Here is a 57671-nt window from a genome sequence, read left to right on the forward strand (position 1 = left end):
TTCCGGGTTCTCACGCTGGGCACGGGGGCCGGTTTTGCGTCGAATGAGTGTGCTTTGACACTCTGGACAGCGGTACCGCCAGGGGTCCTGGAAGGTCTCGCCCTGGGGGATTGAGCAGCCGCCGTCGGTGACGATTGGACACCCGTGTTCGTCCGGCGCTGTGAAGGCGGGTTTGTCGTGGGTGTCTTGGTCGTCGTCGAATTTGTCACTGCAACAGCGGAGTGCGTTTGCTTTGGTGGGGTGTTCTCGGTGACAGAGATCGCAGGTGTAGGACTCGCGGGTCATGCTGTCGCCTCCTGGGTGAGAATGGTGTCGAGTGACTGTGCGTGAGTAGTGAGGAGCGAGCGGCCCGCGTCGGTGAGGGTGTAGGTATTGGTGCGGGCGTCGAGTTCCTGTTTGGTGATGAGTTGTTGGGCGGCGAGTTCGTCCAGGTTCGGGTAGAGTTTGGTGTGGGTGACCTCCTCGTCGCGGATGGATTGGCACTCGCGTTTAATCGCGAGGCCGTAAGGGGAGTTGTCGCGGGTTTCGAGGCGGGCGATCGCGAGGAGGCAATCGCGCTGGAACCCACGGAGTTGGTGGTACTCAGTTGGTGGGCGCGTCATTGGTGCTCGCCTCCGGTTGCGGGGGTGTGGATGGGCATGGGCGGTGTCTGCTGAGGGGTGGTTGAGACTTGACCGGTGCAGGGGAGTTTCCGGATTTCCGGATTTCCGGAACCGATGGTATTCGTGATGTGCTGGGTGGTTTGCGAGCGAATCCGGGTTTCCGGGTTTCGGTGGTGGGTGTTGGTTCGCCTCTCTGTGTGGTTGGCGAGTGATGCGTCTGGTCGGTGGGAGGTTTCAAGCCCCCCGGTAGCATATGCGGGCATGGCTTCCGCTACTGGAGGCCTCACGCGGCGGTCCGGTGGAGCGGACCGTCGCACTAACTTCTACAAGCTGCCACGTGATGGCCTATCTCCGAGTATAATTTGCACGGCACTTAACTTTTGGCTATAGCAAAAAGAAATCGGTGGGCAATTTCATTGCCAATGGACTCAACGCACAGATGTGGCGCGTGGTCCTGATCCAGAGATTGACCCAATTAGCATACTCCGGGAGTTCATCATATCTTCAGATCCGGCATTCGTCCCATCAGAAATCGCCGAGTCATTGGACGTAACGACTGAAGGCGCTCGCTATCAGATGAACAAGCTCGTAGAATCCGGCTATTTGGATAAAAAGAAGCCAGGGAAGCGGACTGTGATGTACTGGATAACGGACGAAGGACTCCGGTATTATGCGACTGAGACAGCCGATGGGTGATCGGTTTCTGTCCACCATATCACCGTTCGAGTGCTAGGCTTTTTCTTGGATACCTGACCAGACTCTTTGAGCGATTCTAACCGCCCACGCATCCCTGCAGGCGTCATACCAACCATTTCGGCGATCTCACTCGTTGTGAAAGCTGGATCTGACGATTGCTTCATCTGTTGGATAATCTCTTCATCGGAAACTGTTCTCTTCCCCTGGGCCATACGGTTATTATCTTTGGCTATAGCAAAAGGTTTTATGGTGCTGGCGATATGTAGATATGAGTAGGAAGCGGGGCTCTACGGGCCAGAATCACGGAATGAATGATTGGCCCACCTGTTGGAGCAGGCGAGCCAAGCTTCCAAGGAAGCTAACGCATGACTCACTACGGAACTTCGAGAGAAAAGTCTGTTGCACAGCGAGCCGGCGTCATCGGCTACGACAACCGCGGTCGGTGCCACCGCTGGGACCCCGTTCGGGCTACCTTGTACGTCACCATCGACGGCGAGGTCGTTCACACTGAACAATTGTCCCGCCCAGCTGTCCGTCACTGGATTGAGTACGTGCGCGACGAGAAGTGCGGCTGGATCGACGAGTGGTGGCAGTGCGAAGATCTTGGTGAATCGAAACAACGCCACCGTGCCGCGAAAGCGCAAGCTGCGGATATTCGGTACAATCTGGCTGTCGAGAGCGCACCGCAGGAGGCCTCGGCATGAGCTGCCGTGTTGAGTCGCGTCATCGGGCGCACAATGTGGTCAACGAGCTGGAGTCGGTGCCCGCCGTGATCGGCGTCGACGTAGTCTCACCAAGCGTAGATCCGACCGATCGGTGGACGGTGGAGCTGACGTTACGGACTGACGGCCTTCCCGCCGTGGTGAACGGTATTCTCGGTGAATACGGGTTGACGCTTCGGCACGCCGGGCCGCGGGACGACTCGTGGCACGGGGTAGCTGTGGTCAATATGTAAAGTCTCGGCAATTTTTAAAGGGGGATCACCCAGATGCATTGTCTATACGACAACCCACGATCAGCGTGGAGACTGGGTATTTGGGGCATCACTATTATATCTGTGTATGAGGATGATATTAGAGGGGATTGAGACCATGAAATATATCCACGGGTCACTAGACAAGACAATCAAAAATGATTTGTTTCATTAAATAGCCATGTCTAGACATGGCATGGATTGGTTCAATAGAAAGGGCCTTTTGGTGGCTAAGTAATAATCAAATATAAGTATATGTTTGAGTCTGAAGAGGAATTGCGGAAAGTGGCATTACCAATCTTGACCGATAAACTCACCCACAAAGATGTCCATAGAAGAGAAGAATTTTCTTACAGTGGTGGGAGAACTGATATCGTTCTTAGCTATGTGTCAGACGCATATAAACGTAGGCGAGTACGCGAATTGGGTGTCGACATACCCATTGAAAATAAAAAACGTCTTAAAATATTTCTCCGGCTTCATAAAAAAGACGGGTACATACAACGTGATAACTTTATTGAACAGATAAGTCGAGAACCGCGGAAGATATCTAATGATCTGGATTGGTTAATTGATCATAATTTCGTAATAGAAGATAATGGACGAATTAGAACAAAACCGTATTTGAGACGGCATATTACAACCTCAATAGCAATTGAACTAAAACTCGGAAAATGGCAGCGTGCTTTTCGTCAGGCGTTACAGGGTAGAGCATATTCCGAATATCAATATGTCGTTCTTGATGAATCAAATATACATCGTGCACTTAAAGACCTGAGTCTTTTCAAGAAACACGAAGTAGGATTGATATCAATATCAAAGGAAGGTGATTTTGAGCACCATTATGAGCCTGAAAAACAATCTCCGTATTCTGAACTCAACGTGTGGCGTCTAAATGAAACAACGCTATTACCTTCAAATACCCTAGGGGTATAAGTTATAGCCGTGTGACGATTCTTGCATATGCGAGATCGTATTTCGCTAACGGATGCTCAACAGGAGTTACCCCGATTTAATATTGAAGAAAAAATCGCCTTTGGTGGTCAGAAAGATGTCTTTGTTGGAGAGTTTGAAGGAGACGAAGTAATTGTGAAAACAGTGGTGCTTGAAGAATTGCAGCACGTAAAACGTGCAGAATTAGAAGTTGAAGTGATGAACGACATCGACTCAGATATACTCGTAGATCTAAAAATGCATTTTCCTGATAAGATATCGAATCAGGAAGTGCTTGTTTTAGTAGAAGAGTTCGTCCCTGGAAAAACTCTACGTGATCATTTAGAGGAAAATGGACCCAGTATTGAATTAGGCATTCAGGTATTAAGTACGATATTACAAGTCTTAGGGGAATTCGAAGACAAAGAGTATGTTCACCGGGATATAAAGCCGGAAAATATCATGGTAGAGCCAGACGGGCAAATTAGACTTTTAGATGTCGGAGTTGTGAGGGCATTAGAGGGTTCTGATTTAACTCCAACTGACTGGGCACGATCTCCTGGAACGGTAGAATATTCCTCTCCAGAAATGCTGGCGAATAATAAGGAAATACAAAATGTTCGTACGGATTTCTTCTCACTCGGGATTGTGTTTTTTGAATGTGTAACTGGCATACATCCATTTGACATTGAGGAGTTCACTATTCAGGATGCAATAGAAAAAGGTGCTCATAGAAATTTGACAGACTATGTGGACCTTTCCGAAGAACTCGAAGAATTAGATAACTTTTATGAGCAAATGATTAGCACCAATCTGCATCGTCGTCATAGAACAGTTAATATCGCGCAAACTGACCTAAACCACATCATAGGAGGTACCTCTTATGCTATTTGATGAGCCAACCTACTTGATTCAGTTCGGATATTCGGGGCAGACGCTAGTGAAGCGGGCAATGGAGGGCGACTATGCAGATGGGGTAATAATGAGCCCTTCAGACTACGAATATGGGGATACAAAATCTCTGGGAAGAGACGTAAACCGACAAGATGGGATCGTTCTTTTCGATCCACAGTATTATATTCCGCGGACTGAACGTCCAGCTTCAGATACCTATCCATATTTCCAAGACAGCGGTGGTAATGACTTTGAAACAGTTGTGGTCACAAACCCACAAAATCGGCGTGAGCTCTGTGAGAAGATTTGGGAAGTTCAAAATGAAATTGATGTTGACGCGTATATTGCTCCTGCACGTTTCTTGGACACATTTTCAGATTCAAAATTATATCGATGGCAATTGTTAACCAAGACCTTCCTGAAGGTTGTCGAAGATAATGACCCGGACTCTCAGGTATTTGCTTCACTCCCAGTGGATGGAGCTAGTATAAAGGATGACGAACAGCGGACAAAACTATTAGACTACATTACCAAAATAGATCTTGCTGGATTCTATGTATCAGTACAGTATCCGCGTTACCGGCGAAATCCCTTATTTGGCATGGAACAGGTGAAGTCATATCTTGATCTTCTTAAAAACCTCCGGTACAATTGGTATGACATTATTCTTGGCCATTCTGATCAGATAGCTCATTTAGCATTTGGTCTTGGAATTAATGCGTTTGCCTCAGGCCATTATAAGAACACTCGGGCATTTGACACAGACCGTTGGATACCACAAGACAACGGTGGAGGGTCTGCAGGTGTGTACTGGTATTATTCAGATCCATTAATGGAGGAGATGCAGGTTGAACAGGATCTTCAAGCATTATACAGCAACGGATTCTCTCTTGATAAGCTAAGAATTAAGAACCCAACATCTCCCTTTGAGCAAGAATTATTCAATGGGGAACCAGAGGATGCAGAATGGACGTATAAAAATGATTCTTGGGATCATTATATCTGGTCATGTCACCAGATCGCCAAAGAATATACTGGCCTGACCTTAGACGAGCGAGTAGATTTAGTAAAGCAGAATCTTAGGAATGCTGCCGAGGTTTATTCAGATGTCGAAGAAGCGGTGGGTCCGAGAGAGAACATACAGTCGGATATCTACCAAGATTGGATGACTGCCTTTGATCTTACTTTGTCAAAACGAGACATGAACGTTATCAAGCGCGTAATGCCATAATGAAAATTGGAGCAATATCAGACATTCACTCAAATTGGGTTGCTCTTAATCAGGTTTTAAACCAACCAAATATAAATAAAGTTTCAGATACGTATTGTGCAGGTGATCTTGTCGGCTACTACGCCCAACCAAATGAGGTTATTGCTCGAATACGTAAAGAAAAAATCTGTTCTGTAAAGGGGAATCATGATGCGGCAGTAGTAAATTCTACGCCATCCAGTTTCTCTATTCACGCAAAAAGGGCGATTGATTGGAATCGTCGTAATTTATTTAATGATAATATGGATTATTTATCATCACTTCCGACCCAGATTAGAAAATTCGTAAACGATCGCGACCTTCTAATTGTCCATGGGTCTCCCAAGAATCCATTGTCAGAATATATCTATGAAAGAGATATCGATGAACTATTTCTTGAGTTCTACTTTGATCTACCTCCAGACGTAATTGTACTTGGCCACACTCATAGGCCGTTCGTCAAAAAGGTAAATAATACTCTCATTGTCAACCCAGGCAGTGTAGGCCAACCAAGAGACAAAGATCCCAGAGCGTCCTATGCTACAATCAATTTAAACGAATTGAGTGCCAAGATTCATAGGGTCGAATACGACATAAATAAAATAGCTGAGAAAACTGCTAAAGAACTCCCCCGTGCTTTGAGCGACAGGTTATATGAAGGACGATAAACCTGTTACTGTGAATCCTCGATATTATATGCTCTCATTCCCCAGTCTGTTTTATCCACTTCAAAAGTGACATCCTGTCCAATTTCAGGGATTTCTTCCTCATAATCCTCAAAATGGAAGTATACTGGGCCTTCATTATCTTCATATGATATATAACCGTAACATTTTCTATTGTGTGTATTTGCAATTTGTCCAGATTGCATAAAGCATTCCTCAATGTATTGTTATAACTCGGGCATTTATAAATTATATGCCTGAACCAATTCACGCTGCTGCTCACAGGGTGACGGCATGAGCCTAAGTTGTATCAAAAGAACAAACTGAAACAGATCTACCTTGTCCAACGACGGGCCACCCGCTACGACAATCTCGACGTCCACTCCTGGCCCGACGACCAACTGATTAACGCCACAAGTGGCCAGTTCCAGCAACAACTGCGTGCCATGCAACAGGCCGTCTCACCAGAGCGGTTCGGCAGTTACTCGGCGACACCTGATAGCTCCCAAGCAGCGCTCACAACAGAGCCAGAATCCGTAGAGAACCTGCTCTAACAACTATATTCCACGAAACAACTCCTGTTAGCTATGAGGTCCCGCAACCAGACAGAAACGCTCTCCATCCCTTCGGTGGACAACAGGAGCAGTGCCACTGGGAGGGGTGTGTTGTTACCACACTTTCAGTCACCATTGGCAGTGAGGGCGTCCATCCTGTGCAGTTGTCTTGGTCTGCGGTGAGAGATCGGATCCAGAATGTACGCGTAAATTGACTCCACAGTTGATGATGAAGCCACAAGCCTTACCCGTTGGCCATATAATCTTATCGTGAACCACGGACCTTACAGCCATGGCCGATGTCTTACTTCCGCTCGCACTCCTCTACGCGGATAGAAGCCGTCAGATTGAGGGTGCAACGCGGTTCCAAAAGCTCGCGTTTCTCACGCAGAAAGAGGGCGACATTGGAGAACGGCATGAATTCAAGGCTGACAAATATGGTCCCTTTTCGCCAACACTGGCGGGCGCACTAAAGACACTGGAAACAAAGGGCTATCTACAGCGCGATATCAGAACGACGCAAAAAGGGAACGAAGAATACATCTACAGCCTAACTAACAAAGGTCGACGAGCTATTCAAAACCTGAGACAAGACGAGGAGCGAGACATCGATTCAATACTTGATGCTGCACAGCAGATCAAGCAAAGCAATAACAATGTACCACTTGACCGGCTCCTACGATATGTATATAAAAAATTCCCAGAGTACACAAGTGAGAGCGAACTAGACCTAGCTGACGAGATCTAGGTCAAGCTACTCACCGTCTATCCCTTCATCCTTTGACTGATCTGTGGTGTCCTCATTCTCGAATTCGTCGATGTTTTCATTTAGAATATCTCGGAGCTGGTTTTCCATCTGTTCCATTGTTTCATCGGACACATCAACGGCTTCTGTTCGCTCTGAGTCAGGGTCTTCCTTTGTGAACACTACATGAGAAATGGCTGAATCTTGAATCAAGAGACTGCGGCCGAGGTCTGATTCATCCTCACCGTCGGCTTCCTCGACGACTTCGTATGGCTCTTCTAGATAGAGATCGCGCTGATCAGCGTCCCATGCTTTTTTGATGAACTCACCACGGAGAATAGTCCCATCTTCCAGATATACGTCGAGGCTCTCACCGTCAAATGTGCCTTCGTCAAAGGCGTAGTGCCACGGTTCTCTCCGGTCAAGGGGGTCATCATTCCAGCTATCGTATAATTTCCCCATTGCTACACCGCCCCCCAGTGTCAGCATCAAATGTGTCATATATAATATTACGATATCAGCAAGTCCCAGACCCGTGAGCGTATTGATGTCCACCAGCCCTAATCTGTCCACCAGAGTTGTAGCAAGCTCGTTTGTGTGAGTGAGGTACAGACCAGACGTAAAATAGAGTATGCTAAGAGAAAGCAGACTGACAAACGTACTCCAGGTAATCCACTGAGTCCGACTTGGTGATGGGTTGCGCTGGCCAAATCGAAAGAGAAGTTGTAATCCTACAAGACCCGGCGCTAATAGAAGCAAAATAACAAGAAGGCTAACAGGAACCGAAGTAGGCGATGCCATTCGTTCTAACTGATGTCAGTCAGGAGTTAATGAAAATAGTTGCCATTGGATAGATACGAGAGTGTTCCATTGGGGGTTAAGCAATCCATCCCCCACTCGTCCATACTCGCTTTCAGGTTGCTATTTTTGCTTGCCAACTATCTGTCACGCTGACATAACTTTGGCGGTTAGTAGCTTCCGTCGCCGCTACTCTGTCCCTACCCAACTACAGGAACCAATCCATTGCTACAGGTCTATCAACGAAATCTCAGCTGGCACTGCCGACTCCGAAATACGGCCCGTCTCTATATTCCACAGCCAGTCGTATAGCTCATCACAGTTCTGACACCGTCGATCCGCGTTCGCTGCAGGCATATAATGACCACACTCGTGGCATTGCACGTCGTCAAATGGAGTCTGTGGCCGCTCAACAGAAACATCTCTTTCACGCTGCAAGCCTCGACCTGCACGCCACCACAATCGCCACTGATCTTCCCCAATCAAAGGCGCGAAATCGATCTCAACCTGGGCTGCGCCATCACCTCTAACCCTGTCAATATATGATTGCGCTCGAATTCTCTCTTTCCCGTCATGGCGCCCCTCACCAGTTCCGTGGACTATCTTAAGCCAGTCAGTCTCACGCCACAGTCGGCCGGCCTGCTCGTCATACCACTCTGGTGGTAATGTCGCTGGCACCTTCGCATATGGCCAGATATCCGTGTAATCTTCAGACTCATCGAACAATGATTTCCACGTTCGTGACCGCCAGAGCCACAAGGCAACATCGTCATTCCAATCAGGGGGTAGCGTCGCTGGAACTTGACCCACTGGCTCGTCGTCAACTTCCACGAAGTCACGTAGGCCGATCTTCGCCAGGGGATCGTCGATACAAAACTCGTACTCAGGCCACGCAACACGCTCTGGAACAGCCCATGGCCAAACCGCGTCACGGGCGCGTTTTCTAATATCAGCTTCTGTGAGCCGACAGCGATCCGCAGCAAAATCTGCTTCAGTTGCCCAGACTGTGGCAAATCCTTGAGCGTAGTAGTCCTGAGCCGTCCCACGCTTGTCTTTTGACTCGTTTTTGTGTTGGACCTCTATTATAACACCCTTCCCAAGTTGCTGATCCGGCGATTCAAACACAATCGCAGCGTCGGCGTCCCGGCGTTGTTTCTCGGTTCGCGGTGCATCGAGTCGATACTCCATTTCGCAGTGGTCGATTTGACCAGCAAAGACATGTTCAAGCTGATCCGCCGCAAGTGATTTCCACTTCGCATGCTTGTCAGATTCAGCAACCGAGGAACACGCTCCACCACCGCCAGCAGTACCGCCACCACCGCCACTGTTCCCGATGTGCATGAAGTGTCTGGCCCGACCATCCGATGATCGCTTACGTACGACCATTTCGCTTTCACATGTCGGACACGTCACTTTGGTCTGTTCTGGAACCTGGCGTGGCGGTTTCTTGTCGCCATCGTGGATAGCCATCCACGGCATCTATAAGAACCAAATTTGGTAGCGAACTTAAACCATAGCCTGCCGTGTTGAAAGTGGTTAGCACCCAATAGAGTACGATCACATCCATCAGCGGCCAATACCTCTACAGCAAATTTGCTAACCAATAAAACGGTGTGAATGAGGGCGTCTGTTGGTTAGTGGTCCGTACCCCTTACCACTCCGACAACAGTCGTGCAGTCCCAAACACAGCCCCTGACTCCTTCTCAAGACAATCACCACCACTGTAGTTAGAAAAATAAGCACCAATATTCGGAGGAAAGGGCACCGAGAGCCTACGGTGACAGCGATTTATCGCTGTAACAATTGAACCCGCCGGTAGTCGTCTGGACTGTTCCACCGCTTCCGTTGTAAACCACGACTCGATACCAGCTGTGCTGTGGGGCCTCACCGATGTTGACGACGAATGGAATCTCCCCGTCACTAACCTGGGAAACTTCCATTTTGTTCATCGAGAAGCTGTCTTCTCGAACGGGGATATCGTACTCAAGATCACCGCTTCGATCATAGACGGCGATGCGGCTCACATTGAATCGGTCGAGTTGCTCAGGGATGGCCGGGACAACGAGATACACTGATTCATCATGGCCGGTCGCTGTAAACCCACTAATCACAGCCTCACCGTCAGACCTGGTTTCCGATGAACAGCGGATCGTGGCAGGCTCCCCGAAGAGCGCTGTACATCCCGTTAACGAAAGGACCACACAGAGGAGAACTGCGGTTGTTACCGCGTTCTTGTTGGAGGCCACACAATTTCCGCTTGTGGCCCTCCGTCTGAAGAAGATATCGAAACTGTATCTGTTGCGGATCCGTCGCCACCATCATCACTATTCGAGAACTGAGTCGGGCCTGCTCGTCGATTTTCCACCAGCGTGTCATAGAAGCATCCACAGAAATTTACTACGTCATAACCCGGCTTGCGAAGTGTTGAATTAGATATGATTGTAGAATACCGTGCAAGGTCATGTACTGGTCAGACCTTTGTTTTTAAATTCCAATGAGCAAGATGATCGATCATGAACCGGGCTGCATTGTACACGATGATTGTTGGATTATCTCTTTGTCTTGCAGTTTCAGGAACCAGTGCCTCTGGCGTTTCTGTGTCGACCGTGCTCCAATTTCTCGGTGGATTACTTGCTGTCGGCGCTGGCGGAGTTCTCCTGAGAGATGCATTCGCGCAGTCGACAACTGGTGAGTGAGCGCGTTATACTGAGCGTTGAACCTCTTCTCTCCCTTCCCTGTAACGCGCCGCTGGATCGTTTGCATCGGCTCACTCCCGTCGACAGCCACACCGAGATTGGCTTCGACCACCCACACGGCCAGCCCAAATCGTGAAGCCAACCCACAAGCCGTCAGACGGACATCTGACGGGGTATTAAGCCTTCTGACCGAGATCATCCACGTGGAGTGCCCCCCGATCTGCTGTGAAGGCTCCAACCCCACCCATCCTACGGCACTCCCCTCCTACAGTGACGTGACTGCATGTGAGTCGCGACTCATGATCGTGGCCGTCGACGCGATCGCGTCCCGCGCCGAGCTGGCGCTTCCTCATATTGGGTCACGCCGGTGGCACGGTGCTTGCATCAGTGATGTGAGTTTTTCATCGACCCCCAGGGGGTGCAGGGGGTATTGGCGGTCGACGAAAATGATGAAGTGAGATCGGTGTATAGACCCAGGTAAGGCCGGTGAATCGGCCATGGTTTCAGACGGACCCTTGATGGGTTGAAGCTCGCGGTCCTCCGGGTCGAGTTCGTCGGCTGCAGTGGTTTCAGCAGAACCCATGAGGGATTGAAGCGATCGTGGCGTCGCCGTGCTCGACGAAGACGGTCAGAGTTTCAGCAATACCCACCATGGGATTGAAACAAACCCCTCTCTGTTGTCCAGATCGAGTAGAACACACAACAGTCCCGAGACCACAGCCGTCCACACAACAAGCCACAACCCCCCGAATCAGACCGAGCGACTAGCACGCCCGATCACGTCGGCAAACGCGACTGTCTCCCGGACGTCCGTAATTTCAACAATAACCCGTTCGCCCCGTTTGGTCTCGGGGACGATGACGACAAAGCCCTGGTCAACACGAGCGAGCCCGTCGCCCTGGTCGCCAAGCTCTTCGATTTCGACAGTGCGTTGTTCACCTTCGGTAACTGGTGGCCCCGACGGCTCACGTTCACGCTTTGGTTCAGCGTCAGTATCCTCACTCTCACCGTCCGACGGCGAGGAAAACACAGCCACACGGCACGTCTCGCCGTGCTGAAGGTCACCGAGGCGAACTTCTTGCTCTGGTACCTCAACGACGTACGATCCATCTCGTTGCTCGACAGTGGCAGAAAACAGACAGTGAAGTTGGTCGGGAAGTTCCATCAGTTGCTTGCGCGAGATACACAAGCGAAAACACTTGACTCTACTGTTCAAGAACGTTTGGAAATCACCCAGACGAAGATTTCGTACTGTCCACGGAGGCGATTGACACAGAACAACAGCAACTGGCTGCACACTGTGTGTGCGAACAGATTGTCCTGCTCACGACACACCTGACGTTCTGGGAGGGATTGTGACCTACCAGAGGGGAGTGTATTCGTCGGCTCTTGGCTCGCAACCACGGCACTAGCGATTACAAGTACCCCCACCACGGGGAGGATGTACATCCAGAGGACGGCCTGCCAGAAGCCCACCAAGAGGAGCCCACACGCACTGGCAGCGACCATCCATTCACGTTGGTAGACGACCCCAGCCACCCCCAACACTGGCAGCCCGCCAAGACCCGCGAAAAACGCCACTCGCATCCACGTGAATCCAGGCTGAACGAGATAGCCAGACCCCACTCAACGCGAACCCAATCCACATAGAGAACCCCAGACACCCCCTAACCCCAACAGACAGTTACAAACGGACCCTTGATGGGTTGAAGCATCCACGGGCAGCAAGCCCCGAAGCTTGACAGTAGTTTCAGATGGGCCCTTGAGGAATAGAAACGTATGCTCCTGCTCGACGAGGACACCGAGCACATGGGGTTTCAAACAGGACTGTGGCACGGCGTCGCCATCGTCGATCGGTAGTCTCGGCAGTTGTGGCCAAGTACATATCGCGGAATTATCCTTGTCGCTGCATCTGCTATTCGCACAGAAGTCCATTAGTGAGGGCTGTTTACGGGACGTCCTCTCGGGCAATCTCACCGGAAACACCATCTATGGTTGCAGTGACCACAACTTCGTCACCGCCAGAAGCGGCATACACTGTAAGGTACGAAACGCTCCTTGGAGTCGTCGTCGACGTTTCGCTGCCACTCTCTAATGCTCGTATAGTCACTTTGTCAGCGTCAAACTCTTTGACGAAGTTGACGCGGACAAGATCCTGCTCTGCTCTATGCGAAAATTCGATTGCGTTGTCTGGGATCGCCTCGGATATCTTCTCGGGTTGGTTGTTACTGCTCTGCACCGTTGGCTCCGCTGTCGTTTCCGCTGACTGAACGACATCAACGTCAAGGTCGTCTTCCGAGAGCGTGGTTGTCACTGACAAACGGTTTCCGTTGATAGAGAGTGAACCCTGCTTTTTCGACATTCCGAATTGGGCTTTGAGTTGGGCCCGTGACATTCGCTCAACGTCATCGCTTTGGAGTGCGAGATCTGTTCTGATCTTTCGGCTTTCCGGAGCGAACGTCAACGATGAGAATACGTCGACTTGCTGTGTCACGATGTCGGTCACGAGACTGGGGTCTTCACTTTCCCAGTAGTAATCAGCGAGTTGAACAGGGCCGTCCCAGCCAACCAGGAGATCACCTGACCCAACAGTGTTCGATAACCACTCGTAGGTATCGTTGTCGTCGACGGCGCGATTGCGGTTGCCACGCCACGTTTCGATGGCTGTCCGGACTTTCGATCGAGTATCGGCTACGATCACCCCCGAGTCACTGAGTGCAACGGCGGCGTCAACGTCTGTCGACGGTTCGTATATCGTGAACTCGCCTGTTTCACTGACGGTCTCGTGGTTAATTTCGCCAAAGGCCCCTTCCCTGCCGTTTCGTAGCGATTTGTCGGCTCTGGCCACATCTATCTCGCCGGTCCCAATAGTCGTCTGGTTAGCGATAAGCAACTCCGTGACCCCTTCTGATGGCGTTTGTAAATCAATGAGATAGCCCAGCCCTGAAACCACCAGTGAGAGGGCGGAGGTGGCGATCACCTGTCCGCCGGTTTTCAGCGGTAGCTTCAACAACGGGTCATCTATTTCATCAAGGCCAGACAGATTGGGTGTGAATTGTGCGGAAGTCGTGTCATCGCTAGATGGTAAAATCAGTGGGAGAACAGGATCAATCTTTGAGGTCTTTGCCGAGACGGTAAGATCGATATAGCCAGTGAGCGTCGACCCAGCGGTCGCCGGAATCCACTCCGTGTACGATGGGGTCTGGTTTGTTCTCCAGCAACCCGCGAGTGCAGCTGCTGTGGCTGTCGTACCGAGCTCGATGAATCGACGCCGGTTGAGGAAGGGCATAGTGGAGGGTGAATAGCAGGGGTGCGATCTGGCCGCGCTTCTCAACTGGGAGGCCACAGTCCACAGTCATAAAATGTGTCGACTCAGCCAGTATGAATCAGTTCGAATAGTGTTTCTCGCCAAGAAACACGTCGTCTGAGCTTTATCTATTGCCCGTCAACGATCGACTATGACGGACATAGGAGGTCCACAGCGATGTGGAGTCGGTATCCGTGGTGTATCGATCGTGATCGACTCGTTCGTCTGGTTTGGGCTGTTCATTGTCGCGACGCTTTCTGTCGCGGTTGCGACTGGCCAGCTCGAAACGACAGTAAACGGTGCGGACGCAACTCTCAGTGGGTCAGCCGGAACGGCGGCTTTCGGGCTGTGGCTCGCATTCGGGATTGGATATCACACGCTGCTCGAGTGGCGGTTCGGGAAGACCCTCGGAAAGTACCTCGTGGGAATCAGAGCTGTCGAAGATGATGGTTCGCCCCTTTCGCTGCGCTCGTCGATAGTCCGGAACGTGTTTCGACTTGTTGACTTCCTACCCATTTGGTATCTTGTTGGCATCGTCGGGATCTACCTCTCTGACGGGAACAAACGCATAGGCGATCAGTTCGGGGGCACTGCTGTCGTCCGTTGACGGAACGTCGATCGAGCCTGTATTCTACGCTGTTCCCAAAGTAGGTCTCGAATCAGACACTGACCCAGGCCAACAGCACACAGCTATCGCGTGTTCAGGTTATTCGAAACATCCGCAGTAGCCAGTGGGCAAACAAGTCATGGTAACGTCCGACGGGAAGTCAACCGTCGTGGCCGGCATTCTCAGTAAACACAGGTTGTTGCAAAGGGACCCAGCCCCGCAAGGAATGAGCTGTTATAGCGTGGCGGTCGTCGACTGGTTGCGCAACTCGACTATCGCTTTTGGCGGGACGACTCAGGAGTTAGGTACTCAGGACACCCAATGTGACGAGTTGTCAGTGATTACAGAACATTGAGATACTGCAGACCGGCAATCAGTAGGATGGCAGCGATCAGTACGAGTTTCATCACCCATGGTGGGACGTCTTTCCGGATTCGAAAGGCCCAGTCCATACGGGTCAATGAGTCGTTCAGTTATTATATCCCCAAGCCGGGTTTCTGGTTATGAAACAGGCCCGAACCGTCGGCTACGTAGCTGAAGTTGAGACTACAGTGGATTTAGCGGGCCTGTGATGCGCGAATTTGACCGATTCGGTCAGCGGAAACTGCTCCAGATTACTCTCCAAGCGGCCATTCTTGTCAAACCTTCAACCGTATGGGCAAATTTTTCAGACGTCCAATAGTGTAGCCACTCAGACGGCGCGCTAACCCAGACAGAGTGTCTCTCTACCCGATTCCAGTTTCCTTCTTCAGCAGCGTCAGCGTGTTGTCCGCTGTAATCACCGGTGAGTGCTCATACTCGCCAGTCAATTCGGCTTGGACGAGGAGATCGACAGCTCGCCAGATCGAGTACAGCAGACACGCAAACGCGAAGTAGAAGGATCGCAGCTCAAAATTCTTCGACGTTGTCGCCGCCATGAACCGTTTGATCGACCTGTACCCACTCTCGATCTCCCACCTGTAGCCGTACTCCGTAAGGTGTCCGCTCCCCCCATTCGTCATGAACACCGAATACTGCCGGTGATCGTCGTGCTCGGAGTCCTCTTTCCGTCGGTAGATAGCGTCGTCTCGTGCCACTCGTTCTTGCCGAGGTGGAGCTTCCGGTCAGTTTCATATCGGCCTTGATCGCGCTGGAGCAATCGCTTGGCCTGGGCTTTCTCGCTGGTCTGCATCCGCTTCGGAACGACGTAGGAGTGCCCGCGCTGACTAATCATTTCCAGGACGTGCTGGCTATCGAACTCCCGGTCCATCAGTACGTTATCGACGTGAACGAGCTCTTCAGCCGAATCCAGCAAGTCCTCGACGATTTCTAGTCGTGACTCGCCTTTCCGTACCGGGCGGGCATCGAAGACGAGTGGGACAGCGTTCCCGACCAGCTGGACGGTCGCCCACTGATAGGCGTACTCGTCGGTCTGTTCTTTCGTCCCAATGATCTCGTCCTCGTGGCCGGTCCGGTCGCCGGTGAAGGGAGCAGCCTCGGTGATGTCGATAGCGACGATCCCTGCCCGGAAGAACTTCTCCGTCTCTGCGACCTCATCAATGAGTCGTCGAATCGCCTGCCGGTACATCGCTCGAATCTGCTCGATAGAGAGATCACGAATGTGGTCGCGGTGGGCGTGTCCGAGTGGTGTCCGCTCCCGCGTTGACTCGTGGACGAAACTGCGAGCACCCTCGTTTGCAGCCAGCCGCTCGCGCAGTCCGAGATACGTCTGTAGGTCCCAGAAAGCGTGCTCGTGGACCTTAGAGCCTTCGCCACGATTGAGCGAGAACGCAGGGAACACGACACGGCTGACGTGCTCGGTGACTCTATCGGCATTGTCCAGAATGGCTCGGTCGTCTGGAACCGATTCGTCCACGTCATCGCAACGAGCCGGGAGGATCTGCTCTGGTTCGCGGGGGACGGTGACATCGGCGTTCTGCGCTTTGATGAGGATCGTTCGAGCTGCTTTCTGGACCGTCTCGCGGAGATCTCGCGTGAAGCGCTCGTTCCAACTGCGCCACAGTGTCGATTGATCGGGCACCATCCCAAACTCTAGGCGTCCGCAGAATCCGGGTTGGCCATCGAGGTACTCGACGAGAGATGTTTCGTGCTTCCATCCGTGGAGTTCTTTCAGCACGAACACGCGAAAGAGGGTATCCATCTCGTAGCGTGTCGAACTTCCATAGCAGTCGTGGGCCTCGAAGCGGAAGTAGGCCAGAGGAATCGAGCAGACCAACTGTTCGAGTGAGTTATGATCAGGGTGCGTAAACCAGGCACTCGAGACGACTCGAACGTCCGATTCTAACCCGGCGAGCGAGGTTCGATCGTACAGCGGCGTCGAGTCATATGTGGGCCACTCGACGTGCTGGTGGTGTGCGATTCGTCGAAAGACACTGCATCGAGACTCGCGAGTCGCGACCACTACGAATAGATAGCCCGGACATGCCCAAGAGTCCGTCTAACTGACCTTTATAGTGGTTTCAGTAGCTCTATTGGATTCCTCAGTCGCGAAACAGGACTGGTGCAGCTAATCGTTAGATGTAGAGTGAGGATGTAACAGAGTGGGTTCTAGATATAGCTTACAGAATGTCTATATGATTCGGGTGGGTGGATTTCTGTATGCCCTCCCGCCGTTCGTTCCTCGCCACTAGTGGTACGCTCTTGGCAGGTGTCCTCGCTGGCTGCTCGGGGACAATTCTTTCACAATCGCCAGATGGGACGCAATGGACCGCATCAGTTCCTGAACCAACATCACTGTCCCCACCCTGTGTAACGAACGGATGGCTTGCAGTTGGTGGGTATCATAGCAGTCAATCTGGGAATAGCCAGCTCGCGGTTTTTGATGCAACAGACGGGACACGACAGTGGGATATTGATCTAGAACGAATAACTGGCCTCACTGCTTCAGATGGACGCATCTACGCCGGCGAGAGAGGCGGCCCCCGTGGTGCACAAGCACAGATCTACGCGTTCGATGCATCGAGTGGTGAGCAATTGTGGACACAGGCCGTGAATAACCTCGCTTCAGCGCTCACTGTTTCGGATGAGACCCTCTACGCGGCGAACGGCTCCCTTGCAGCCCTTGAGACGAGTGATGGAACACTTCGCTGGGAGCAGTCGTCGATCGATGGAATCGACTTCACCGTGATTGCCGCACCAGACGACCAACTTGCATCTGATGATACGGCGGTCTACTTCGGTAACCAAGGAGGCGTCGTCGCACTCTCACCCAGTAACGGAACACTTCTGTGGGCGTGGCAGCCGGAGGACTGGCCGTCAACAACTGTCGGCCCTCTTCCTGTCGATACCCATGTATATGTTGGAGCAGACGGTAACGTCGCCGCACTTGATCGGACAACTGGCCAGCTCCAGTGGCGATCGTCATTTGGAATGGATGCCCGAGTTCAAGGGGTCCACAAAACTGAATCATCCCTTTTAGTTGCAGAGTCGACAGCGCAAGCACCTTCTGGTACTTTTGGGACATTATATGAGCTCTCACTTCAGAACGGTACGGAACGCTATGAGAGACGCTTTGAGACGCCCGTAACACAAACAACTTCGACCTTGGACAGGTTCATTGTCGGAACAGATGCCGGACAGGTCACGTGGGTCGATAGACTCTCTTCATTTGAGCAAGCTCAGACGACGATTTCCAGTGAGACATTTCTCCTAGGTGCCGGTGACGAGCAAGTGTTTGCACAAACAACCAACGGAACTCTATACGCTCTCACTCAGCCATCATAACGCGAGATCAACGGTAACAGCCAACAGCGCTAGCAAGTAGAACATCTCGACTGAGCTCAAATAGATTTAGCAACGCTTGATGATCCTTAGATAGCTCACACCATATGCATTAAGAGATCCAGTCTCAACTATTCGGTTAAATGACTTGCCTATAGCGAAATAGAGTTTACCAGGAGTGCTTCAATCTTACACAGGTTCGGCTGAAACTGTCAACATATTCGTCGCAGTCAGTCGTATAGGCTTCTGAGGTACTCATGAACAAGCTGTTGTTCTGCAGTACGTCAACGCGATCTCACTGATTTCGGCGGGTTGTTTCGTGGCAGATACTGGGATTGATATCCAGTTCTTCCCGTTCCGGCCGGTTTCTCATAGTGCAATAGTATCTCGGAGCTCGTGATCACACCCAGAATAGCTGTCGACCTTTGGGGCGGTGTCGATCTGTGGGTCCGATTTCGCAGTGGTTGGCCCAAGGATTTTCGTCGAAAACACTGTCCTGACGGAATCGACCGTCGTCTCACAAGAGAAGAAGGCTCGCTGTTTGAGATGGCTGTTCTGAGAATGCCGATTTCGGGTAGTAGCCAATTCCAGACAACTCACAAACAATTTGTGTTGCGTCAGTGTCGAGGACAGACAACCACACAACAAACGATACCGGCCAGAATATGACTGGTGGGAATAAATCGCATGTCGCTATACAGAATCTCGGAGCTTATTCGAAAATGGTACTATCAATATTCTAGAGGTAGCGGGGCTGTAACATCAATTTAGGAAAACCGGATCGGCCACCGTACATTCATTTTTCAACATCAGATTGGGTAAGACAGCAATCGTGTGTACAGGATATGAAGAATGAGAGCAATCACTGTAACAGCAAGCAACCCGCTCCCAAGGAACCCTTGTGATTGGAAGTAGGTTGGCAAAATCAACAAGACGGTCGCGAGCAACAGTGAGACGAAACCAACCGAGACAGCTATCCTACGCTTCTTTTTTAGCTGTATGGCTTTTTGTTTCGTCATCAATCCAATAGCAGGTTAGCTTCTTCGTCAGTGAGAACGCACCGAGCCCAGGTAGTCTCTCCACTGTGATCGAGGGTGAGAACACCTGCAGGCGCTAAATGGTCGCCTGTCGTGACATTAAGGACATATGTGATTTCCGCTTCCGACAGCGGTAGATGGCAGATTTCTTCTCTATCTTCGATACGGTGAATGTGGATCTGCGCGGGCTCTACCTCCAACTCCTCTCGCAATATACTGTAGTCAGAGGAAATGAGACGAAGCGTCTTGTCGCCTATTGAACCGAGCTCGGCATTCAGGTCTAACGCATCCAAGACTAGATAGGCATCGTCGATAAACAGTTCTGCCTCCTCTCCCTGCTCAGACCATTCAGAGAGGGCTTCTTTCGCCGCCACACCGATTGATTCGATATATTCATCGTCGGCTGCGATTGGATCTATCAGACGCTCATCCGGTGCATATCGGGAGCAATTTTCGGGAAGGTCGTCCACAAACTCCCAAATTCCAAGGGGGTCTACAACGAGCAGTGGCCTATCTGGATTCCGTTCGGCAAGACGTTTATAGTGGGTTTGAGCCGTTATGGTCTTTCCAGCAGAGAGACACCCGATGTAGAATTGAATGTCGTGTGATGGTTCTTCACTCTCTGCGTAAAACGGCGGTAAGGATGCTCTATCTACAGAAGGGTCCGTATCTATTGGTTCTGTAACCATATTTTTACAGTCAGTTCAACGGCACTTCTTTCTTTCTGTGCATAGAAGAAATTTCGCCATAGAGACCGATTGTTTCTTTGCACCGAATAAAACAAGCCCTGAGGACAGAAACAGCCGAGTTAGATGGGCCGCGGACGCAATCCGAAACTCTCCGAAGATGACCTACTCGACGCTATCGAGAGCATCACATCGTCCGCATACCCGGTCGCTGACACCCAGGAGATCTGCGCCGACGTCGATAAAGAGGTGACTGCTCGAACTGTCCGGGACACACTCAGAAGCTACAGTCAGGACCCGGAAAGCACCATTCAAGGACGGAAACCAGGCAAGCAGAAGGGATGGGTGTGGTGGGTACACTCACGAGACGACTAACCAACAAAATTATACGAAATTGGTGTATGTTGGTTAGTAAGTCATGGCGCAGGAAGCAGACATCCACTACGACCCAGACGGTTGTCTCGCGATTGTCGGATCGACCGGTACACAGTGTGGGAATGGAGACGCGCCGCTGTGTGGCACTCACGAGAAGGCCCGGTCAGTCCGACGCGTCGACGAGTTTGAGTCCGGCCCCAACGAGGACCTGCGGGACGACCTCGTCGAGAAATGCGACATCCAAGGTGAGATCGCGTACGCGCTCGCGACGATCGCACCGAGGGTGAGACCACTGTGGCGCCGGCTGACCGCGCTCGAACCCATCGAGGTTGGAGGAGAGACGTGGGACCCACGACGGCTCTTGCTATACGCCGAGGACGTCGCCGACCATCCAGAACACGACAGGGACCACCACCTGTTCGCGAACGCCGATTGCATAGCAGTTGTCGAGGACGGGCAGTACGGCGACGAGTACAGATGTGTCACGAGCGGGCACGGGAATCTCTTGTGTGGCGTCCACAACGATGCAGACGACCTGCGAACCGTTCTTGACGAGGACTACCCCGAGGGTCCAAACGTCGATCCAGTGTGGATAGACGGGGAAAAACACTGGTTGATCGAACGGCGCGGCGACGACACCCTGGTCGTGACTCCCGACTTCGAACTCACACGGCTTTCGGACCCCGATATGCTGACGGCAGAGGGGCTGCCGATCGATGCGAACGGCTGGCGATACAGGAGTGACGACGGTGAGCAGTTCCACGAGGGGTTCGGTCGGATTGAGCGGGTCCGAACGCACGAGGTCGACGCCGGCGTCGAGATCATCGCGACGAACAGTGACTACCGGGCGGTGATCGACACGACGGCAGAGGAGGACGTCGTCGATACGCTGGCCGAGTTCCTCCTGGACAATGATCCGGAGGACGTCGAGGAGATTCTAGAGGGAAACCGGCCAGAGGCGATTGTTGACCGGCTCGAGTATTCGGAGCGGCCAGACCTGCTATCCGACGTCGACGGAACCGACGTGATCGCTGTCTCGGCCGGGGGGAACGTCTACCAGGGAATAGTCACCGACATCGGGACTGGGGCGTGGGACACGCCGGCTGACAACGTAAACCTGCGTATCTTCGCGCACGACGTCGAGCACGACAGTCAAGAGGGAATGCTTACGATCCAATCCCATCGCGATGCACATGACCAATGGTCGGCAATCCAGGCTGAGTTCTCCGCTGGCCCGGATGCAGAAACCGTTGAGGTTGGGACTGTCGATGCCGTGGAGTCGGGGGACACAGTCGACCCGACAGACTTGACCGCTGTCGAGGAGAACAACCAAGACATGAGCGACGAGCCTGTCGAGCCGGATGCGCCGTCATCCCTGCCGAAGTACCTCCGGGAAGGAGCGCAGAAACAGGACGCCCAGACGCTCCGAGATCTCGCCGAGTACGCCGCAGCGCTGGCCGATCATCGCGAGGCCCAAGCCGAACATGAGCTCGAGGAGCAAGCCGTCGACGAGGACGTGCCCGAGGAGTGGGACGAGGACGAGTGGGCTGAACAGATCGACGAGGCCCGAGAGAACGCCGACATCGAAGGCTCGAAGGGGACTCTCACGACCAAGCAGATCGATGGACGAGGTTATTATTACCTTCAGTGGCGGGAGGGTGGGAAGATCAAAAGTCAGTATGTAGCACCTGAAACCCCGAGTGATGGATAAAACTCGTCTGTGGGTTAGTAGCTACAAAATACTCGTACAACCACTCGTCATAAATAAATAGTACAATCAGTGGTTGCAAACATCCGTTACAAACACCAATTAAACACGCTTGATATAAACAATAGCTGCAAGTCATCGATAGAATTATTTGTTACATATATTAACTGCAATTAGTTGTTTCAGCCTTCTGTTTCAAATGAGTGTTACAAACGCTCGTTACAAATAGATACTACAAACACCTGCTTCAACCACTTGATTCAGATGGTTGTTTTCAATAGTTGTGTGTTGTGGATGTTACGTCTGACACAATTTTATATTGGTAACAAACAAAGGGGTTAGTAGAATGCTATCATACGCTGTTTACAGTGAAGCTGGTGGAGTTGGGAAGACAACTCTCTCAGCAAACTTGGCCGTGGCTCATGCACGAGCTGGTCTTGACGTATTGGTGGTCCCGCTTGATCCCCAAGATGGTGACCTCAGTCACCTGTTAGATGTCGATCAGAACAGAGCAGACAGTGAGATAGACACACTTGTTCACCACCTTGTCGGTCGAGGAATAGGTGATTTCACAGACCTCATACAGACTGCCGAACAGGGAGTTGACATTATTCCAGAACACAATCGGCTAGAGGACCTTGGAGAGACCCTTCGGAAGGAGAGGGAAGCTCGTAGCGATTTTGGTGAGTCTTTCCCGATGTGGACACAGTTGCAGCGAGTTCTACGTGAAGCAGAGATCCACAAGCAATACGATGTTCTAATTGTCGATCCACCTGCGAGCTCAGGTCCGCACTTATACAATGCGCTCGATGCAACCCGGAATTTAGTGCTCCCAGTTGAGCCGTCTGGCAAAGGCCAAGCATCAGTTGATGGTCTCAATGATCTGGTCAGCAACCTCGAAGAGCAACTGGAGATCAATATTGGCGTCTTGGCAGCAGTCCCCAATCGATTCAAGGGAACAACAGACCAGGAAGAAATTGTCAGCGAGATTGAAGCACAGGGATTCGACGTCCCAGTGACGATGCGTGATCGCACTTCGCTGCTTGAAGGATGCTGGAAAAAGAAGTGCAGTGCGTTCAGGTATGTACAAGAACATCGCGACAGACAGCGAGACTACGAACTGGAAACGATAGCGAAATTCGACAAGTTAGCACGTCATCTAGAAAGCGAAGGCGGACTCACGGCACCAAACCCTCCAGAGCCAGGCGAACTTTCCCAAGAAGAAACGGGGGTTAGAGCATGACAGGCCTAAAATCAGGTTCCGGTGATGATCTGTGGGCAGATGATGACGACAACCAAGAGTCTACAGAAGAGGGCCAGGAAGATGCTGTGGTAGAGGACAAACAGCCATCCGAGTCAGAGCCAGAAGAGCCTACGATCGGAACAGACAACGATGTCTCCACAGAGTCAGACGGTCGGCCGTACATCGTGCGGCGCGCAATAAAAGACAAATCAGTCCAATTCGAGCGTGATGAACGGCTCACGTTTTTCGTTCATGATGATGTTGCCTCTGGAGAACGGGAACTGAAATCAGATTTAGAAACAGAACTCGACCGGGATATCCCGAAATTCGATATCCGAGAAGCGGCATATCGTGCAGCTCTCAAAAATCCAGATGATGTGCTTGCAGAACTAATTGCGATGGGTTACTCCAACGATAGCTAAACGACCCGGCAACCCAGCAACATTCATTTTGAGAGAATACTCACAGTAATTGGAACTAGCTGAGTTTCCATTCATTTTTTGAAGGGGCGATATCCAGTTGCGGATATGCGTAAGGTCCTCGCAGGCACGCTCTCCAACACAGCGGTCCTCGGATCGGACGGTGAAGAACTTGGCACGATCTACAACGTCACGATGGATCATCAAACAGGAGCACTGGAATACGTGCTAGTCGAGCCAGCAAAACCTGAGATATCCGGCTTCGAGACGACAGAGAATGGCCACCTGTGCGTCCCTGCAAAGTGTATCGAAAGTCTCAGTGACTACCTTGTTGTGCGCAGACCGAAGTCACGCGATCACTGACGTGTGGTAACTGCCCCAATCGCGACAACGGGTCCGAAAGGATATGCGAAATCTGTAAGATTCGCCAGTTATTATGCCATAATTTCATTTTTGACTGTTACAGAAATCTTCGTAGACAAACTTGGAGACTTAGTGGAAAACCAATCCAGCGCGAATGAGCGAACCGCTACAGTTCTGATTGGATATCGAGTTCGTTCAGGGCGTCAACATCGCGGCTGATTTCTTCGATTTGGGCTGTTTGCTCCTCGTTGGCAGAGGCAATCTTCTGGGCTTCTTCAGCGACCTGCTCGAAGCCGTCGGCCGTCTCGTCGACCATCGCCGCGATCTCTTCAGCGCTGGCAGCTTGATCGTCAGTGGCTTTGGCGACCTCGTCAACGCCATCGGACGCTTCTTCGACCACTTCGGCGATGTCCTGGAAGGTTTCGCTTGAGCTGTGAACGCGTTCGACGCCATCCTGAACCACCTCATTTGTTTCTTCGAGACTTTGAACGGTTTCGTCAGTGTTTTCTCGAATATCGCCAACGATCGATTCGATCTCCCCCGCGCGCTCCTGTGATTCTTCCGCGAGTGATTTCACTTCGTCGGCGACGACGGCGAACCCTTCCCCGGCCTGTCCTGCACGGGCAGCCTCGATCGACGCATTCAGCGCGAGAAGATTGGTCTGGTCGGCAATGTCGTTGATGACGTCGACGAGTTCATCGATCTGCTGGATACTTGCTTGAAGCTCTTCGACGTCACTCATCACCTCATCGGAGGCTGTTTCGACTTGATCCATGATGTCGATGGTCTCGGCGGCTTCCTCTTCCCCAGCTTCAGCTTTCGTTCTCGCCTGTTCACTGATCTGCTGGACTTCGTCGGCGGTGGCAGCGATCTCTTCGACGGTTGCACTCAGTGAAGAGACTTCGCTCGCCACTTCACCGATGGATTCGAGTTGGTTTGTGGCCTGGGCACTGATGTCTTCAGAGTTTTCCGCTACGTGCTGTGCAGAAACTTTCAGATCGTCGACGGCGTTTTTGATCCCGCCAGTGGCCTCCCGTCGTGTGGTAATGTCGTGGAAGGTTTCGCTGATCGCCACAACGTTCCCATCGGCGTCGTGGATCGGTTTCACGACCAACTCTGTCGGGATTACGCGGCCATCGTAACTTTCCTTCTCAACTTCGACGCGAATCTCGTCTTTCCCCTCATCGACGATCTGTTTCAGCGTACAATTGCCGGTCCCACACACCTCTGGGTTGCAGAACTGGTCGAAACACTGCAGCGTGTCACTGCCCTCAGCTTCCACACCACCCATCTCTTTCATCTGCTCGTTTTCGAGAATGACGTTGAAGTCCGTGTCGACGATCCGCATCGCAGCCCCCGTCGAGTCCATAATACTGCGGAGATTGTTCTTCAGGGTCTCGCGTAGTTCATCTTCGGACATTTGTTTTCCACCGAAGATAGTCTGTGACAAGTCTTCGCCGCTGGAGGGTGCTGTCTTCTCGATAGCCATACGTTGACACTCATACGTTGGGTGTTTAATAGATTCGAAAATATTGCCAGAATGAATCTAGTTAAATATGATTTATTCCAGGGGTCGGTACGATCGCTACAGTCGTGAGGGAACGTGCTCGGAGCCCGTCTAAGGTATATTGAGGAGAGAGCACGAACAAGGGTTGTTTTTCGAGCCTCCCAGCTAAACAAGGCCGGTACTAGGCAGGCAGAGCAAAGTGCCTTCCTTAGTTCCAACCTTCGTATTCTGTCGAAAATTCACGGCCGGTGCAGTTCTCGGTGGCTAATCCGAAGAGACGGAATTCAACATCCTCAAACGGAATTCCCCAGACACCAAAGTCGGGCGGAAACTCTGCATTTGCAGCTAAGCTCGCGTATGCTTGCTCTTCCGTATCTTCATCAATTTCGTAGATTTCGCCAGTGGTGACGACACTCCGCCAGGTTGTTTTATCATTACTATCCTGTTCATAAACAGTCAGGCACACATTAGGGTTTGAATTGATTGCCTGATCTTTTCGGCTATTGTATCCACCGCCCCATTGCATTGGAAACACCATCTGAGAAGAATCATAGCCGAATGAGATCGGGATGGCATATGGTTGCCTGTCATCAACCATTGCAAGGACGCCGATTCCTCGCCGAACAAGTAACTCATCGATTTCCTTCTGGTCTAGACGTCGCATCTCTACCCTTCGTCACACTAAGCCATCGGTGGTAAATGCTCTGCTACATTCGGTTTGATTGACGTAGGGGGGAGTGCCACAGGATGGGTGGTGTGGAGCCTTCACAGCAGATCGGGGGCACTCCACGTGGAAGCGCTTGGCCAGTAGACTTATATCCCCGTCAGATACCTGTCTGACGACTTGTGAACAGACAGTCACTTCACAGGAGTCATGACACAGATCCAAGTTGATCTTAGTGTAGTTGTCATCAGGTGTGTTCCGAAACGAGAAAGATTCCGTAGTATTGGGACCGGTCTTTGAGAGAGTCTCAAGAAAACGCTCGTTCTCGAACTCTGCTCTCGTACAACAATTGTGGTCAATACTGATACAGAACATCGATCTTTGTTGTCTTGACCACCGAAAAGAGACGTGAACTGGAAGAAATGATTCGCACTGCAGAGCGAATGTTTGTGAAGAAGAAACTAGACACAACTTCACACACAATGAAATCTAGAATAGTCTTTTGTATTTAGAATTCGGAATGCCAATATGCCATCACGACTGACCTCAGCACAGGAGACACTCCTGAATCTCCCAGAGATCGATGAACGGAATGTCGTGCGAATTGCCGAGAACATTACTGAAGCAATAGAAAATCTTCAGAGTGAGGCGTCCCATTCCGGTGGGAACCAACGTCTCGATGGACTACACGACGAGATCCGTGGGATAGACGAACCGGAACCTGACCAAGTACAGTCAATCGCAGATGAAGCCTGGCAGATATCAAAACGGATGCGTGGAACAGGCTTCGACTACGACATGCTACGAAATTAGCAGTGTAGCTATGACATCGTGTAAAGAGACTGGTTCTTGAGAGTGGCTTAACAACATCCCAGAAGAAGATTGTCTTTGCCATCGGCCGGCAGAGTCCTGTTTACCGATCTGAGTTTATCAGAAATTGTTTATGGATTCCCTTTGTTATTCCAATTTGTATTCACACCATGATTGGTGATTGGATATCTGTGTGCCATTCGGACAGCGATAATGAATAGCTAACCAACAGATTCACTGTATCGGCAAAATGTTGGTTAGCCCAAATCACAAAAGTTTCCACTAGAAAATTAGAGATTTCACACATGTCAAGAATACCCACCCGCCGATCGATGTTGATGAGCCTTGGAGTGACCGCTGCGGCTACCCTGGCCGGCTGCAGTCAAAATACCCCAGGAGAATCAGGGAATGAGACAAACAGTAATCAATCATCGAACGACAGCAACGACAGCAGTGTCTTTGCGAATGTGGAGAGTGTCGCTGGTGAGTGGAACGCAAAACTTCGGGTGACTATTTCGGAAGATACTGACGTTGATAAAATCGGGCTCTACGACAGCAACGGAGTCAAGAAACAGCGCAAATCCCTGGGTGCCGGGTCAGCTGTGGAGTTTGCACTCTCCGAAGACCTTCCCTCCGGAGCCTACGATCTCGTCGCCACAACGGACGGGACGGAAGTTGAACGCCAATCCGTTGAGCTGGATCGATCTATTTCTATCCAAGATGTTCGGATCTACGCACCAGAGGACCACCCTTCACAAACCTTCGAATTAGATGTCACAAATACAGGCGACTTTAGACTGGACATGACGAACACCGAACTTGGTGTGTCTGGGGATGTTCCCAACCCCGAACGGAAGGACCTCTTCAGCTCTCCAACTGCATTCGTTGATTCAAAAGCGGTTGGTCATCTGAGCCCCGGGCAAGAAGCCACGCTGCGACTATCGCATGATGCACTCCAAACACATTCGCTGACCGAAGGCGATCTGAGTAAAGGTGGTTGCTCTGGCGAAAAGCGAGTGGCAACAATGCAATTCAATACAGCATCGGGATATACAAAAGAGATCAAAGTAGAATACACACTCTCTGGTGAACCAGAACGGTTCAGTGTTGTGTACGGCTGTTCAGATTGGGCCGTAAACTCCTGGGAGCCAGTTAAGTGACAGTTCCACCACTTCGCTTCAGATTTTAGAATTAATTTTAATAGCGATTTTAAAAAGTATTTAACACTCACAAGCCCGACTGAATAAGCCACAGAACGGCAAACAATGGGCATCAAAAAAGCGATCCTGAATGGTGTTGAGAAAGCACTCGAAGGCGTCTTCACGTCGATCAAAAACGAGATTAGTGAATCAATCTTCGAGCCGGTCATCCAGACTGCATTTGGACTACTAACAAACACACCATATCCAAATAATATCTACACATTTGGGGCGCCGACAAATGGTGCGTGGAAAACGTTCTACGGGGGAATTTATCAGGATATCCAGCTCTTGGTGGCGCCACTATTTGGCTTGGTTCTCGGCCTCGCAATGTTCTTCAATATATTCAACACGAAACAACAGAAGATCGCTCTCCGGCGAGCAATCTTCGTCTTTCCATTTGCGTATTCTTGGTGGTGGTTCGGTGGGTGGTTCCTGAAATTCAACGATGCACTGGCCGACTATCTACTGAACCCTGCTGCAGAGAACATGTCTGGGACACTAGAAGGATGGATCACTACGACAGGGAGTGCCATCTTCGCAGCAGTAATTGTGTACACACTCGGAGTTGGCGTTCTTTTCACTGTGATACTGATCTACAAATTGCGTGAAATGGCCATCTACGCCTACATGCTGTTCATGCCAGTGTTGCTCCTTCTATGGGTAGTCCCCATTGACTCCGTCCAGGGATGGGCAAAAAGTCAGATGGCAAAGTTCGTACCATTGACGTTTATGACAATCCCTGTTGCATTATTATTACGGATTGGGACAGAGTTAATCACAAATACTGGAGGACTTGAAAGTTCAATCATGGGTCTGGTCATGTTCGGGGGTGCAGCCTACGCGCCACGATATATCTTCAAATACTCCTCACAGGTATCTAATGCAGTGCAAACAGGGAGTCGCACTGGAAGGGCAGTAGCGAGTGGTGCAACCCATAGTGAACAGCGATCTGGTGGGATGTCGGGTTCAGGTGGCAGTGATCGCCGACAAGTCGGGTCGTTTCGGCAGGCAGGCAGTAATCGTGGCAGTGGTGGGGGCCAGAATAGTAGTATGCAGTCAGGACGAAAACAACTGTCACATCCAGGCGGCGTGGATTTTTCACCATCGATGTCACGTCGCAGACGTCGGCGTCAACGAGCAGAAAATCTCGGCCGTGCAGGTCGGACTGCAGCCAGTAAAACAAAACAGGGTGCCGTTAGTGGAGTCAAAGGGGCCGGAAATCGCCTCGTTGAATCTGCTGCCAAGAACTACTACAGAGACGAAAGCACGGCCAAGGGAATGGGCAAAGATGCGTTATCTGCAGTGGGGGGAACAGTGACCGAAGCCGGAAAACTTCCCCTCAGCGGTGGGAAGCGTGCAGCTCAAGGAACCAGTAAACGGATGAACAAAATCAACCGTCGGATCAAGGCACGACAGCAGGAACTCAAAGAGGAATATGATCCACGTTCCATGGCGGTAGCCGATAACCAACGGTCGATTCTGATGGGGGACGAAAGCAATAGTGGCTCCGACAGTAGTTCAGAGAAGAACGGTAGCCAGACCTCAATGGCTCGTCAGACCTACAGTCGCAACCAAAGTAACCGGACTGTCGGGTCGATCGGATCACTATCGAATTCGGACAGTGAGGAGGAATCCAGGAGATAACAATGCTCAAAGGACACATCTTGTACGTACTTGATAACGATAGGCCAGTGCATCCACCAATCGGTGGCTACCTGCTCATCCTGGTTTGGCTAGCATTGGCTGTCACAAACCTTGATGTGGCTATGGAGACGGCAGCCAACGGGGATCTCATTGAAGCCACCGTCCTGTTGCTCTTCGGAATGCCAATGTTCGTTTTCCTTATAATTCGAACGTTCACTTGGATCGACGAAGTGTGGGCAAATCGTAGTCGGCCAGCCAATCTTAATGGAACACTCCATAAGCTACGGAAACTTTCGATCGGAGTTGTTCCTGTATTCGCAATAATTGATATCTTCGTGTTCGATCAGCCGTTGCTGACAGAAATTAAGCTAATATCGGTCTATCTATCAGGCTGTGCAATGCTTTCGTTCTGCCTTTCACTATACGCCATGACGGCAAAGGATGCGGTCAGCAATTCAAAAGAAACACTTCAAAACGCATTTTCTAGAGGTTAGCGGCTTTTATCACTAATTCACAATTCCTCAAGGTACTGCTGTTCCCACTCGCGCCGTGCTTCGAGTTCGCGTCGACCTCGACTGGTCAATTTATAGACGTTCGTGCGCTTGTCTTTCTTCCCTTTCTCAACGAGCCCTTTCTCAACAAGTGTATCGAGGTTCGGATACAATCGACCGTGGTGGATCTCCTTTTTGTAGTACTCCTGAATTGCCTCTTTGAGTGCGAGTCCATGGGGCTCTTCGAGACCACCAATTACGTATAGGAGATCGCGCTGGAAGCCTGTCAGGTCGTACATGGAGTACGATTTCTGACTTAGTTTATATATGCTTTCTGTTACGTCGAGATTGCGCACTCAAGGTCTTAATAGATTCAGTCACCAGTCGGTTCAGAATGATAGGCACGACCCGGCTTAAACGAAGTCAGTTCTTCAATTTGCTCTTCTAATTCCTCGATTTTGACTTGCAGTTACTGGACATCCCTCTCATCTTCGTCGCTGACGGTGAGACGATCTTTTAGTCCCTGCAGACGCGTCTCTTTAGTGTCCCGTTGACATCGGCCTTGCGGACGTACTCGATCGTCTCAATCTCGTATAGATCCGATTCAGAGAGTTCAGTTACCTCCAGCGCCTCCTCGACCTTGTCGCGGTCGACACTTGTGACACGTTCGCGGTCGATACCCACAGCCTCCAATGCGTTCAAGGCTGCCTGTTTTATATTGCCACATGCAAAAGGGAGCGGCTTTAGCGTCCATGAACGTCGGGGAACAACCGGTTATACCACGGTTATCACTCGAAATTCGGTGTGTTGTTACTCTTGTCAGTGGTGTGCGAGTGTCGGAACCAGCCCCACCGTCTGGCACCTCAGATGCTAAGTCGGTTCAGGTACGACACTCACCAATGGCCGAATTCGAGGATGTTTCGGCTCGGTATACGCTGTCTGATGATGTAAACATACCCTCGGCTTTCGAAGCAGCCGGTATCGAGTATCTTGATGTCGACAACGAGCGGCTCATCGCAATATTCCGCGGAGCAGTGCTCCGAGTTGCGGCAGTCGACGGCGAGATAACCAGCACGGCCACAGTGGAACTCACGGTCTTTGAACTTCCACCAACCATCGATGACACTGATGAGGCGACAATCATCATTCAAGACGTGATTGATCAGGTGACGGCTGTGTCGGGGACTAGTTGTGAGCGATCTACAGTCATCACAGAACAGTGAAGTCAGAGAAACAGCTTTGTGAGCGGGATATCACTACCTAACAATGACCTTCATCGCATGGGGACGTACTGACGACCTGTACACAGAATGTCGTCAGTGTGGATATGCAGTCGATGACGCGGATGACACGTGTCCAGCGTGCGGCTCGAGCGAAATTGCGATCTATAGCTTTTAGGAAGGGGTGTCTACAGAAACACTCATTCTGCTGAAATGTCTCGCCTCTATGTCAATGGCAGTCGTATTCCCAGGATATGAAAAGTAGCCAAACACTTTCTTCTACTCCCCTGATATCAGCTGTTGTCACGGGAACTGATCAACCAGCGCAGATCGTGCCAGGCGATAGACGGTAGCCCCATCCCGTGACTGGATTCCATCAGGTCCTCTCTCATATTCATACGTCCATATGAACGAGCCTACACAGTTCCTGTTTCAGTACATGATTGATAGAAAACGCAGATCTAGTAGACGGAGAAGATTGTGATGCAATCCACAAGCCAACCCACGACGCCAACTCCGAGTCGCCTGCTCGGGGTTGTATTGCTTGGCGGCGGCGGGGTATTCCTCGGCGATTCGATCTGGCACATGGCAACATACCCAGCTTCACTGCCACGGGCATCAGCCGGTACCTGGATCGGCCTTCTGGTCGGAACGGTTCTCGGAGCTGTCCTTGTCGCTGTTGGCGTTGCGATCCTCCTCCATTCAACAACCCATCTAAAATTCGTCAGTATTGGCGAATGGGAGTTGTAACAAGAGCACTATGCCCACGTTAGTCACCTGGAATTGCAACATGGCCTTCAGAAAGAAGAAAGAACAGCTCCTGCAGCATGACCCAGACATCCTCGTCATCGCAGAGTGTGAAAGCCCTCAATCCAACGGTGACTGGAGTGACTTTTCTGATTGGCGCTGGATCGGTGAAAACGAGCACAAGGGACTAGGCATCTTCGCGCGTAACGGAATTACGCTCGATTCGGCTTTCGTCGACGGAGACGGTGGCCGATACAGCATCCCCGTGACGACCGACACAGCGATTGACCTCCTGGGAATCTGGGCGATGAACGACAAACAGCAGCCTGCAAATCGGTATATCGGGCAAGTATACAGGTCACTTCAGGACTACCAGGACTGGATTGATTCACAGACAGTCGTTCTCGGAGACTTTAACTGGAATGTCATCTGGGACGAGTCACCAAAGAGCCCTCTCTGCGGCAATTTTGCAGAGACAGTCGATATCCTGCAGAGTCATGAACTGCATAGTGCCTATCACACAGTCACAGACACAGCGTTCGGAAATGAGGAGGATGCCACCTTTTATATGCACAAATCACAGGACAAAGAATACCATATTGACTATATCTTTGCCGGAGGGGAGATCCTTGATTCGGTCGCCTCGTTTTCAGTCGGGGACTACACGGACTGGATCGATGCCAGTGATCACATGCCGGTTATATGTGAGTTTGAGTGACTCCCCTCGGTATCTGTTCCGTGTAGCGTGTCATGAGATCATTCACAGCCAGTAAGTAGAGATGCTCACTGTGTCTGCAAATTCAACACTACTGCCGTTGATTCACTGGTCCCCAACGAAGTCCGAGATGAGTTCTATGATGATCCACAACGGAAGGAGATACATTAGCAAAATTGAGCCGATTTCGATTGCACTGAATATCGGGTTGTCAGTTCCGGGGGTTGTCACAATAAAAATCATAACTACGAACCAGAGCGTAAGGACTTGGACCAATTCGTTTCTATCCATCGTCACACGAATAGTGGATTTGTGTCCAGGTGTACTTTCTGATACTTTGACAGTCTGTATTGATTGACTCCGAATTCTGTGGAAAGGTTTCTATGCCGCGCTCCACGTGGGGTACGGAGTAGGTACCGCGGTTTCACGCCGGAGCGATATCATCAGCCGAGTTTGGCGTCGTGATCTGAAGACTGACCTCGATAGTGTCGTAGGGGACAAACGGACGCTTCGCCCGCCCAGCTTGCTCAAAGTGGACGATATCGTAGTCGGCGAGAACCTGGAGATCATCGTGAACTGTCTTGACATCGCGTACAAGCCGCTCAGCTAGCTGGCGAATGCTGTCTGGCCGTTCTCGCATGATGCTTCGTAAGAGCTCAACACGCCGGTCAGTAAGCAAGGCTCGGAGATCACTTGGGTTTTGGAAATTGATGACGTGCGGTACTTCCTCGCCGGCTTCCCACCGGTCAAGTCGATCCAGTGCATTCTGGCGGTGTGTCTCCTCGGACTCAGAGGTAATGCGAAGTACCGATGGGTAGTCCTCGGGTTCACGATCGTCAAGGAAGTCTGCTTCAGCTTCGGCCTCGTCTATCATGATCTCGCCTTGGTCGGTATCGGTGCTGTTCTCGTCGCGCGTATTGGAGTTAGGTTCCTCTGACATGATTAGTCACCTTTGGCGGCGGACATCCATTTCGTCATAGAACTTCCGAACGTGATCTTTCAGGCCGGTGTACTCGATATCATCGTAGACGCCGTCAGGCGTGTGGTAGTGGTGGCGGTCGACATTCGGGTGATCGGGGAAGTTATCGAACCGTAGGAGGGTTCGACCATCTTCGGCCATATACTGGAATCGGTATTTGACCCCTTCCGGGTAATCGTCGCTTGGGGGGATATCGGTCGCAACCATCTCATACCGGGAGCCGTCGGCGAACGTGTCTGAGTCCTCGTAGATGACCGACCCCATCTATACTACCTATGTTGGTGTTTGGGACCAACATAAGATAAGTCCTTCCGTTGGTGTGATGCACCAACAAGTGTGCTGCCTCTAACCGTAACTAACCAACAATAGGAGTGAATTGGATAGTGTGTTGGTTAGCTACTTGTTCAGTTCATCTGGGTCGATCTCGCCGGCGAGCACCTTTTCTCCCCTTTCTCAGAGATGCTATAGAAAGGATGGGACCCCTCTTCTTTGTCCACCTCAACTAGTCCCTCTTCAACTAAATCCGCGCTGGCGGTTTCAGGCCGGGGGTGTGCCGAGGACTTATTTATCAACCAGTCCATACCCATACTATGAGCACCGACGCTGACGACAGCGGTGACGGCGACTACACCCCGCCGGTCGAAATCACGCTCACCCTCGGTGAATCCGGCGAGCTATGGGTCGCCCGGGACGAAGAAACCGGCGTAGCATCACAGGGACCGACCCGCCAAGACGCCCTCAAAAACCTCGACGAAGCGGTGGCTGGCTACTACGGCGCAGGAGAGCCGCCGACTGACAGTGAACTTCGAGAGCTAGGTGTCGACCCCGACGACAACACTTCGGGTGAGCTCCCCGACGTCCTCCAGTAACGCCGAATGGTCACACGCGACTTTTCAGGTGACGACGTCGTGAAGGTGCTGCTCAACGTGGGCGGCTTCGAGTGGGTCCGAACCAACGGAAGTCACATGATTCTGAAGTGGTACCCGCCCGAGGACCACGAGGACACCGAAATACGCACAGTGAGCGTGCCGCGCCACGACCGAATCGACACTGGCACGCTCAGGAATATCGCTGAGCAGGCCGGTGCTGAGGATTTTGACTTGTTTTGCCAGTGGATTGATCGCAACCGGTGACGCTTGGTTCATCGATCGGCAACCAGACTAACCAACACAAACAGACCCATGGGGCGTGTGTTGGTTAGCTATTCGTTCAATTCTTCGGGGTCGATCTCGCCGGCGAGCACCTTTTCTCCCTTCTCTGTAATCCACCAGACTGCCATCTTATGACGCTTCTTATTTGCTAGAAGCCCTTTCTCTTCCAGTTCGTTCAACCGGGTCGATAAACTATCCTGACGGATCGGAAGTTCCTCAGCAACTTCAGCAGTCCAGAGGACACGGTCGTCTCGCTCTTTGAACACTTTGAGAATATCTTCATCGGAAACTTTGGGCGGACGACCAGGCACAGTTGGTCTTCAGAACTCACTGATAAAAAGATATCAATGAGAAATTATTTTAGCAAGCGTATGCTTTAGAGCATGGCTAAGCTTTATCACATGGCTATGGGATAATTCAGATAGGGAGTTAATCGCGGACCCGCCACTCACGGTTCGGGTCCATCGCACGAAAATGCGGACCCCGAGCTAGGCCCTCGGGTCCGCGTGGCTCCCGTAGATACGGTACGGAAGCATGCCATCTATCCACGCAAGGGGACTTGAAACCCCCGATGACTCAGACGAATTGCCAGCAAAGAAGGAGGCACGGACGGCCAGTGCCCGAAACTGGAGCCCCATCGACGAAGACGATCCCGAGAAAACAGTCTGCAACGGCTGTGGCTCAAAGGTCAATCCCAAATTTGGGCGTGTGCTGGGGGATCAGGACGGACAAGTCCATCGTTGTCCCCACTGTGCGACCACCCGTCAGCTCGCTCACGGCGCAGTTGCCGGGGTCGACTCAACTCTGAACTACGAAGCACGAGGTAGGGGGTCAGCTGAGCGATGATGGTCGTCATGTGTCGACTACTCGGAGGGTATGGCGCATGACCGAAAACCCGGTGACACGATGGCATCGACTGTCCGCAATCCAGCGGGATATCCTGCAGACCATCCGGCGGTTGGACGCAAGCCAAGACTGTCTCTCCGGCATGGAGATCGGGAGGGGTCTCAAGCGATTGCGAGACAAATCGATTAGTAATGGATCGCTCTACCCGGCGCTGGGTGAGCTCGTTGACCAAGACCTGATCGTCAAGCGCGACATCGAAGGCAAGTCCAACCGCTACGAACTCACGGCCGACGGAGAGCAATTACTCGCGACACATGTTGCGTCCTTCGAGTCACTCTACGAGGAAACGGACGGTGATAGGCGATGACCCCGCAGACGACGGTCGTACCCACGAGCGATCCCCACGACGTGGATATCAGCGTCTATCGTGACGAGGACACCGTCGGCCACCTGCTGACGACCGAGCCCAGAGATCCAGGCTGGCTAGGCAATCCATACGCGGACCTCGACGTCGAGCACCGCCAGGCCGTCGCGATGTTTCCACGGACGCTGTTCAACGAGCTCGAAGCCCGACCAGCCCTTCGTAACCACCTCGGCGGCCTCAAAGGCGCACGCCTGGGGTGTGACTGTCCCTACGCTGGCGAGCCGGAACCACTCTGTCATGGTGATGTCCTGGCGGCCGTCATCGATCGCGCACTCGTTCCGGCAGGAGGTGATGGATAGTGACGTGTGACGAGTGTGGCGCCCGTGGACCTGGATTATCCCCGGTCGTCGTTGGAGGGCATCGAAAAACTCTCTGTGCGACCTGCAATCCCTACAGCCCCGTCCAAGCCGTCGCTACTGATAGGCTGCGAGCGACAGACGGAGGACCAGAAGTCGAAGCGCGAGACACCAAGATTGAGGATCAACTGGTCGACGATCTCGTTGACCTGTTGACGATCAAGACACGTCGATCCGGGCGAGGCAGTTGGTCCTTCTCAACCGCTGATCTCACGGGCTACCTTGACTGTGACCAAGAGGATGCTGCAGCAGCAGTCGATGCACTGGGGAAGCGAGAGAAGCACCCCATATCGATCGAACGATCACTGACTGGCAGCGGAGATCAGTGGGTTGCCCGACCAGTCCCCGGAGGGAGCCTATGAGCGAGTCTTACTACACTGGCTCCCAGCGCTGCGAGGATTGCGGCGAGATCGCCGACGACGCCAAAGAGCGCGAGATCGACGGCGAGACGCTGACCCTCTGTGGTTCATGTGCGCTCAATCACTTCGTCAGTGAGCGGTAGCTGACGATGCCACGCACGCGCTTCGCACAGCGGCCGGCTAGCTGCTGCCGTCTAGCGGCGTGTGTGTCTCTTCACTGGCCGTCTCACGAAGTCGTCCCGCCAGCGAACCATTTTCTCCACCATCAAACCTATGACAGACACAACACGATCCACCGACACGAACAGTACACAAATCGACCGCGACTCAATCGCGACCGCGTTGGAACAGGAAGAAACCGAGGTGGTCACCAACCTCGTCGATACGCTCTGTGATCGCATCGAGGCTCTCGAGTCTCGCGTCAGTGAGCTAGAACAGCGCACCGACGACACGGACGCGGTGCGTGAAGAGAACCGGCGACTCCGCGAACGCGTCGCGGAGTTGGAAACACGCCTCGACAAGCAGGCTACACTCACTTGGGACAGCGACGACCTCCAAGACGTAACGCTCGAATCAACGAATGGTGTGAAAGTTCCACTCGGCCGGATCATCAACGCGAAAGTGTCCGAACAGGACCTCGATGAACACCTCACCGACAGCACGCTCACCGACGCCGTCGCCGAGTTGCAGTCACGCGAATTAGAGAAGGGTGCCCACCTGCAGTTCGAGACCGTCACCGAGCACGTCGAACTCCTAGACGTCGACGGTGATCGACTCGAACGGTTCGAAGGTGAGGACGGCGATACATGGGTCCGGCTGCCCAACGCAGAAGACCCGCTGGAACGCTCCGGAACGAGCGCGCTCGCGACGGCCGACTTGCTCCCGATCCAGCAACTCGCCCGGATGGATGAAGAAATGCTCGCAAACGCCACCAGCCGCCGCGCCGACTACCTCGCAGCGAAGGCGTGGGCCGAGCGGGGCAAGAACTCAAAGTCCTCACTGTGGTCGGCTGGCTGTCGCTCAGTGAGTGAGTACATCGACGCCTCCGACCTTCGTGTCTGGATCAAAGCCAACCACCAGCGCCCGGACGAGGACATGACCTACGAGAACGCGAAGAAACTCGCCGGGAAGGCTCTTGAACGGATTCAGCAACTCGCGAAGAACAGAGTCTACATCGAGAAGCGTGACCGACGCAAGGACGGCCTCAAGTACAAAGAGCGCCGGTTAGTCGTCCCAACGGACGCCGAGATCCCTGGCGAGGGAACGAGCCACGACGACGCTCCGGGGACGACCGAGCTCACCGGATAGGAGCCTCCCCAGGTCACTGCCACCCCTGAGAAGGGGCTAACATCTCTAAGAAGACACCCAACCCAACCAGACGCCGCCCACAGAACAGGTACCTTCGACGCCTGTTCTCGTTTGTTCGTGGTATCGGTAGCTGTTGGTATCGCTGTTGAAGAGCGGTGTCGGCGGTGGTAACCAGCAACTCCTGCAAAGCGATCACCAGTGATACAGAATTTCCCCGGACAAACGCTGCCCTATAGGGAGATTGCGATCAACCAGCGTGTCATAGAAAACATCCCACGAAATCTTGAACTGATCACTACAGTACAGGAACTTATCGTGCAGCTATCTTGGAAGGATTCTGGTGAGGAACTTTAATTGAATCGAACTTTTATAATGAGTATGGCTGAACAGATTGTATTTGGTACAGCAACGTATGTCCAACTCACTATCGTAATATCAGTTGGAGTGTTTGTTGGTAACCTCTTCTCGAACTTGGTTTTCAATAATTCCGAAACCAATCGATAAGCACGCGTAGTGAGCATCCAGGCTGCTGCCTATCCGGTCAGCTATTAGTATATCTATATTTTGATTGCTCTCTCCTCTGCACGTTCATGCAATTCCGCGAAACAGTCTCGTCACAACGAGATACAAACCAACCGAAAACCCGTGGTAGCCCCCAATGTGACACCCGTTCCTTTGTTTTGTATCCGTTTGACACGAAAAAGACACAAACGTCTCAATCGCTAACCAACAGTAGTTATCGAATGAGACAATATGTTGGTTAGTAGCTCAAGAATACTCTACTGACAGAGAAACAATTTCTGAGAATATATATCGCTAACAACGGAAGCGGTGGGGTTAGGGACTGGAATCCAGAAGCTCCGACAGTCCAGTTTTAACTGATGAGATAGACTGTGCGAGCTCGTGTTCTTTGTACTTTCCGCCGCCTTTGCCCTGGTTGTACTCAGTAGCAGAGATAATCCCTAATTGTTCTAACTCGCCGAGATAGTCGCGAACAGACCGTTCCGAAACCGGACTCATCCCCTCTTGTTCTGCCATTTGTTCGTACGCGGCGAGGATATCTCGAGTCCGAGCCGGCGTTTCATTCCGTTCAGCAAGGACCGTAAGTGCATAGAGAACGAGTTGGCCGTGATTTGAGTAATTCTTGATGCCCTCAATCACCTGGTCTTTCTGAAGACGATTGCGAGCATTTTGGACATGCAATTCAGTCACTACGTCCGCGTTTTGCTCCCGAGCAAGATCGCCAGCCTCGAGCAGAAGGTCAAGCGCTTGGCGAGCGTCACCAGAGTCTTTGGCCCCATACGCAGCACACATTTCGACGACACCGTCATCGAGAACCCCATCTTTGAATGCAACTGCTTCACGTTGCTGCAACACGAGTTGTAGTTCTTGGGCATTATACGCTGAAAACGAGACTTCTTTCTCACAAAGGCTAGATCGGACCTTAGACGACAACTGATTTCGAAAATCCAGATCGTTCGAGATACCGATCACACCAAGCTTTGCGTCGGTTACATCACCGTTTGACCGGGCACGCGGAAGTTTGTAGAGCAGTGAATCGTCTTCGATGTGATCGACCTCGTCGAGAACAATAAGGATCGTCCCACCAACACGGTCTAACTCATCGAATAGAAACTGATAGACAGATGCCTGTGGATATCCGGTGTTCGAGATCTGATTAGTTGGATCGCGAAGTTCGTTCACTAGAGAAACTGCAGCTTGGTAGCTAGAGTTGAGTCCATCGCAGTTGATCTCAACCGTGTAGAGGTCGAGTTGATCAACTGCTTTCGCATCTCGTTCGAGTGCTTGCAAGAGATATCGTGTAGCAGCAGTTTTGCCGACACCGCTTTTGCCGTAGAGGAAAATATTTGATGGCGTTTCGTTGTTGATGACTGGCTGTAACGCAGCGTGATATTGCTGGAGTTCCTCATCACGACCGACAAGTTCTTCAGGTGTCCACTCTTCCAAAAGTGCTTCTCGCCGTTCGAAAATAGAATTGGTTGGCGTGAATGAGATGTCAGCCATTCACGAGTGGTTTGAAGGAGGAGTGCCTTAACCATTACTTCCGCTGCTTCCGTTGTTCCCGTCTGTTTAAATACCCCTGACCCCACTAGTTCCGCTGTTACAGAGAAGTTGTGTTTGAATAGAAGTAACCCTCACCCCACTGGTTCCGCTGTTAGATTTGAAAGCTGCTATACTAGCGTTTAGCCATAGCGCCTTATTTGTCTAGAAGCCTAGAATATGTTTATATAGTACTGCAGTAAACGATATCCGTAAGCTGTTTTCTACCGTATAACAAGACACCCCCTCACATGGGGGTGTTGCTGTTTTCTTCAACTAACAGCGGAAGTAGTGGGGTGGGTGGGTGGTTACATCTACTTCACGTTCACTCTTGAAGCATCTGAATAGGTGTTAGAACAATCAATCTTGACGTTCTTGATCATCCAGACGTCGACCTCGATAACGAAACTGGACGAACATCAGTGGTGATCGGGTCTCCCGAAACCGATCATCAGCAGCCACCTCTAACACCTGCCGTAAGTCAGCAGTCCGAGAACTCAGTTTGTCTTTTCCCTTAAAAACTAAACCCCAGACGGCAGGCTGGTGATCTGGCGTAAGGTATCTCTGTAGATTATAATACGCGTCTGATCTCGAAAGGGTGGTGATGGCCCCTCCCCCTATACCGCTGGTTTGGGGTGGCCAAGCCAGCGGGAACTACTGAACAGACACCAGACTGCTGGTAACGACTGGTAGGCAGGTTTGGTGCGGTCGGGATGCATCCCGACATACAGTAAATTATTCTACATCTACATAAGTGTTTGTCACAAATCAGTTTGTGGACTGTTCTGGCCGAAGTGGCTAACCAACATACTCTCCAAAACAATGCTGGCTGTTGGTTAGCTTATGGACTACAGCTGTCTTCAAAATTGATTCTATTTTTTGAAGATTTATGAAAGGAGAAATTAGTAAATATTCTAGGATATAATGCGTGTGTATGAGTTTGAACCCTTTAGAGCCAATCGAGACATGGCTGAGCGACAGCGACCGTGAGGCTAAGGAGTACCGAACAGTCCCACTCGAAACCTCACATAGCGTTCCGATTTCGAGTATGCCCGGTGAACTCCTCGAAATCAACCCCTACAAGGACAACGACGGTATCGAGAGCGGTGCAAACCTACTTCAAGCACTCCACGACGTCCGGATTCGTGGGGGAGAAAACACGAGTGACGCCCATGCCTTTGAGATCTGGTTCAACCGGGGGCAGTTCTCCTTTCGGATGTACGCGGCCAACGAGCGTGCGAGCGATCGGTTCCAGCGCCGGACTACCAACACGTACACGAACTCTGAGGTGATTCCTCTCCAATCTGGTGAGGCATTCCCGGACCTCCGGCCCCGAGATCACATTGCGGGCTCGTATCTCGATTTAGAGCGCCACACGTTCCTTCCGATCCGTCATCACAACGCAGAGGGGTTCGATCACGGTGACCCGTACAGTGACATCATGGGCGAGATGCTGACGCTTGACGACTCGGTGGTCGTCGTCCAGGTCGTATTCAAACCAGCCGCAAAGGACTGGACCAGTAACGGTCCGGACGGCGAGTCTGTCGGTGACGTCGCCGAGGGGCTGCGCAGCGGCGAGGTCGTTGGATTCTCTGACTGGAAGTTTTGGGCCGGGCTTCGGGAGCTCGAAGAACGCGAGAGCAGCAGCAAGGATAAGGAGGCCGCCAAGATCGTCGAGCAGCAGCGTGGCGAACAGGGGTTCCACGTTAACGCTCGTGTGCTGTCCGCGTCACCAGACCCCCGAGAAGCTCGCGAGCGGGCCCGTGGGGTGGCCAGCATGTTCGCGAAGTACTACAACGCAACGAGCGAACAGGGGCTCGATCATCACCCAGTCAAGCCGACGGAAATCGAGGGGCTGTTAGCCGATATGATCGAGCGGCGGTGGATTGATCGCGACATGATTCTCTCGATCGACGAGGTCGCTGGTATCGCTCACATTCCGAACGGCGAGATCGAGGTCCCGCAGATTCCGTGGAAGACCACTCAGACTGGCTCCCAGATTGCTGCCGAAGCTGAGAAGGACGAAGCAAGTACGACGGCCGATGCGTGGGCGAGTGACGACGAGCAGGAGTGGTGAACGTGTTTGGAATTGGAAGCAGTGACGACGACGAGGAGCAGGGCGAGAAGGTTGAAATCGAAGAGCCAGTCCATGAAGAACAGCACACTGAGGCGAAGCCAGATCCGGACTGGGAGTCGCTTATGGGCGACTCTTATGACATGACTATCGAGGATCGGGAACGGGCTGGACAACACGAGGTTCTCACCGAAACCGCTGAGCATGGCCCGGTTGCGGGCCAAAAAGTGCGCCGGATGTTCGAGCGAGCCAGCAAGAAGCCCGACCGTCCTATCTGGGTTGGCTACGACGACAGCGCCAGGAACGGGTGGCGTGAGGGGCCGATTGATTTCACGGCCCTCCGTCGGCACATGTGGATCAGCGGGACCACCGGTGCCGGGAAGACCACCCAAATGCAGAACAAGGCTATCCAGCACGCCTACGCCGGCCACGGGTTCTGCAATATCGACCCGAAGGCCAGCGGTGACACGCTCGAGCTTTTGCAGATGCTACCGAAGCACCGGTTGGACGACGTCATTCTCATCGAGCCAGGGTCGACGGAGTACGAGAAGGTCATCGGCATCAACATGCTGGACATGCCGGCGATCGAGGATGAGACTCGTCGCGAGAAGGAGATTGAGAGCCGCTTGGAAAATCTGGTTGCGATTTTCGACAACGACGAGTACTGGGGGATCAACATGCAGGCGGTTACCGAGTCGATGGGTCGGGCGATGCTTCGGCACAATGCAGAAGTCTCGCTGAACCCAGAGCGAGATGCTTCAGAGAAGTACAGTGTCATCGACATGTACTTCGTGCTGCTTAACGCTGAGCGCCGTGCCGAGTTCGCCGAGCAGGTCGACGACCCCTATCTCAAAGAGTTCCTGTACGAGATCGCGGAGATGGAAGACGACGACCTGCGGCCACTCACCAAGCGTATCAAGTCGTGGGTCGAGAATGCGGTGGTCCGGAAGATCATCGCTCGTCGAGAATCGACGATCGACTGGGACGATATCGTCGACAACGATCGTATTCTACTGGTCCGTATTCCGGTCGACTCCGAGGACGTTCACCAGATGATTACACTGACCGTGCTGCGGAACCTCTGGAGTGCGAAAAAGCGCCAGGATCGGGACCCAGAGCGGGACACGAAGGCGTACTTCTTGCAGGTGGACGAGTTCGAAAAGGTCGCCAACGATAATCTCGCCGTCGAGGACATGCTGGTGCGGGCGCGCTCGATGTGGCTCTCGGTTACCCTCGGGACACAGTACCCGTTCCAGATCGAAAAAGACCACGAGGGCGTGATGCGGGCGATGGAGAACAACTGCAACACGATCCTGGCGATGCGAACCCCTGGGAGCGACGACGCTCGTCTGTTGATGGAACGATTCGAGGGGTACAATGCCGGCGACTTGATGGACACGGACTTCTACCGGACGTGGACGAAGATTCCCCTGGAAGGCGGGCGTGAGTCCGAGCCGGTCAATCTCAAGACATTCGCGCCGTACCCGCCGCTCCGATCGGAAGAGGACGCAAAGGATGTCGTCCGAGACTCGCTTAACGAGTGGGGTGCCCAACCTCTTTCCGACGAGGAGATCCAGCGTGAGCTCAAGTATGGCGACTACGTCGAAGCAGTCGACCCGGCAGCAGCCCCTGGCGCTGAGTTCGACCCCGATGCGGCGGCCCTCGATAGTGAAGGTGACGTTTCCGTCGAGGATCTCCCGACCGACACTATTCTCGAAGGCATCTACGCCGCCCAGGTTCAGGACGAAGACGAGGAGACGCTAGTTGAGGCATCGCGAGCAGAGGAGGAGATCGAGAAGCGATTCGGCTCAACGGGCTATCAGTCTCAGCTGAGTAATGTCTTCGAGGAACTGGAAGTGGTCAAGCGGTCCCGCCGATCCGGGGAGGCTGTGGTCGGTCTGACATCAGAAGGTCGCACTCGAGTATTCAGTGCTGACACCGGCTCATCAGCGTCCGGCGGTGGCGACGACCACCGATACATCTTGAAGGAATCATTCCGTGCATTCACTCGTCTCGGTGCGCTTACCCGACTACCGACACAGGAGGGGGAAGAACTCCCTGACGGTGTGGCCGATCTACCGATTGACCCACTCAACGACGCTGATTCAGTCCAAGAGGTCCACGACTTAGAAGCAGAGTTGAAAGAGCAGTATCCGCGGCTGTACGAACTCAGCGAGGGTCGCCATATCGCTATCGAGGCGGAGACCTCGACGATCAAGAAGCCGATGCAGACTCTCACGAATCTCCGGAAAGCCATCGAGAGTGACCGTCTCTGTGTCTTCACCTGTAAGGACGCCACGGCCGATGGGAAGGGACTGACCTACTGGCCCCAGCGGGGTGAGAAAATCATCTACGACGTCGACGGCAGCGAGATTGACTACGATACCGTGACATGTGCGAACGACGTCGACGAAAAGGGCCGGCGGACCTTCTACAACAAGACCTCGAAGTTCCAACTGGACGAGGAAACCTATGCCGTCCGACCGAACACAAGTGGCCGTAATCCGCTTTCCTGGCACGAAGACGAGGGTGATGTCGTCGCGACGGCCAAGGACGGCTACGAAGCAGCCCGCTTTAGTGGCCCGGAGGCGGTTGACAACCCGTCTCCGACCGAAGTTCAGGCATATCGAACGAAGAATGATGACGACGAGTGGATAGTTCAAGAGGGGAGCGAGCAGCACGGTCCCTATGGGTCTCTCGACGAGCTCCGACAGGAGTGGCAAGATCTCTATGCGCCGTTCATCCCTGAAAACGAGTTCCCACGGATGCCAACCCCAGACGACTTCGTGTTCGTGGTATTCCCCGACGATGACAACGAGCAGTACTCCGAGCCGATGCTCTATGAGCAGGGCCAGGAGTGGCCGCTGTGGGACGAGACAGGTAGATCTGGCGTGGCCGAGGCCGATGGTCACGAACAAGAAAGCGCCCACCAGACAACCGACTCACAGCCTGTGAGAGATTCTAGCGCTAGAATGGAAGATACACAGAGCAACAACGCAAGCAACGGGGAAACTGAGTCAGAGGATTCCGAGAACTTGTTTGGGCCATTCTCAACGTGACGTGAGTCGACGTTAGCTTTTGTCGATCTTCTCGATCTTCTCCGCGTATTTCCCTGTCAACTCCACGATATCGTCCTCTGCACCATTGTCGAATAGATAGTCCCGCATCGCGAGTGTTCCAGTCCGGACAGCGTCTAGCTCTGATCGGATATTGCTCTGGAACAGCGGATCATCTTTGAGGTCCTCTAGTTCCATCGCGAGATTGGCGACTTGTGACTGGAGGTCATCGATCTCCGATTGAGAAGCGTCCGTCGACGAAGACTGCTGTGTCCCGGTATCCGCCATCTGCTCTCTGAGGTCCTGGTTCTCATCGCGAAGCGACTGCACCTGTTCCTCTAATCGAGCGATCCGCTCAGCAACGTCTCGGTTGATTTCAGCTTCCCGAGCAATCTGGTCGAGAGCCTGTTCCCCCTTCTCAGTTATCGAGAGTTCCTTGGCGGGAATATTCCCTGGTTCTGGGTCTGGCTGATGGGTGCTTACCAATCCCTGCGGGACCAGATATTCATTGATCCGATAATTGATCTTAGTTCGACTATCGATCCCGAGGAATTTCCGTATTTCACTGGTGTTAGCGGCTCCATCATGCTGTTCTAGGGCATGAAGCATCTCTTTGCTGATAACATCCAAGTCAACATCTAACTGCTCAGACTGGCTCATAGTACTATCAAATACCTTTACCAATATAAGATTGTCCGGCTATGATCAGGCCAATAGAATCTGCGCTAATTGTATCCGGATTAATTAAGTCAGGTAATTAGCCGACTTTAATCGACATCTACCGCGCCGCGTCTCTAGAAGGGAGAATTAACCCCAGTTCAACTTAGACAGGATGACAACCCCTCCAGACCGAGAAAGGCCGAGTAGATAGTGTCTAATAGATATGATAATAATGGCATCCGAGAGAATAGCTGAAAGAACACTGCTGAGAGGTTGAAATATCAGAATAATGTACCAGCTAAATATAGCTGGCTACAGCCAGACAAATAATACTCTTCTTGTATCTATCCGGGGTAATTATCAGGATGGATTAGCCGAATATAGCCGGTGCAAACAGCACCGCGTCTCTAATAGACAGATTTGACCCCCAGTTTAGCTATGGCAGGTGGATACCCCTCCAGGCCGAGGCAGGCCGAGAAGAGACTGTATCGAAATTCTGAGAGGTCCCTCAGTAGAGATAGGCTCGAGGTCCAGTGTTTCTCGACGATCGAGGTTTAGGGTGTCTCCATGATCGAGGTCCAGTAGAGCGAAGCCCGGCTGAGGTCCGACAGTGTGTTTCCGGTGAAAGTGGCGTGTGCTTCGACCGACTGAGAGGCCCACTGGCTGGGGCCAGTGGAGAGGCGAGGTACAGGAGCATTGATATATCAGTATTCAGGTGAGTGTGGGGTGTCAGGCTAGTGTCGACCCTGGATGATCGATAGCAATGCAGCAGCGGCGGCGCCGCCCACCTATATGACAGGAGTGTCTCGATGACCGACAGGCCCACTGTCTATATAGCGGCGTTCTGGTGTGTCTCTCCGTGGGAAGTGTCCCCGGTGCTATCACTGGAAACAGTGGTGTCTCCCTGGGGGTGCCGACTCCGTCGACGAGCTCGAGTGTCCGATCACTCAGACTGGATGGCTTCCTAGCATGGGGCGACAGTGCCGACTGATACTGGTGTCTCTCCGTGGGAGGGTCACCGGCAGAAACAGGCCGGCCTGATTTCCAGGTGTGTCTCCCCGTGGGGCTTCCGAGCAAGCACACACCGATATCGAAGTGAAAGTTCTCTAAGGAGGATCATCACTAGAGATCCCACTGGCTTCCGGGTGAGCAGCGCCGTGAGGCTTCCAGTCCGTCGACGAACTCTGCAACACAGGTGTTTCTCCCCGTGGGGTATCCCCAGGTCTAGATCTGCTGGGGGTCAGCTCTTCTTCGATGGTGGGACAGCGGCGTGTGGCTCTCACTGCCCGACACCGCTTCTCCACGAACCGACGACACCTTCTTCAAACCGACACCGCCTCTCCACGAACCGACACCGCAGCGTGGGCTGTCAGGGGTGGCTGAGTTACCCCGGACCTCCGGTGTGTCTCGACGAACCGACCTCGAGTGTGCTACAGCAGTGTGGACCTCCAGCGAGAGTCACTATTCCGGACCTCGATCGAGTTTCGACGTCGACCTCTCCGCGATCGAGTCACAGTGGGTCACCGAGATCTCGAGCTCACCTGGAAGCCCACCGATCGAGGAGTGGTGGGAAGCCGAGCTGTCTAGACCGGCCGACCCTCCACCAGACGTAGCCAACCCGGCAACCCCGGACGTAACCTCCATAGACGGCCGCCATACGCGACGAATCCTTTTAAGGAGTAAGTAGGTACGGGGAGTGCAATGTTACAGACTATTGCGAAATTAGTCGCGCTGGCCGCTCTCTTGGGAGTGGTCAGTGGATCACTGAAAGATGGATGGGAACGCGAATACGGAGACGATCTAACACAGCCGCTTCTGTTCGTTGACTCCGTTATTCTGACAATTACAGCTGTGCTATTGACGATCAACCCCAACTACCGAACGCAGTGGGGTGACCTCAACCCGGTCCTTATCCTAGGACCTATCGGTGTCGGCATTATAACCGGTTGGCATATCGGTACAACAGTCTATCCGACGGTCAGGAAACAGTTCTGGCTATAGACAAGCGCTCCCATCAACCGGCGTTCCGAACGTAGAAAACACACACCAGACGACCTTTTATACCAGATGCGGTCATCAGGCCGATCAACATAAGTAATCGAGAGGAGGTCACGCTCCGAATAGCGACACTGCACAGGAACTACGGGAAGTTCAAGAGAAGCGATGTCATCGAAGACGTCGATGCCAGCCCAAGCGTAGTGTAAGACGTGTGCCAATCGCTTGAGGACGGAAACTTTCTGTCGAGAGACAAGCCTCGATCAACGCTTTGGCGGGCAGGTCCGTTGGCGGAAAAGCACCTGGATCTAACCGAGAAGGCCCGCGGAAGCACTCGCACGTAACGCGGGGTATCTGTCGACTACTCCGGGATGCTCCCGTTACCCATTATATAACATTCCGAACACGACCATCCGTCAGCGAGTTCAGCACAGTCCTCGCATTCCTCGTTGTCGGATTCACCAGAGACATCCACCGCAACACCTCCGTCAGTTGCGGGAACCTGAGGACTGTCGTCAATTTGGTCTCCGAGTAGCGGGTCCACAGAGTCATTCAGTCCCGCTGGAATCGGTTTAGCGCCGGATGCAAACGCAGCACGTCGAATGTGTTTGCAGGAGACTTCTCGGTGCTTGTGGTCCAGACACGTGCAGCGCTTTTCTCTCAGGTCGACGTTGTACTCTTTGCCACTTTCCGAGACGACGGTGTAGAGGTCCGGTCCATCCTCCAACACGGTCATACACTCGGTGAGAGCGCGGCGGGTTCGGGCATCGAACGATTCTGCCGTCGAAGGGGAATCAGTCGAACTCATGGGAAGTCTCGGAAGTTTCCTTCCGTACCTACACATTGTGAAGGTCAACACTTATAGTTACCGAAATATGGATATTCGGTGGTTTTATGCCCTATCCTGCATATTGTGAATGTAGGGGGCGAAAGCCCCGAGACTTCCCATGAGCGTTAGTGAACGAACGTCGCCAAGTTGCATAGAAGATGAAGTTAGCAGACTCCAAAAATGCCGGAAAGAGTGTCTTTCGCGGATGCTAAAGCGAACAGGATACGTCCGGGATTATCACATCGAAATTGACGCTAGCGGAATAACGGGACGATGCCACGCTCCCGCACGTCTCGTTCGGCAGTCGCTTTCGCCAGTTCTCCGGGCACGGAATATTGAATGGTCAATCGTTAGTGAGACGGGCCAGCGACCAGGCAGCGAGGACATTGTGACCGTCCGGCTAACCGACACCCGATAGCCCCCACCCGACTATGACTGTCTACTGTCCCACTATCACCGGTCTGAAACAGGAGTTTGAACAAGAAGTGTTGCGGGAGATCCAGGTCCGTGCCGGACCAGTCGCCCGACAACATGCTAAAATAGCATTTCACCGACCCGATATGATGGATGTGAAGGGGGTCGCCTTCGAGGCCGGTATCGAACCGATACCGAGCAACGCCCCGGAAGTGGCGGCTAGATATCTCCGAGCGTCCCCCGACGCCCGGACGACCTGGACCCCACTGTAAGCTAACCAACATACACTCTTCTAAACCGTTTCTGTTGGTTAGCAATATTCTGCCTAGGCGGACTATCCGTCCCATTCCTGCGAATCGGTGGTTTTATGATATGTCCTGCATAATGTGCAGGTATGGGGCGAAAGCCCCCGAGACTTCCCATGAACGGAAACACGGAGACAGCAACAGTCGGAGAGCAAATCAAGAATCTGGACGACCTCGACCGCGTCTACGTGACGCTCGATAACGGGCAGGAGATTGACGCACGCGTGGCCTATCCGTACGCCGGGGACACCGTCCGGGTGGCGATCTCCGACGATATGTTCGACCTTTGGCCGGGCGAGGACGGTGAGGCACGGGTTACGAACCCGCACGCCAACGGAGAAACAGTCGGCACCATTGAGAGCCTCGATGTCCAGGAGGCGTGGTAAAATGGGTGCCGCTTCGTTCTTCACCTACGGTTTCGGTGAGACGGCAAAGCAGGCCTTCCAGGCCGCGCAGGAGCACGCAGAGTATATGCACGGACACGGTGGCTACACGGGGACAATTGCCGAGAAACACGGTTTCACGGTGATTCCCAAGTCCGAGCATAAGGGCAAGCAGAAGCGCAAATACGCCGGTCAGTTGCTCACAGCGCGGGACGAGCGGGTTGATGACAAGTGGGGACCTGCCGGCGCGATAAACGTGTCCGGCACGAAAGAGGCCAAGAACTACCGCGCCAGGAAGGGATTAGAGGGGAAACACGGCGACGTTTGGCTGTTCTTTGGCATGGCATCCTGCTAAAAATCTAACCAACAAACACTCTCTTTTGACAGGGTTTTGGCGGTTAGCCACCCCCTCACGAGACGTACCAGATGGCCCCCAGAGTGGAAACCTTACCGTATTCCGGTGGTTTTATTACTTATCCTGCATAATGTGCAGGTATTGGGTGAAAGCCCGAGACTTCCCATGAAAGCACGAAATGCCACACTTTCCGAGTTCGAGACGGCCCCCAACGACACGCGAGATGTCCCGCAGTCTGTCGACTTCTCGGATAAGTCGACCCGCAGCGACGACATGGAGGATAGCCTTGAGGAGTGGATCAGTGAACTCCAGGAGGCGACGGAAGACGCGAGGGGGGCCGAAGTGTTCCGGCAGTGGTTGGACGCACAGGCCAAGTTACACGACTACAGCCCCCGAAACACGGCCCTCATCCATATGCAGAAGCCGGACGCCTCTATGGTCGCCGGGTTCTGGACGTGGCAAAACGAGTTTGACCGATCCGTCAAAGAGGGAGAATCGGCGATCTGGATTTGGCGGCCCAACACGATTACCGCGAAGAAGTGTCCCCATTGCGGGAACGCGCCTAACTACCACGAGGACAACGAGGACCTGAATTGTCCGCTCGCCCCGGACGCACCTGAGCAGTGGGACAGCGAAGACCCGAACGAGTGGACGAAAGGCGAGATTCTGACCGGGTTTTCGCCGGCCCCGGTGTTCGACGTCTCCCAGACCGAAGGCAAGCCCCTGCCCGAGAGTCCGGACACTGACGCGGAAGCGGTCGAGGCCGGTCAGGGGGAGGACGTCCTGACTGCCCTGCAGGACGCCGCCCGCGAGATCGGCTTTCCGGTTGAGGTCGTCGATGTCGACGAGTGGGACCGAGACGCGAAGGCCATCGCCCGGACGTCAGAGGACCCACCGGAGATAGAAATTCAGGACCGTGACCCTGCCGCTGCAGCCGGCGACTTGGCCCACGAGATCGCGCACGCTGTCCTACACACGGGATGGGACAACCCCGAACGGCCCGAGCGGGAGATTGAGGCCGAAGCTGTGGCCTACGTTGTCGGGCGGTACTTTGGACTCGACACGTCCGGCTCAAAATTCTATCTGGCAGCCTGGGCGGGCAACGAGCCCGAAGAAATTACGGAGCGGATGAAGACGATCAGTAACACGGCAGCGAAGATTATCGAAGCAGCCGACGACTGAGGACTGCCCGCAGTTCACCACTCTTTTCGACCGCTTTCTATCGGTTTCCGATAGCTTTATGACTAGGCCTGCACAATATGCAGGTAAGGGTTGAAAGACCCGAGACTTCCCATGATCGCAGAAAGCACTACTCAGGAACCCGAGGACCCCCTTACTCTCAAAGGGGAGTTCGGATGGACGCTTAAATACATCAGCCAGCGGTTTGACCTGGATTCGGCGGAGCGCCGGACCTACCGGGCGCGGACGGAGCCCATGCTCGTCGTCCCCGAAACGTTCCCCGCTCGTCGGCACAAAATCGGGGGCGGACCCTTCGAGAAGGGCGAGGCCACGGGCATCTACCGCGTGTTTTCGTCGAGCGGATCAGAATACGAGGTCGATTTGGCAGAGCGCACCTGCACCTGCCCGGATATGCAGGAGAACCCGCCGGAGACGGGTTGTAAGCACTTCCGGCGAGTGGTTCTGATGATCGAGGGGGACCAGCCACTTCCGGCCCGTGGAGAGGACGCACGCGACTACTGGGACTGGTTTTTCGAGACGATCCGGGCAGTCAACCAGTTCCGCGAGGGGCTAGACAGCGACCTGCAGAACGCCGTTCTGCGGGCAGCCAGCGCGGGGCACAAACAGGACGACGACTATCAGACCGCCATGGTGGAGGTCTAACGATGTCGGAGCAGACCTGCGAGTGCTGCGGCGAGACGTTCCCTTCCCCGTTCTGCCGGACCCTCTGCAAGGCCTGCCGACAAGCTGGCTGCGAGGACATGGCGGACGCTGACCTGTGCGCCGCGAAGGGGGCGGAATCCGGCGAACAGGCCGGTCTAATGGAGTTCGGACAATGAGTGCCGACGCCGTTGGGACGACTGCCGGCGACGTCGACGACGTCGAGGGTGACCATGAGGCGACCGAGCCCGCGACTGTCGACGTTCCCGCCTACTACGCTCGCGAGATCGCCGAGCGCGAGCTCATCGCTCGCGAGTGTCCGGTCGACGTGTTCGTTTCGGGGATCAATCCCCGGTACGGTTGGCCCTACCGGATGCAGTCGGCCCGTGAGGCCCGCCCGAGTGTCCGAGACGCCTGTGAGACGCTGATTATTGACTCTGTCTTCCAGGACCCTCACTATCCGATAGAGGAGATTCTCGACGCCGCCCACGACTTTGACGCCGACTACGTCGTCTCTAAGGACTACTGGGCTCTCGACGGGCAGAGCTACCCGCTAAACGAGATGCAGTTTTTCGCCGAGCGTTACAAGCGCCACCCGTGCGAGGCAGAAATCCTCGTTCCGGTCGGTGCCGACCCCTCGAAATACACGCTTGAAAGACTCGCCAAGGACATCAAGCGGGACAGCCCGTGTAACATCGGAGGGGTGGCAGTAGGCGCTCTTAGCCGAGAACGCGGGGAACTCCAGGCTGACGTTCTCCGGCGCGTTCGGGAGATCGTCGGCCCGGACGTCCACGTTCACGCGCTCGGGATGGGAACGGACCCGTCCGTAATCGGGGCGATCCGAGAGTCGATCGTTGACGATCCGCAGCGGCCGCTCGTCGATTCACTCGACACGTCGACGCCGGAGAATGCCCCGAAAAACAATAAGCTACCAGACAAACGCTGGTCGCAGAAACGGGTGCTACTTCCGGAGGGAGATAAGTCGTCGACCGTCCGGGCTCAATTTGCGGCTGCTCAGGCCCTCATGCTGGCCTACGAGTTGACCACGTGGTGCGACGACGACGAGATTAGCGACGGCCGGAGCGATCTATCGCGTTGGGGGTGAGCTATTAAAGGAGTGTGTAGGTCACAACCCACAATCTACTATCCATTATCTACGTACTCAATCTCTACATCAGAATCCTTGAACGGAAAACCATCCGTTTCGTCGAAGTCCACCTGGCCGGAACCTCGCAATTCGTACACCATCCCCGCCACCACCGTTTTATCCAGGCTAAGTGAATCCACCAGCTCACCAAACGTCAGCACGCCCTCTTCCCGAACAAGTTCCGTAAGCCGGTCACGAATTTCCTGCTTTGCATTCCCCTCCAAATACTCCATCTCTATGCTCCTCTCAATTCGTTCCAGCCGTTTCGTCACTTCTTCCATCTCGTCCGCGATGGCCTTGACGGGACTCTCATCCACGTACTCCTCCGCATCCTCACGCGTCTGAATCGTGTCCAGCACGCCAATGGACGCAGTTGCCTCATCAGAGTTCTTCTCCGGCGTGTACCGGTTTCCGAGCGAGTCCGAATACCGAACCCTGAACTCGATAACGGCATCCCTTCCTGCCGCATCCTCGATCTGCCCGCTCGTTGTTATCGTTCCATCCTCTCCACCGAACGGGAGCGGAAACGTGCGTCGTTCCCCAGGTGAGAGAAGTGGTATCTTCCACGTCTGTTTGTCACCCTCATCACACCACCACTCGGCTTCGACATCGTATGCTACACCTTCACCCGTATTCTCGATGGCGAAAAAGTGATTCACCGCGTACTTGGTGTCTATAGTGGGTGTCACAAGCGGTTTGTTCCTTGTCAGCCTGTCTGTCCTCATCTCAGAAACCTGTCTAAAGACCCCAAAAGTGTAGGCGATAGTGGCGCAGGCCAGAACCGCGCTGAAAAGGATTTGCGCGGTACTCCCCGGATTCCTCGAGGCGAACCGAACAATCCCTTGGAGAACGCTCATGCTAACATGACATCAACGCAGTGTTAATTCAATTTCGGACAGTCTATACGCAGATATATTGTGCAGTAGTTGTCACACACCGTGGGACATACCGATGGTTTTAATAGTAATCCTGCATGTTGTGTAGGTGTGGGGCGAAAGCTCCCGAGACTTCCCATGAAGCGAACGATCGAAGTCCTATACACGACGTACGACAGCAAGAACAACCCCGAAGGGTTCGAGATTGCCTGCGACATTCGGTGTTTCGCCGACCCGGACGCCGTCGACGCCGCAACGATCACGTCCGCCTACGAGGTTGCGACGGTCGCGAAGATCGAGGTCGATCCCGAGACGCAGAACCTCCGGGAACATATCTATCACCGGATGCAGGGCGGTCGCATCGACGAAGAACTCAGCTACCACGGCGGGGAGATGCGGAGCATGAGCGTAGGTGACATCGTCGTTATCGACGGCCAAGCCCATTTCGCGGCGCGAATCGGCTTCAAGGAGTTGGGCGACTTCGCGGAGATCCTGGACGACGACAGCGAGGAGGATCTTCGGGTCGAACGCCGCACGATCCGAGCCGGGGAGGGTGCCTGATATGGCTGACCTCGCCTTTCGGGTCCTCGGTCTCGACGTCGACGACGAGGAGACACGGGAGATCGCCAACGAGATGTACGAGCTGCTGACGGAGCGGGGGCACGACGTCCACGGGGTCGCCCCCGTTCTACGGGAGGAACAATGAGCTCCCGGCAGCAGCCCGTCACGGTCGAGCGCGAACGGTTCGGCGAGACCGAGAGCCACACTGTCGACTCCGAGGACCGCCCGCTCTACGACCTGCTGGCAGACGTTCTCGACGATACCAGCGTCCCCGACTTGATGCCAGCCCACATGGCCACCCACTGCGACAACCTCGCCGACGCCCTGGACGCCATGACCGAGGTCTATAAGGGCCGCTGCACCCGCGACGGCCTGGGGCGCTACTCCCTGAGCTACTGCCGGCAGGCGCAGCGGGCGATCGAGGACTACCGGGACGCGGAGCCGGCGACGTTGGCGGCCGTGGGCTGCTCCCAGTCGAAGGACGACGCGGACGGCCTGATGCCAGCGCGAGAGCGTTACAGTAGCGGGTACTGGACCGTGAAGGACCGCTACGGCAAGGCGGTAGCCGACGAGTACTGCATCATCTCCGCGAAGTTCGGCGTGCTGTCTCCCGAAGAGCCGGTCGCGGACTATGACAGGACGGTCGACGACCTGCGCGGCGTGCCCGTGCAATCCGATGTACGACTCCCCAACGGCGACAACGTCGACACCCTGCTCGACTTGTGGGCGCTTGACGTCTACGAGGGACTGACCGCCTGGATCAAGCAGGTCGCCGGCGGCGTGGACCCCCAGGACGTCGACCTCGAGATCCTCTTGGGGACGACTTACCGCAATCCGTTGGAGACGCGGGGTGTCTTCGATCGACTCCCGCACACGGCTGACCTGTCGGTCTCGTTCCCCTTCCAGGAGATCGAACAAGCCCGGGGCGGGAACGGCAATCAAATGGATTGGATGACCGACGAGATCGAGGCGGCTCAGGAGGTAGCCGATAGCTAAAGAAGCCGAAAATTCCGGCGTTTTCGACGCATCCGCCCGATTGGCATTACGCGGGTTCGATTCCCGTGCGGGCCTTCCGGTGGACCCGAGATCACACCACCACCAATCGAGACCAGACGACCAAACACCATCCGACACCACACGCACACCATGACCCCACAACAGCAGACCCGACAGTTAGAGCTTGTCGACGTGATCGAACCGCATGAATTCGACTCTGATGGGACGCTCGCATGGTCGAGCGCCCCCGCAACCCAGGCAGCGGCTCTCGACGAGTTCCCGTCGATCCGATATCGCGCCCTCGAGGACGAGGCGACGTTGATCGCGAGGGGCATCTCGGAGTCGATCGATGGCCGCTCGGACCTCCACGCTCGGCGCGTTCGGTCCGATCGCCGACGTATTACCTTCCCGCGAGAGGACATCGAGGCAGCCTTCGGCGGCACGAACGAGGAGCTCATTGACGAGGAGCAGAGGCTTGCAGTCTTCGCGACGGATGGAGTGTTGGCGTTTCGTCTCGTCGACGATGTCGGCCAAGTCGACATCCAGGAGGAGGTCCTAGAGGAGCTGCAGTAACCGCGAGGTTTTAGTGCGCTCTTTGACGTACTATCAAACGGACCAGCGCCGGACCGACGATCTTCAAAATCATGGGAAGTCTCGGGACCGTAGCGCTGGTCCGTACGACGAGAGCTCCTAACCAACGATACTCAAAACTGTGCCTGACTATTGGTTAGCATTCGGCATTACGATTACGTCTAGGACGCAGGGTGTCATAGAACAGTTTGCAAGGTGGTTGAGTTCAGGTCTGGTGAGGATGGATTGCCTGCTCAGTAGACGTGCCTACTGAGTAGATAGCTCATTCAATTGATTTAGATTAAGTCTATCACTTGAGGGGGAGTAATATTCATGGGGAAACTCAGTCACAACATTGGAACCGACATTACTCACCAGAATTATATCACTCGAAATGTTAGTTTCTTCTGATGTCCCCGACTAATCGTCAGCAGCAACTTGATGAGGTTCTAGAACACTTCTACGACGAGTTCATTGACCCGCAGCCCCACACATTTTACATTAGCGCCGGACACGCGATTCAAGAGATTGAAAACACACTGAACGTAGACAGCCAGGAAGCACATGATGTGTGGCAACTCTTCAAAGACCGCTACGTGCATCCACGTCCGACGAAAAATAGCGACCTGCTTTCGCATGAGGGCATTGAACGAGTTGACGAAATACGCGACGATGTTCCTGTTGATGAGGACCTCCAAGAAGAACTCGTAGACTATCTCTACAACTACTATCTCGAGAACCCGAGTCGTGCGGCGGTCGAGCGTGATCAACTCCTTGACGACTTCAGTGCATCTGAAACGAAGATAGACCTAAATCTATACATTCTGAAAACGGCCGGTTGGGTAGAGACAAATACTC

The 57671-nt window shown here is 53.2% G+C and carries 56 protein-coding genes and 2 pseudogenes (1 of these 58 running past the window's edge); 37 read left to right on the forward strand and 21 right to left on the reverse strand.

The window, feature by feature from the left end; translation table 11 throughout:
• Both ACFR9U_RS15925 and ACFR9U_RS15930 read right to left on the reverse strand, forming a co-directional pair.
• Positions 1–285, reverse strand: a 285-nt coding sequence (locus ACFR9U_RS15925) for a hypothetical protein (RefSeq protein ID WP_379814734.1), incomplete at its 3' end; no start/stop codon positions are given.
• Entirely contained in the window at positions 282–602 is a 321-nt protein-coding gene (locus tag ACFR9U_RS15930) for a helix-turn-helix transcriptional regulator (protein ID WP_247381905.1), read from the reverse strand. The genes ACFR9U_RS15930 and ACFR9U_RS15925, both read right to left, overlap by 4 nt.
• Positions 603–2037: 1435 nt before the next feature.
• Between ACFR9U_RS15930 and ACFR9U_RS15935 the strand changes: the two genes are divergently transcribed.
• The 5 genes from ACFR9U_RS15935 to ACFR9U_RS15955 all read left to right on the forward strand — a co-directional run bounded on the left by ACFR9U_RS15935 (position 2038) and on the right by ACFR9U_RS15955 (position 6015).
• Entirely contained in the window at positions 2038–2253 is a 216-nt protein-coding gene (locus ACFR9U_RS15935) for a hypothetical protein (protein WP_247381909.1), read from the forward strand.
• Positions 2254–2526: 273 nt separating this feature from the next.
• Positions 2527–3207, forward strand: coding sequence for a hypothetical protein (locus ACFR9U_RS15940; RefSeq protein WP_247381911.1), 681 nt, complete (start codon positions 2527–2529; stop codon positions 3205–3207).
• 27 nt (positions 3208–3234) lie between these two features.
• Entirely contained in the window at positions 3235–4098 is an 864-nt protein-coding gene (locus tag ACFR9U_RS15945; RefSeq protein WP_247381912.1) for a serine/threonine protein kinase, read from the forward strand.
• Positions 4088–5329, forward strand: coding sequence for a hypothetical protein (locus ACFR9U_RS15950; protein ID WP_247381916.1), 1242 nt, complete (start codon positions 4088–4090; stop codon positions 5327–5329). The genes ACFR9U_RS15945 and ACFR9U_RS15950 overlap by 11 nt, the downstream gene beginning before the upstream one ends.
• On the forward strand, positions 5329–6015 hold the full coding sequence (locus tag ACFR9U_RS15955) for a metallophosphoesterase family protein (protein ID WP_247381918.1): 687 nt from the start codon (positions 5329–5331) through the stop codon (positions 6013–6015). Before ACFR9U_RS15950 ends, ACFR9U_RS15955 begins: the two co-directional genes overlap by 1 nt.
• A gap of 5 nt (positions 6016–6020) precedes the next feature.
• Here the strand turns inward: ACFR9U_RS15955 and ACFR9U_RS15960 are convergent, their stop codons facing one another.
• Positions 6021–6218 carry a cold shock domain-containing protein gene (locus ACFR9U_RS15960; RefSeq protein WP_247381921.1) on the reverse strand — a complete coding sequence of 66 codons (198 nt, stop codon included), beginning with the start codon at positions 6216–6218 and terminating at the stop codon, positions 6021–6023.
• Positions 6219–6858: 640 nt separating this feature from the next.
• Here ACFR9U_RS15960 and ACFR9U_RS15965 point away from each other — a divergent pair.
• On the forward strand, positions 6859–7314 hold the full coding sequence (locus ACFR9U_RS15965) for a helix-turn-helix transcriptional regulator (RefSeq protein WP_247381924.1): 456 nt from the start codon (positions 6859–6861) through the stop codon (positions 7312–7314).
• Between the two features lie 6 nt (positions 7315–7320).
• On the opposite strand, the gene ACFR9U_RS15970 is transcribed toward ACFR9U_RS15965, so the two are convergent.
• The 5 genes from ACFR9U_RS15970 to ACFR9U_RS15990 all read right to left on the reverse strand — a co-directional run bounded on the left by ACFR9U_RS15970 (position 7321) and on the right by ACFR9U_RS15990 (position 14094).
• The gene (locus tag ACFR9U_RS15970; RefSeq protein WP_247381927.1) at positions 7321–8112 is read right to left on the reverse strand and encodes a DUF6338 family protein; all 792 of its coding nucleotides are present in this window, start codon (positions 8110–8112) and stop codon (positions 7321–7323) included.
• 225 nt (positions 8113–8337) lie between these two features.
• Entirely contained in the window at positions 8338–9450 is a 1113-nt protein-coding gene (locus ACFR9U_RS15975) for a hypothetical protein (protein ID WP_247381929.1), read from the reverse strand.
• Positions 9451–9881: 431 nt separating this feature from the next.
• Positions 9882–10355: a hypothetical protein gene (locus ACFR9U_RS15980; RefSeq protein ID WP_247381930.1), complete on the reverse strand. Its 474-nt coding sequence runs from the start codon at positions 10353–10355 to the stop codon at positions 9882–9884.
• Positions 10356–11556: 1201 nt separating this feature from the next.
• On the reverse strand, positions 11557–11970 hold the full coding sequence (locus tag ACFR9U_RS15985; protein WP_247381931.1) for a TRAM domain-containing protein: 414 nt from the start codon (positions 11968–11970) through the stop codon (positions 11557–11559).
• Positions 11971–12753: 783 nt separating this feature from the next.
• Positions 12754–14094, reverse strand: coding sequence for a hypothetical protein (locus ACFR9U_RS15990; RefSeq protein WP_247381933.1), 1341 nt, complete (start codon positions 14092–14094; stop codon positions 12754–12756).
• A 169-nt stretch (positions 14095–14263) separates the two neighbouring features.
• Between ACFR9U_RS15990 and ACFR9U_RS15995 the strand changes: the two genes are divergently transcribed.
• On the forward strand, positions 14264–14719 hold the full coding sequence (locus tag ACFR9U_RS15995) for an RDD family protein (protein ID WP_247381934.1): 456 nt from the start codon (positions 14264–14266) through the stop codon (positions 14717–14719).
• Between the two features lie 725 nt (positions 14720–15444).
• Here the strand turns inward: ACFR9U_RS15995 and ACFR9U_RS16000 are convergent.
• Positions 15445–17120: pseudogene (locus ACFR9U_RS16000) on the reverse strand (transposase).
• Positions 17121–17317: 197 nt separating this feature from the next.
• On the opposite strand from ACFR9U_RS16000, the gene ACFR9U_RS16005 reads away from it, so the two are divergent.
• Positions 17318–18442: an outer membrane protein assembly factor BamB family protein gene (locus ACFR9U_RS16005; RefSeq protein WP_247381935.1), complete on the forward strand. Its 1125-nt coding sequence runs from the start codon at positions 17318–17320 to the stop codon at positions 18440–18442.
• Between the two features lie 1015 nt (positions 18443–19457).
• Here the strand turns inward: ACFR9U_RS16005 and ACFR9U_RS16010 are convergent.
• Positions 19458–20165 carry a hypothetical protein gene (locus ACFR9U_RS16010; protein ID WP_247381936.1) on the reverse strand — a complete coding sequence of 236 codons (708 nt, stop codon included), beginning with the start codon at positions 20163–20165 and terminating at the stop codon, positions 19458–19460.
• A 415-nt stretch (positions 20166–20580) separates the two neighbouring features.
• Here ACFR9U_RS16010 and ACFR9U_RS16015 point away from each other — a divergent pair, with 415 nt between their 5' ends.
• The 4 genes from ACFR9U_RS16015 (at position 20581) to ACFR9U_RS16030 (ending at position 24270) form a co-directional block, all read left to right on the forward strand.
• Complete coding sequence (locus tag ACFR9U_RS16015; RefSeq protein ID WP_247381937.1) at positions 20581–22248, forward strand: DUF6788 family protein; 1668 nt, start codon at positions 20581–20583, stop codon at positions 22246–22248.
• A 343-nt stretch (positions 22249–22591) separates the two neighbouring features.
• Entirely contained in the window at positions 22592–23488 is an 897-nt protein-coding gene (locus ACFR9U_RS16020) for a ParA family protein (protein WP_247382075.1), read from the forward strand.
• Positions 23485–23910 carry a DUF7970 domain-containing protein gene (locus ACFR9U_RS16025; RefSeq protein ID WP_247381939.1) on the forward strand — a complete coding sequence of 142 codons (426 nt, stop codon included), beginning with the start codon at positions 23485–23487 and terminating at the stop codon, positions 23908–23910. Before ACFR9U_RS16020 ends, ACFR9U_RS16025 begins: the two co-directional genes overlap by 4 nt.
• Before the next feature lie 105 nt (positions 23911–24015).
• A complete protein-coding gene (locus tag ACFR9U_RS16030; protein WP_247381940.1) occupies positions 24016–24270 on the forward strand; it encodes a PRC-barrel domain-containing protein in 255 nt (84 codons plus the stop codon).
• Positions 24271–24436: 166 nt separating this feature from the next.
• Here ACFR9U_RS16030 and ACFR9U_RS16035 read toward each other — a convergent pair whose 3' ends face one another.
• Together ACFR9U_RS16035 and ACFR9U_RS16040 are read right to left on the reverse strand one after the other, a co-directional pair.
• The gene (locus ACFR9U_RS16035; RefSeq protein WP_247381941.1) at positions 24437–25759 is read right to left on the reverse strand and encodes a methyl-accepting chemotaxis protein; all 1323 of its coding nucleotides are present in this window, start codon (positions 25757–25759) and stop codon (positions 24437–24439) included.
• A 226-nt stretch (positions 25760–25985) separates the two neighbouring features.
• Positions 25986–26441, reverse strand: coding sequence for a pyridoxamine 5'-phosphate oxidase family protein (locus ACFR9U_RS16040; RefSeq protein ID WP_247381943.1), 456 nt, complete (start codon positions 26439–26441; stop codon positions 25986–25988).
• 528 nt (positions 26442–26969) lie between these two features.
• Here ACFR9U_RS16040 and ACFR9U_RS16045 point away from each other — a divergent pair.
• The 4 genes from ACFR9U_RS16045 (at position 26970) to ACFR9U_RS16060 (ending at position 30591) form a co-directional block, all read left to right on the forward strand.
• Positions 26970–27254 (forward strand): hypothetical protein, encoded by a 285-nt coding sequence (locus ACFR9U_RS16045; protein WP_247381946.1) that lies wholly within the window; start codon positions 26970–26972, stop codon positions 27252–27254.
• A gap of 302 nt (positions 27255–27556) precedes the next feature.
• Positions 27557–28411 carry a hypothetical protein gene (locus tag ACFR9U_RS16050; RefSeq protein ID WP_247381948.1) on the forward strand — a complete coding sequence of 285 codons (855 nt, stop codon included), beginning with the start codon at positions 27557–27559 and terminating at the stop codon, positions 28409–28411.
• A 105-nt stretch (positions 28412–28516) separates the two neighbouring features.
• Positions 28517–30097 (forward strand): hypothetical protein, encoded by a 1581-nt coding sequence (locus tag ACFR9U_RS16055; RefSeq protein ID WP_247381952.1) that lies wholly within the window; start codon positions 28517–28519, stop codon positions 30095–30097.
• Between the two features lie 2 nt (positions 30098–30099).
• Positions 30100–30591: a hypothetical protein gene (locus ACFR9U_RS16060; RefSeq protein ID WP_247381954.1), complete on the forward strand. Its 492-nt coding sequence runs from the start codon at positions 30100–30102 to the stop codon at positions 30589–30591.
• A gap of 17 nt (positions 30592–30608) precedes the next feature.
• On the opposite strand, the gene ACFR9U_RS16065 is transcribed toward ACFR9U_RS16060, so the two are convergent.
• Complete coding sequence (locus ACFR9U_RS16065) at positions 30609–30887, reverse strand: PadR family transcriptional regulator (protein WP_247381955.1); 279 nt, start codon at positions 30885–30887, stop codon at positions 30609–30611.
• 74 nt (positions 30888–30961) lie between these two features.
• Positions 30962–31302: pseudogene (locus ACFR9U_RS16070) on the reverse strand (DUF7983 family protein); the annotation flags it as partial.
• Positions 31303–31487: 185 nt separating this feature from the next.
• Between ACFR9U_RS16070 and ACFR9U_RS16075 the strand changes: the two are divergent.
• Together ACFR9U_RS16075 and ACFR9U_RS16080 are read left to right on the forward strand one after the other, a co-directional pair.
• Positions 31488–31811 carry a hypothetical protein gene (locus tag ACFR9U_RS16075; protein ID WP_247381957.1) on the forward strand — a complete coding sequence of 108 codons (324 nt, stop codon included), beginning with the start codon at positions 31488–31490 and terminating at the stop codon, positions 31809–31811.
• A 757-nt stretch (positions 31812–32568) separates the two neighbouring features.
• Complete coding sequence (locus ACFR9U_RS16080; RefSeq protein WP_345893433.1) at positions 32569–33273, forward strand: endonuclease/exonuclease/phosphatase family protein; 705 nt, start codon at positions 32569–32571, stop codon at positions 33271–33273.
• Positions 33274–33694: 421 nt separating this feature from the next.
• Here ACFR9U_RS16080 and ACFR9U_RS16085 read toward each other — a convergent pair whose 3' ends face one another.
• A complete protein-coding gene (locus ACFR9U_RS16085; RefSeq protein ID WP_247381962.1) occupies positions 33695–34210 on the reverse strand; it encodes an HVO_A0114 family putative DNA-binding protein in 516 nt (171 codons plus the stop codon).
• Between the two features lie 6 nt (positions 34211–34216).
• The gene (locus ACFR9U_RS16090; RefSeq protein ID WP_247381965.1) at positions 34217–34513 is read right to left on the reverse strand and encodes a toxin-antitoxin system TumE family protein; all 297 of its coding nucleotides are present in this window, start codon (positions 34511–34513) and stop codon (positions 34217–34219) included.
• A 326-nt stretch (positions 34514–34839) separates the two neighbouring features.
• Between ACFR9U_RS16090 and ACFR9U_RS16095 the strand changes: the two genes are divergently transcribed.
• Positions 34840–35118, forward strand: coding sequence for a type II toxin-antitoxin system HicB family antitoxin (locus tag ACFR9U_RS16095; RefSeq protein ID WP_247381967.1), 279 nt, complete (start codon positions 34840–34842; stop codon positions 35116–35118).
• A gap of 6 nt (positions 35119–35124) precedes the next feature.
• Entirely contained in the window at positions 35125–35382 is a 258-nt protein-coding gene (locus ACFR9U_RS16100) for a type II toxin-antitoxin system HicA family toxin (RefSeq protein ID WP_247381970.1), read from the forward strand.
• 68 nt (positions 35383–35450) lie between these two features.
• On the opposite strand, the gene ACFR9U_RS16105 is transcribed toward ACFR9U_RS16100, so the two are convergent.
• The gene (locus ACFR9U_RS16105) at positions 35451–35711 is read right to left on the reverse strand and encodes a hypothetical protein (RefSeq protein WP_247381972.1); all 261 of its coding nucleotides are present in this window, start codon (positions 35709–35711) and stop codon (positions 35451–35453) included.
• Positions 35712–35934: 223 nt separating this feature from the next.
• On the opposite strand from ACFR9U_RS16105, the gene ACFR9U_RS21410 reads away from it, so the two are divergent.
• The 5 genes from ACFR9U_RS21410 (at position 35935) to ACFR9U_RS16125 (ending at position 38693) form a co-directional block, all read left to right on the forward strand.
• Complete coding sequence (locus ACFR9U_RS21410; RefSeq protein WP_428222022.1) at positions 35935–36246, forward strand: DUF7563 family protein; 312 nt, start codon at positions 35935–35937, stop codon at positions 36244–36246.
• Between the two features lie 37 nt (positions 36247–36283).
• Positions 36284–36613, forward strand: a complete 330-nt coding sequence (locus ACFR9U_RS16110) for a PadR family transcriptional regulator (RefSeq protein WP_247381974.1) — start codon at positions 36284–36286, stop codon at positions 36611–36613.
• A complete protein-coding gene (locus ACFR9U_RS16115; protein WP_247381976.1) occupies positions 36610–36969 on the forward strand; it encodes a DUF4326 domain-containing protein in 360 nt (119 codons plus the stop codon). The genes ACFR9U_RS16110 and ACFR9U_RS16115 overlap by 4 nt, the downstream gene beginning before the upstream one ends.
• 415 nt (positions 36970–37384) lie before the next feature.
• Positions 37385–37528 carry a hypothetical protein gene (locus tag ACFR9U_RS16120; protein WP_247381978.1) on the forward strand — a complete coding sequence of 48 codons (144 nt, stop codon included), beginning with the start codon at positions 37385–37387 and terminating at the stop codon, positions 37526–37528.
• 130 nt (positions 37529–37658) lie between these two features.
• Positions 37659–38693, forward strand: a complete 1035-nt coding sequence (locus ACFR9U_RS16125) for a DUF8008 family protein (RefSeq protein ID WP_247381980.1) — start codon at positions 37659–37661, stop codon at positions 38691–38693.
• A gap of 837 nt (positions 38694–39530) precedes the next feature.
• Here the strand turns inward: ACFR9U_RS16125 and ACFR9U_RS16130 are convergent.
• Positions 39531–40718, reverse strand: a complete 1188-nt coding sequence (locus tag ACFR9U_RS16130) for an orc1/cdc6 family replication initiation protein (RefSeq protein WP_247381982.1) — start codon at positions 40716–40718, stop codon at positions 39531–39533.
• 1084 nt (positions 40719–41802) lie between these two features.
• Between ACFR9U_RS16130 and ACFR9U_RS16135 the strand changes: the two genes are divergently transcribed.
• Together ACFR9U_RS16135 and ACFR9U_RS16140 are read left to right on the forward strand one after the other, a co-directional pair.
• The gene (locus ACFR9U_RS16135) at positions 41803–42831 is read left to right on the forward strand and encodes a DUF8128 domain-containing protein (RefSeq protein WP_247381984.1); all 1029 of its coding nucleotides are present in this window, start codon (positions 41803–41805) and stop codon (positions 42829–42831) included.
• Positions 42828–45887, forward strand: a complete 3060-nt coding sequence (locus tag ACFR9U_RS16140) for a type IV secretory system conjugative DNA transfer family protein (RefSeq protein WP_247381985.1) — start codon at positions 42828–42830, stop codon at positions 45885–45887. Before ACFR9U_RS16135 ends, ACFR9U_RS16140 begins: the two co-directional genes overlap by 4 nt.
• A 12-nt stretch (positions 45888–45899) precedes the next feature.
• Here the strand turns inward: ACFR9U_RS16140 and ACFR9U_RS16145 are convergent, their stop codons facing one another.
• Both ACFR9U_RS16145 and ACFR9U_RS16150 read right to left on the reverse strand, forming a co-directional pair.
• Entirely contained in the window at positions 45900–46544 is a 645-nt protein-coding gene (locus ACFR9U_RS16145; protein WP_247381988.1) for a hypothetical protein, read from the reverse strand.
• 2356 nt (positions 46545–48900) lie between these two features.
• Positions 48901–49347: a hypothetical protein gene (locus tag ACFR9U_RS16150; protein ID WP_247381989.1), complete on the reverse strand. Its 447-nt coding sequence runs from the start codon at positions 49345–49347 to the stop codon at positions 48901–48903.
• Between the two features lie 829 nt (positions 49348–50176).
• On the opposite strand from ACFR9U_RS16150, the gene ACFR9U_RS16155 reads away from it, so the two are divergent.
• From ACFR9U_RS16155 to ACFR9U_RS16175, 5 genes are all read left to right on the forward strand, one after another.
• Positions 50177–50473: a hypothetical protein gene (locus ACFR9U_RS16155; protein WP_247381991.1), complete on the forward strand. Its 297-nt coding sequence runs from the start codon at positions 50177–50179 to the stop codon at positions 50471–50473.
• Between the two features lies 1 nt (position 50474).
• A complete protein-coding gene (locus tag ACFR9U_RS16160) occupies positions 50475–50825 on the forward strand; it encodes a hypothetical protein (RefSeq protein ID WP_247381993.1) in 351 nt (116 codons plus the stop codon).
• 141 nt (positions 50826–50966) lie between these two features.
• Entirely contained in the window at positions 50967–52007 is a 1041-nt protein-coding gene (locus ACFR9U_RS16165) for an ImmA/IrrE family metallo-endopeptidase (RefSeq protein WP_379814751.1), read from the forward strand.
• A 111-nt stretch (positions 52008–52118) separates the two neighbouring features.
• Positions 52119–52667, forward strand: a complete 549-nt coding sequence (locus tag ACFR9U_RS16170; protein WP_247381995.1) for a hypothetical protein — start codon at positions 52119–52121, stop codon at positions 52665–52667.
• Positions 52668–52839: 172 nt separating this feature from the next.
• Positions 52840–53769: a hypothetical protein gene (locus tag ACFR9U_RS16175; RefSeq protein WP_247381996.1), complete on the forward strand. Its 930-nt coding sequence runs from the start codon at positions 52840–52842 to the stop codon at positions 53767–53769.
• 38 nt (positions 53770–53807) lie between these two features.
• Here ACFR9U_RS16175 and ACFR9U_RS16180 read toward each other — a convergent pair whose 3' ends face one another.
• Entirely contained in the window at positions 53808–54668 is an 861-nt protein-coding gene (locus ACFR9U_RS16180) for a COG1361 family protein (protein WP_247381997.1), read from the reverse strand.
• Positions 54669–54824: 156 nt separating this feature from the next.
• Here ACFR9U_RS16180 and ACFR9U_RS16185 point away from each other — a divergent pair, with 156 nt between their 5' ends.
• The 5 genes from ACFR9U_RS16185 to ACFR9U_RS16205 all read left to right on the forward strand — a co-directional run.
• Positions 54825–55247, forward strand: coding sequence for a hypothetical protein (locus ACFR9U_RS16185; RefSeq protein WP_247381999.1), 423 nt, complete (start codon positions 54825–54827; stop codon positions 55245–55247).
• Position 55248: 1 nt separating this feature from the next.
• Positions 55249–55392: a hypothetical protein gene (locus ACFR9U_RS16190; RefSeq protein ID WP_247382002.1), complete on the forward strand. Its 144-nt coding sequence runs from the start codon at positions 55249–55251 to the stop codon at positions 55390–55392.
• Complete coding sequence (locus tag ACFR9U_RS16195; RefSeq protein ID WP_247382004.1) at positions 55389–56243, forward strand: DUF6884 domain-containing protein; 855 nt, start codon at positions 55389–55391, stop codon at positions 56241–56243. The genes ACFR9U_RS16190 and ACFR9U_RS16195 overlap by 4 nt, the downstream gene beginning before the upstream one ends.
• A 150-nt stretch (positions 56244–56393) precedes the next feature.
• Positions 56394–56816: a hypothetical protein gene (locus tag ACFR9U_RS16200; protein WP_247382006.1), complete on the forward strand. Its 423-nt coding sequence runs from the start codon at positions 56394–56396 to the stop codon at positions 56814–56816.
• A gap of 407 nt (positions 56817–57223) precedes the next feature.
• A protein-coding gene (locus tag ACFR9U_RS16205) for a hypothetical protein (protein WP_247382009.1) crosses the window boundary here: on the forward strand, positions 57224–57671 show its 5' portion. It continues 71 nt past the right edge of the window; the window shows 448 of its 519 coding nt (coding positions 1–448); its start codon is at positions 57224–57226; its stop codon lies off the right edge, out of view.

Source organism: Halorientalis brevis, assembly GCF_042678165.1.
Classification (GTDB): Archaea; Halobacteriota; Halobacteria; order Halobacteriales; family Haloarculaceae; genus Halorientalis; species Halorientalis brevis.

Bases quoted from the DNA above. Each gene is read 5' to 3' on its own strand.
- ACFR9U_RS16200 (WP_247382006.1), top strand. From the start codon at position 56,394: ATGACCCCACAACAGCAGACCCGACAGTTAGAGCTTGTCGACGTGATC.
- ACFR9U_RS15965 (WP_247381924.1), top strand. From the start codon at position 6,859: ATGGCCGATGTCTTACTTCCGCTCGCACTCCTCTACGCGGATAGAAGC.
- ACFR9U_RS16045 (WP_247381946.1), top strand. From the start codon at position 26,970: ATGCCATCACGACTGACCTCAGCACAGGAGACACTCCTGAATCTCCCA.
- ACFR9U_RS16195 (WP_247382004.1), top strand. From the start codon at position 55,389: ATGAGCTCCCGGCAGCAGCCCGTCACGGTCGAGCGCGAACGGTTCGGC.
- ACFR9U_RS15990 (WP_247381933.1), bottom strand. From the start codon at position 14,094: ATGCCCTTCCTCAACCGGCGTCGATTCATCGAGCTCGGTACGACAGCC.
- ACFR9U_RS16130 (WP_247381982.1), bottom strand. From the start codon at position 40,718: ATGGCTGACATCTCATTCACGCCAACCAATTCTATTTTCGAACGGCGA.
- ACFR9U_RS16040 (WP_247381943.1), bottom strand. From the start codon at position 26,441: ATGCGACGTCTAGACCAGAAGGAAATCGATGAGTTACTTGTTCGGCGA.
- ACFR9U_RS15970 (WP_247381927.1), bottom strand. From the start codon at position 8,112: ATGGCATCGCCTACTTCGGTTCCTGTTAGCCTTCTTGTTATTTTGCTT.
- ACFR9U_RS16005 (WP_247381935.1), top strand. From the start codon at position 17,318: ATGCCCTCCCGCCGTTCGTTCCTCGCCACTAGTGGTACGCTCTTGGCA.
- ACFR9U_RS16190 (WP_247382002.1), top strand. From the start codon at position 55,249: ATGGCTGACCTCGCCTTTCGGGTCCTCGGTCTCGACGTCGACGACGAG.
- ACFR9U_RS16050 (WP_247381948.1), top strand. From the start codon at position 27,557: ATGTCAAGAATACCCACCCGCCGATCGATGTTGATGAGCCTTGGAGTG.
- ACFR9U_RS16100 (WP_247381970.1), top strand. From the start codon at position 35,125: ATGGTCACACGCGACTTTTCAGGTGACGACGTCGTGAAGGTGCTGCTC.
- ACFR9U_RS16150 (WP_247381989.1), bottom strand. From the start codon at position 49,347: ATGAGTTCGACTGATTCCCCTTCGACGGCAGAATCGTTCGATGCCCGA.
- ACFR9U_RS15975 (WP_247381929.1), bottom strand. From the start codon at position 9,450: ATGCACATCGGGAACAGTGGCGGTGGTGGCGGTACTGCTGGCGGTGGT.
- ACFR9U_RS16180 (WP_247381997.1), bottom strand. From the start codon at position 54,668: ATGAGCGTTCTCCAAGGGATTGTTCGGTTCGCCTCGAGGAATCCGGGG.
- ACFR9U_RS16120 (WP_247381978.1), top strand. From the start codon at position 37,385: ATGAGCGAGTCTTACTACACTGGCTCCCAGCGCTGCGAGGATTGCGGC.
- ACFR9U_RS15945 (WP_247381912.1), top strand. From the start codon at position 3,235: ATGCGAGATCGTATTTCGCTAACGGATGCTCAACAGGAGTTACCCCGA.
- ACFR9U_RS16030 (WP_247381940.1), top strand. From the start codon at position 24,016: ATGCGTAAGGTCCTCGCAGGCACGCTCTCCAACACAGCGGTCCTCGGA.
- ACFR9U_RS16185 (WP_247381999.1), top strand. From the start codon at position 54,825: ATGAAGCGAACGATCGAAGTCCTATACACGACGTACGACAGCAAGAAC.
- ACFR9U_RS15960 (WP_247381921.1), bottom strand. From the start codon at position 6,218: ATGCAATCTGGACAAATTGCAAATACACACAATAGAAAATGTTACGGT.
- ACFR9U_RS16110 (WP_247381974.1), top strand. From the start codon at position 36,284: ATGACCGAAAACCCGGTGACACGATGGCATCGACTGTCCGCAATCCAG.
- ACFR9U_RS15950 (WP_247381916.1), top strand. From the start codon at position 4,088: ATGCTATTTGATGAGCCAACCTACTTGATTCAGTTCGGATATTCGGGG.
- ACFR9U_RS15930 (WP_247381905.1), bottom strand. From the start codon at position 602: ATGACGCGCCCACCAACTGAGTACCACCAACTCCGTGGGTTCCAGCGC.
- ACFR9U_RS15985 (WP_247381931.1), bottom strand. From the start codon at position 11,970: ATGGAACTTCCCGACCAACTTCACTGTCTGTTTTCTGCCACTGTCGAG.
- ACFR9U_RS16145 (WP_247381988.1), bottom strand. From the start codon at position 46,544: ATGAGCCAGTCTGAGCAGTTAGATGTTGACTTGGATGTTATCAGCAAA.
- ACFR9U_RS16170 (WP_247381995.1), top strand. From the start codon at position 52,119: ATGATCGCAGAAAGCACTACTCAGGAACCCGAGGACCCCCTTACTCTC.
- ACFR9U_RS16060 (WP_247381954.1), top strand. From the start codon at position 30,100: ATGCTCAAAGGACACATCTTGTACGTACTTGATAACGATAGGCCAGTG.
- ACFR9U_RS16175 (WP_247381996.1), top strand. From the start codon at position 52,840: ATGAGTGCCGACGCCGTTGGGACGACTGCCGGCGACGTCGACGACGTC.
- ACFR9U_RS16155 (WP_247381991.1), top strand. From the start codon at position 50,177: ATGGGGCGAAAGCCCCCGAGACTTCCCATGAACGGAAACACGGAGACA.
- ACFR9U_RS16095 (WP_247381967.1), top strand. From the start codon at position 34,840: ATGAGCACCGACGCTGACGACAGCGGTGACGGCGACTACACCCCGCCG.
- ACFR9U_RS16125 (WP_247381980.1), top strand. From the start codon at position 37,659: ATGACAGACACAACACGATCCACCGACACGAACAGTACACAAATCGAC.
- ACFR9U_RS15940 (WP_247381911.1), top strand. From the start codon at position 2,527: ATGTTTGAGTCTGAAGAGGAATTGCGGAAAGTGGCATTACCAATCTTG.
- ACFR9U_RS15955 (WP_247381918.1), top strand. From the start codon at position 5,329: ATGAAAATTGGAGCAATATCAGACATTCACTCAAATTGGGTTGCTCTT.
- ACFR9U_RS16085 (WP_247381962.1), bottom strand. From the start codon at position 34,210: ATGTCAGAGGAACCTAACTCCAATACGCGCGACGAGAACAGCACCGAT.
- ACFR9U_RS16135 (WP_247381984.1), top strand. From the start codon at position 41,803: ATGCCCGGTGAACTCCTCGAAATCAACCCCTACAAGGACAACGACGGT.
- ACFR9U_RS21410 (WP_428222022.1), top strand. From the start codon at position 35,935: ATGCCATCTATCCACGCAAGGGGACTTGAAACCCCCGATGACTCAGAC.
- ACFR9U_RS16055 (WP_247381952.1), top strand. From the start codon at position 28,517: ATGGGCATCAAAAAAGCGATCCTGAATGGTGTTGAGAAAGCACTCGAA.
- ACFR9U_RS16090 (WP_247381965.1), bottom strand. From the start codon at position 34,513: ATGGGGTCGGTCATCTACGAGGACTCAGACACGTTCGCCGACGGCTCC.
- ACFR9U_RS16015 (WP_247381937.1), top strand. From the start codon at position 20,581: ATGGCGCAGGAAGCAGACATCCACTACGACCCAGACGGTTGTCTCGCG.
- ACFR9U_RS15995 (WP_247381934.1), top strand. From the start codon at position 14,264: ATGACGGACATAGGAGGTCCACAGCGATGTGGAGTCGGTATCCGTGGT.
- ACFR9U_RS16160 (WP_247381993.1), top strand. From the start codon at position 50,475: ATGGGTGCCGCTTCGTTCTTCACCTACGGTTTCGGTGAGACGGCAAAG.
- ACFR9U_RS16025 (WP_247381939.1), top strand. From the start codon at position 23,485: ATGACAGGCCTAAAATCAGGTTCCGGTGATGATCTGTGGGCAGATGAT.
- ACFR9U_RS16065 (WP_247381955.1), bottom strand. From the start codon at position 30,887: ATGTACGACCTGACAGGCTTCCAGCGCGATCTCCTATACGTAATTGGT.
- ACFR9U_RS16020 (WP_247382075.1), top strand. From the start codon at position 22,592: ATGCTATCATACGCTGTTTACAGTGAAGCTGGTGGAGTTGGGAAGACA.
- ACFR9U_RS16010 (WP_247381936.1), bottom strand. From the start codon at position 20,165: ATGGTTACAGAACCAATAGATACGGACCCTTCTGTAGATAGAGCATCC.
- ACFR9U_RS16035 (WP_247381941.1), bottom strand. From the start codon at position 25,759: ATGGCTATCGAGAAGACAGCACCCTCCAGCGGCGAAGACTTGTCACAG.
- ACFR9U_RS16115 (WP_247381976.1), top strand. From the start codon at position 36,610: ATGACCCCGCAGACGACGGTCGTACCCACGAGCGATCCCCACGACGTG.
- ACFR9U_RS16075 (WP_247381957.1), top strand. From the start codon at position 31,488: ATGGCCGAATTCGAGGATGTTTCGGCTCGGTATACGCTGTCTGATGAT.
- ACFR9U_RS16080 (WP_345893433.1), top strand. From the start codon at position 32,569: ATGCCCACGTTAGTCACCTGGAATTGCAACATGGCCTTCAGAAAGAAG.